Below are 56,337 nucleotides of genomic sequence, written 5' to 3' on the forward strand. Positions count from 1 at the left end.
GCCCGACATGCAGGCCGACAGCCGCGTGGTGGGGCTGGTGCCCACGCTCACGCAGCTGGGGTATGCGCTGGGCATCTTGCTACTGGCGCCGCTGGGCGACCGGTTCGACCGGCGCCGCATCATCGTCATCAAGTCCATCGCGCTGATGCTGGCCCTGCTGCTGAGCGGCCTGGCCCCGGGCATGGGCGCGCTGCTGGCGGCCAGCCTGGCTGTGGGCCTGGCGGCCACGGTGGCGCAAGACGTGGTGCCCGCTGCCGCCACGCTGGCCCCGGCCGCGCAGCGCGGGCGCATGGTGGGCACGGTGATGACGGGGCTGCTGCTGGGCATTTTGCTGTCGCGCGTGGTCAGCGGCTTTGTGGCGCAGCAGTGGGGCTGGCGCACGGTGTATGTGGCGGCGGCGGTGGCCATTGCGCTGCTGACGGTGGCCGTGTGGCGCGGGCTGCCGCGCTTTGCTCCCACCGCGCAGCTGGGCTATGGCGCGTTGATCGGCTCCATGGTGGCACTGTGGCGCCAGCACGCGGCGCTGCGCCGTGCGGCCTGGGCGCAGGGGCTGCTGGCCGTGGGCTTCAGCGCGTTCTGGTCCACGCTGGCGGTGATGCTGCACAGCCAGTTCAACCTGGGCACGGCGGCGGCGGGCGCGTTTGGCCTGGCTGGGGCGGCAGGTGCACTGGCTGCACCGCTGGCCGGGCGCCTGGCCGACAAGCGCGGGCCCGAGGTGGTGACGCGCTACGGCGCCGGGCTGGCCGCCGTGTCGTTTGCGGTGATGGCGCTGGCACCGCTGCTGCCTGCTCAGGCCCAGTTGGGGTTGATTGTGGTCAGCGCGATTGGCTTTGACTTTGGCGTGCAGGCCACGCTGGTGGCGCACCAGACCATCGTGTACGGCATCGACCCTGCGGCGCGCAGCCGGCTCAATGCGCTGCTGTTCACAGGCATGTTCATCGGCATGTCGGCCGGGGCAGCGCTGGGCGCTTTGGTGCTGGCGCAGTGGGGCTGGCTGGGGGTGGTGGGGCTGGCCACCGTGTCGTCACTGGCGGCCCTGGGGGTGCGGGTGGCGCGGCGGGCAGGATGATTTGAATAAAAAAGGGCTCTACCGCCTGATGGGTAAGCGCTAGTAGCTATCAAAAAAAGAGCGTCCCGGGGGCCGCTCTTTCTTTTTTGCTGGGCTACCTTGCCGGTGGCCTCAGGCCTTCTTCACCTCAATGTGATACAGCCCCCAGGGGCACAGGCCAAAGCGTTCCTTCACCGGCTTGTCCTTGAAGGCGGGCAGCACATCGGCGTCGTACACCGCCCACTGCGGGCCCAGGCCGCCCAGGGCCATGGGCTGGCCGTCGATGTGGGTGGCGACGATCATGCGGTAGGCCTGCACGTCGGCCATGCTGATGGTGACGTTGTAGCCGTCCACCGCGCGCAGCACCAGCTGCACGGAGCTGCCAGCGGCCACACCGGCAGCGGCCAGCACGGTGGTGAGCAAGGGGCCTTTGAGGGTGTGGGGCTTGCTGTCGTATTCCAGCGTGGGCTTGATGGTGATGGCGGGCATGCGCTGCAGGGCGGCGGCGTCCAGCGCGTGGGCTTTGTCGAACTGGATGCCGTGTTTGCCCATCATCTGGTCGATGGTGGCATCGAGCGCGCCCCGGTTGGGCTGGGTGATGGCGCCGCTGATGGTGAGCAGGGCGGGGCTGGTGGATGCTTTGGCGGGTGGGGCGGCGTGGCTGCTGGTGGTGGCAGCGGTCCACAGGCCTGCCAGGCCGACGCTGGCAGCCACAAAGTTTCTTTTGTTCATGCTCGGTTTCTCCTCGTGTGTTGTTTGCCTGGTCGATTGATCGATGGATGGTGCGCATCAATCCGGGGCGCATGGTAAGCGCAGGACTGGCGCTTGCCACCCAAAAAAGTGTCAGTACCTGTGTGCGTGTGCAGCAGGTGCGGTATGTGCCTTATTCATGTGCCCTGTGGCGCGCGAGCCCTGTGGCCTTCAACCCCCAGGGTGCATGGCCCACCCCGCCAGCGCGCAGGCGCGTGGCGCACCACAATCGGCGCCCATGACTTCTTCTTCGACGATGCTGCGGCTGATCAGCCTGGCGGCCTTTTGCAGCATGGCGTCCATGCGCGTGTGCGATCCGATGCTGGTGGCACTGTCTGTGGAATACCAGATCACCACAGGCGACGCCTCGGCCGTGATTGCCGCGTTTGCCGTGGCCTATGGTGTGCTGCAGCTGGTGTATGGCCCGCTGGGCGACCGGGTGGGCAAGGTGCGCGTGATCATTGGCGCCACGGCGGCCTGTGCGGTGTTCAGCGCCATGACGGCGCTGGCGCCCAGCTTTTCGGTGCTGGTGGTGGCGCGGGCTGCCATGGGGGCGGCGGCGGCCGGGATCATTCCGCTGTCGATGGCGTGGATTGGCGATGAGGTGGCCTACGAGCAGCGGCAAGAGACCCTGGCGCGGCTGATGGTGGCCACGGTGACCGGGATGATGGCGGGCCAGTGGTTTGGCGGCTTTGCCACCGAAACGCTGGGCTGGCGTGCGGCGCTGGGTGTGCTGGCCGTGCTGTTCTTTACGGCGGCCACGCTGCTGTTGCGGCACGCGCGTGCCATTGGGGCGTTGCGCACGGTGGTGGTGCCGGGTGCACCGGCGTTTTCGCTGGCCAATTACGTCGCGGGCACGGCGGCGCTGCTGCGCATTCCGCGTGTGCGCTGGGTGCTGACGGTGGTGGCGATTGAAGGCGCGCTGGCATTTGGCACGCTGGCCTTTGTGCCCGCGCGCATGGTCGATGGGTTTGGCCTGTCGGCCTCTGCGGCGGGTGGCGTGATGGTGCTGTATGGCGTGGGCGGGCTGATCTACAGCGTGTTTGCGCGGCGCTGGCTGGCGGCGCTGGGCGAGCGGGGGCTGGCCGTGCTGGGGGCCAGCTTCATTGCCATCGGCCTGCTGTCGCTGGCCTGGGCGCCTGCGGTGGGTTGGGCCATGCTGGGCTGCTTCTTGGCGGGCATCGGCTTTTACATGCTGCACAACACGCTGCAGGTGCAGGCCACCCAGATGGCGCCCGAGGCGCGGGGCACGGCGGTCACGCTGTTTGCGTGCCTGCTGTTCCTGGGCCAGTCCACGGGTGTGCTGCTGGTGGCATTCAGTGTGGACCGGGGCTGGTTGCCGCCAGTGTTCACGGTGGCGGCGGTGGGGGTGTTTGTGCTGGGGCTTCTGATCTCGCGCCGGGTGCAGGCGCGTGGGGCGGTGGCAGGCGCGTGACCACCCCGCCAGTGGTTGTCAGCCCCGCGCCTCGTACCAGCCCTTGCTGCGGTTGACCACGGCCACCACCGCCAGCATCACCGGCACCTCGATCAGCACGCCCACCACCGTGGCCAGCGCCGCGCCGGAGTGAAAGCCAAACAGGCTGATCGCCGTGGCCACGGCCAGCTCGAAGAAGTTGGATGCACCGATCAGCGCCGAGGGGCAGGCAATGCTGTGCTTTTCGCCCACGGCTCGGTTCAGGCCATAGGCCAGGGCGGAGTTGAACAGCACCTGGATCAGGATGGGCACGGCCAGCAGGGCGATCACCAGCGGCTGCTGCAGGATGGCTTCGCCCTGGAAGGCGAACAGCAGCACCAGCGTGGCCAGCAGCGCGGCGATGGACCAGGGGCCGGTGCGCGCCACGGCGGCGTCGAAGGCGGCTTGGCCTTTGCGCAGCAGGCGCTTGCGCAGCCACTGGGCGATCATCACGGGGATCAGGATGTAGAGCACCACCGAGGTGAGCAGGGTGTCCCACGGCACGGTGATGGCCGACAGGCCGAGCAAAAAGGCCACCAGCGGCGCAAACGCCACGATCATGATGCTGTCGTTGAGGGCCACCTGCGACAGCGTGAACAGCGGGTCGCCCCCGGTGAGGCGGCTCCACACAAACACCATGGCCGTGCAGGGCGCGGCGGCCAGCAAAATGAGCCCGGCGATGTAGCTGTCGATCTGGTCGGCCGGCAGGTACGGCGCAAACCAGTGGCGGATGAACAGCCAGCCCAGCAGCGCCATCGAAAACGGCTTGACCAGCCAGTTGACGAACAGCGTCACGCCAATGCCGCGCACATGCTGGCGCACCTCGGCCAGCGCACCAAAGTCCACCTTCAGCAGCATGGGGATGATCATCACCCAGATGAGCAGGCCCACCGGCAGGTTGACACGGGCCACCTCCAGCGCGCCCACGGCGCGCGCCGCACCGGGCAGCCACTGGCCCAGCGCAATGCCCACCACGATGCATAGCAGCACCCAGACAGTGAGGTAGCGCTCGAACACCGCCATGCCAGCGGCGGGGGAGGGGGGCAACGCGCTGGCAGCAGCGCGTTGCGAATGGCTTGGTGGCAGGGTCATTTCAGTGATCCCTTCAGTGATCCATTGCGCTGCGCGCCACCCGCGATGCATGAAACTGGCGCGGCCCAAACCAGTGCACCCGTGGAACTGGCTTTGCCAGGCCACCGGGTGCGTCCCCCTCCCGCGCAGCGAGAGAGGGGTGAAGGCGCGAAGCGACTCAGGGGGTGTTTCATCTTATTGCTCGGGCAGGTTGCGAGCCGTGGCTTGCAGCGCGGTGGCGGCCAGCTTGTCGTCGGGCAGGTTCACCAAGAGCTCCAGGCGCTGCTTGATGGCGTGCAGGGTCTTGCGGAAGGCTTCAGCCTTGTCGGCGTCCGAGCCATCGCCCGCTGACGGGTCGGCATAACCCCAGTGCGCCGTGGCCGGATGGCCGGGCCAGAAGGGGCAGACCTCGCCCGCTGCGTTGTCGCACACGGTAATGATCAGGTCCATGTGCGGCGCGCCGGGGGCGGCGAATTCGTCCCAGCTTTTGCTGCGCAGCCCTTCGGTGGGGATGCCCGCGTGGGCCAGCGCCTGCAGGCCCAGCGGGTGGGGCTGCTGGTTGTCGCGCGGGCTGCTGCCCGCCGAGTAAGCCTTGAAGCGGCCTTGGCCCATGGCGTTGAGCAGAGCCTCTGCCAGGATGCTGCGGGCGGAGTTGTGCGTGCACAAAAAGAGCACGTTCAAAGGAGGACGTTGTGGGGTGGCGTTCATCGTGGCTCCAGGCTCAGCAGCACTTGTTGGGGTTGTTGGCGGTGGGGCCGCAGCAGGCGGCCTGCCCAGGTGCGGGGGCCGATGGCGCGCCCGTGGGGCAGCACGCGGCCTGGGCTGGCTGCTGCGTGGTCTTGGCTGGCTGCTGCGCAGCGGCTTCGTTGAACACGGGGATGTTGCCCAGCGTGTGGAAGTGTTCCCAGGCCACGCCCTGCGGGTCGGTGATCCAGTGCTTGTCGCTGCGGGCGTAGCAGCAGGTGGTGGCGCCTTCGTCGAGCAGGGCCATGTCCGCGCCCTGGGCGCGAGCCTTGAGCTCGGCCAGCTCGTCGGCCTCATCCACCTGAAAGCCCAGGTGGTCCACGCCGGGCTTGTCGCCCCGGGTGGAGATGGCGAAGTTCACGCGCGGGTCTTCGAGCATCCACTTGGCGTAGTCGGTCTCGACGCGCGCAGGCTCGGCCGCGAACAGCCGGGAGTAGAACGCGATGCTCTTGGCGAGGTCATCGACATGCATGTGGACGTGGAATCGCTTCATGGTGGTTTCCTTTCGGCTGTGGGTCGTGGGGTGGAAGTTGTTGGGGGGCGATCAGCACTTGCAGGCGGCGGTGGCCTCGTCGGTCAGGCAGGCGGCGCCCTGGCAGCAGTTCTCGGTCAGGTAGGCCAGCAGGTCGTTCATGGTGGCAAACGAGGCGCGGTAGATCAGGTTGCGGCCCTGGCGCTCCTGGCTCACCAGACCCGCGTGGGTCAGCTCCTTGAGGTGGAACGACAGCGTGTTGGGCGCAATGCCCAGCTGCTCAGACAGCCCGCCGGGCGTGAGCCCTTCCTGGCCCGCCACCACCAGGGCGCGGAACACCCGCAGGCGCACTTCCTGGGCGAGGGCGGCGAGGGATCGGATGACGTCGGTTTCTTGCATGATTCGATAATACAACAAAAGTTGAAATATGGAAGTGTGGCCTGGAGAAGTTTCTGGAGTCGTCAGGAAAATTCAAGGAAAAATGGCAGCCTGAGCGCTATGGTGTTGCCCTGATAGCTATGAATTTCATAGTTACTGAAGTCTGTGTACCACGGTCTTCATAACTCGGCGATCTAATCACCCGATTTTTTAATCGTTTGTGAACTTACGATTCGCCGATACAGTCGCCCATCCTTTTCCAGACCCGCGCGGCAGCGGCCACTCACCGTGAGGCCGCTGCCGCGCACTGCTTTCCATGATCGATTTACGGGGTATCACCCAAACCTACCAGGGCCCACAAGGCCCCGTCGAAGCCCTGCGTGGCATCGACCTCACCATCCAGCCGGGCGAAGTGTTCGGCATCATCGGCAAGAGCGGCGCGGGCAAAAGCTCGCTGGTGCGCGTCATCAACCTGCTCAACCGGCCCACCACGGGCCAGGTCATCGTGGGCGGGCGTGACCTGACCCAGCTGAACGACGCGCAACTGCGCGAGGCCCGGCGCGAGATTGGCATGGTCTTCCAGCACTTCAACCTGCTGTCGTCGCGCACCGTGTTCGACAACGCCGCGCTGCCGCTGGAACTGGCGGGCATGGACAAGGCCGCGATCCGCGAGCGCGTGAGCCCGCTGCTGGAGCTGGTGGGCCTGGCCCACCTGGCCGACCGCTACCCGGCGCAGATCAGTGGCGGGCAAAAGCAGCGCGTGGGCATTGCGCGCGCGCTGGCGAGCCGCCCCAAGGTGTTGCTCTCCGACGAAGCCACCTCGGCGCTGGACCCGGAGACGACCCGCTCCATCCTCGACCTGCTGCGCCAGGTCAACCGCGAGCTGGGCCTCACCGTGGTGCTCATCACCCACCAGATGCAGGTCATCAAGCAGGTGGCCGACCGCGTGGCCGTGATCGAGGCGGGCCGCATCGTGGAGCAGGGTCGTGTGCTGGACGTGTTCACGCGCCCGCAGCAGGCCATCACCAAGAGCCTGATCGACGAGATCCTGCCGCAAGAGCTGCCCGTGAGCGTGCTCGACCATGTGCGCAAGCTCACCCGCCAGCTGGCCACCACGGCGCCCGGCCACGCGGGGCGGCTGCTGCGGCTGTCGTACTCGGGCGACAGCGCCTACCAGCCCATCCTGTCGCAGCTGATCCGCGAGTTTGGTGTGGACATGAGCATCCTGCACGGCCAGGTGGACGAGATCCAGGACGAGACCTTCGGCTCGCTGGCCGTGTACGCCAGCGGCGAGCCCATGCAGGTGCGCGGCGCGGTGGAGCACCTGCGCGCGGGCGGCGTGGCGGTGCAAGAAGTCACGATTGAAATCTGAGGGAGCCATAAGCCATGTTCGACCATTTCACTCCGGCCATGCTGGACCTCTTTGCCTCCTCGTTGTGGGAGACGCTCATCATGGTGGGCATCTCCGGCATCGTGGGTGGCCTCATCGGCGTGCCGCTGGGCGTGTTCCTGCGCCTCACGGACCACGGCGGCGTGTTGCAGAACGGGCCCGTCAACAAGCTCGTGGGCTGGCTGGTGAACGCCGTGCGCTCCACGCCTTTCATCATCCTGCTGGTGGCCATCATCCCGTTCACGCGCTTCATCACGGGCTCGTCGATTGGCACGGCTGCTGCGGTGGTCCCCTTGACGATTGCTGCCGCACCGTTTGTGGCCCGCCTGGTCGAAGCCGCCTTGCGCGAGGTGGACCACGGCCTGGTCGAAGCCGCCCAGGCCATGGGAGCCACCACCAGCCAGATCGTGTGGAAGGTGCTGCTGCCCGAGGCGCTGCCCGGCATCGTGGCGGGCCTGACCATCACGTTTGTGAGCCTGACCGGCTACTCGGCCATGGCCGGTGCCATTGGCGGCGGTGGTTTGGGTGACCTGGGCATCCGCTACGGCTACCAGCGCTTTCTGCCCGAGATCATGCTGGCCGTGGTGCTGGTGCTGATCTTCTTTGTGCAGGCCGTGCAGAGCCTGGGGGACTGGGCGGTGCGCAGGCTGAGCCACCGGTGAGTGGTGGATTGGTTGCTTCTTTTGCTATTTATTTGATAGCTGTGAGGGGTTGATGGACGCGCGCAGACGGCCATTTTTCTATAAATTCTGGCCCCCGTCTCCGCATCCACAGCTGGCCCTGCCTTCACTCCCTCTCCCGCAAGGGGAGAGCGAGCCTTAAAAACCCCTTCAGCTCGGCACCCGGTAGTGGTAGCCATACGCCGTCTTGAACCCCATCGACTGGTACAGCCCCAGCGCTGGCGTGTTCTGCGCGCGCACCTGCAAATAGGCGCTGGCCGCCCCGGCCTCGGCGGCCCAGTGCAGTAGGGCGGTGACCAGCGCGCGCCCGCGCCCGCCGCCCCGGTGCTCGGGCGCCACGGCCAGGTCGTACAGGCCCACGGCGCCGCGCTCCAGCACCGCCAACCCAAAGCCCACGGGCTGGCCTTGTGTGTCGTGCTGCAGTGCAAATGCGGCAGGGTGGGCGATGTGGTCCAGCATGCTGTTGTGCAGCGCGCGGTGGTGTGTTGGCACGCCGTTGGCGGCGGCAAAGCCCTCCAGCCAGGCGGCACTGGGCGTGGTGCTGATATGGGTGCTGCCATCGGGCTTGCCGACCGAACCCAGGGCCAGCGGCCGGTGCAACACCAGTGAGGGGTCGAAGTGCTGGTAACCCGCCTCGGCCAGCTCCTGGTCGGCCTCGGCCGGGGCCAGGGGCGAGATGCGGAACACGGCGGGCAGCCCGTGCCGCGCATATAGCGTGGTGGCCGCCTCGCGCACCCCGTCAAACGGCGCGCCGGGCAGCAGCGCGTTGACCGAGTTGGCGCGCTTGGTGTAGCCGCCCGACAGCCGGAACACCCAGCCCCGGTGGAACACCGTCTGGCGCGCGGGCCAGGCGTTGAAAGCGCGCTCTTCGAGGGCGCGGATCAGGGCTGCGGGGACGGTGGGCTCGATGGTGGTGGGCGTCATGGCTGGGGTTATACCAACCCGCTCCCGCCAGATCACGCTCAATCAACCGGTCGTGATCTTGTGGTCGGCGACCAGCTTGGCGAAGCGCGTGGTGTCGCTGGCGATCTGCTCGGCCATCTGCGCGGGTGTGCAGGGCTGGGGCGGCGCCAAACCGGGTAACAGCGCAGGCAGGTAGTTTGATTTGCAGGGTGGCGCTAGTCTGGTTCTGTGGTTAGGGTGTCGCTGTCCAGCTTGCCAATCCTGCCGTCTTCAACCGCCTTTCCCTGGCCCGCTTTTTTGACCATGAAACCACTCCCGCTACTTTCTGCCTTGCTGGTGGGCGCCTTCGCCGCCCTGCCTGTGTGGGCTGGAGATTCCACCGCCACGCAAGACTGGTCGCTGTCGGCCGACGGCGCCTACGTGCTGGACCACCGCGCGGGCCTGGCCTGGCCGCGCTGCGTGGAAGGCATGCAATGGACCGGAAAAAACTGCACCGGCAAGCCCCTGCTGCTGGACCGCGCCGAAGCCACGGCCCTGGCCGCCGAGCGCTGGAAGGCCGAAGGCGTGGGCTGGCGCATTCCGCGTGCGGCCGAGCTGCAGCGGCTGGTGGACAAATCGCTCTCGCCCCCGGGCCTGAACCCCATCCTGTTCCCCGCCGCACCAGGCCAATGGCACTGGTCATCCACCAGCAACGTGAGCGCGCCCAGCGTCAACCAGTACACCTACGGCAACATCGCGCAAAGCCGCGCGGGTGATGGTGGGCGCCAGGCCGCGATGATCAACGGCTGGGCCGTGAACCTGTCCACCAGCGAGGCGCGGGGCGATGCGGCACGGGCCAGCAAGCTGCCCGTGCGGCTGGTGCGGCCGATGCCTTGACGCTGTGCGCCGTTAGCCGACGGGATCTGCCACCGTCCCGGGTGGCCAGCCGCAGCCGCTCAGCACGGCTTCGCAAGCGCTTGCAATGCCTGCGTTGGTGGCCGCCGCCGGGCGCATTTGCTCTGCGATCGCGTGGCAGTGCGCCCGCACGGTGGTGTCGTGCATCAGCTCGGCCAGGGTGTTGCAGATATGGTTTTCTGTGTAGCGTCGGGGCAGGATCTCGCGGGCCACGTTCAGGGCGACCAAGCGCTGGGCATTGTCGAACTGATCGTAGGCGGTGGGCCGCACAACCTGGGGGATGCCCGCGCGAAGCGCCTGGGCTGTGGTGCCGATGCCGCCATGGTGCACCAGCGCGGCCAGGCGCGGAAGCAGCCGCGCATATGGCGCATAGCCCACGTGCAGCACACCCGGAGGCAGCTTGTCAGGCACCTGCTGCGCAAAGTGGGTGAGCAGCAGGCCGCGCAAGCCCCCTTGCTCGCAGGCGCTGGCAGAGCGTGCGAAGAACTCCCGCGCATTGGCCGTTGCCGTGCCAGCGGTGAATCCGACCGGTGCAGTGCCAGCGGCCAGAAAGTCGCGCAGGTCGTCTGGCAACTCTGCCGCGCAAGCGGGGTCGTCGAATGGGAAGTCGCAGTGTTGCAGTTGTGCTGGCCAATCTGCCGGTGCGCCAGAGAACCACGCCGGAAACAGGGCCACCTCAGCGTCAACCTGCCGCAGCCAGGGGCTGAACAGCTCCGGCAGCGGTGCCAGGCCCAGTTGGGTGCGCATGCTGTTCAGCGGCGCAAGGAAGTAGCGGTCGGTATGCGCCCGGTCCGCCAGCCACCAGAACAATTGCCGGAGCCAGAACGGGCTTTTTTCGCGCAGCCAGGCCCCACCAGGGCCGATGCGTGCAGGGGCGACGGTGGAGCGGATGGCCGCAGGTGCCAGGTGTACGGTGGCGCAGGGCAAGCCCAGGCTTTCGGCCACCAGCCTGTGCGCGAAAAAGAGGGACCCGCCGATGGCCAGCGTGCGCCCCTGCCTGACATCGCCATACATGGCGCTGTAGCAGGCAGGAGTCTGGCGGGCCATGTATCCGGCCACAGCAGCCATGGCTTTGGGCGGGTTACTGTCGGGGGCCTGGGCAAAGAGGCTTTCATAGTCCGCCACCGTTCCGATCGGCCGGAACACCGCCCCGCAGGACGCTGCAGAGTCTGCGAAGAAAGGGTTGGCGTAGACGAAAACTTCAAACCCCCGGCGGCGGAACTCAGCCGCCATGAAAATGAAGGGAAGGACATCGCCATGGCTGCCCATGGCGGTGATGAGGATGCGCTTCATAAAGGGGTCAACACCATGATTTCTGCCAGCATGGGCAAGGGCACCCGTTCGCGCAACTGCAGTCGGGCTTGGGCGAACAGGCCTTGCCACTCGCGCAGGCTGCGTTCGCGCCCTTCGGTGCAAACGGCCATCTGCAGGTCCATGCCAGACACGGCCAGGTCGGCGATCTCTTCGTTGCGCACGGCTTCCATGACGAGCACGGTGGCACCCACCGGGGCAGCAGCACGTGCAACCCGCTGGAGGACCAGCAGCGCATCGGCGTCCGACATCCCATGGAGCAAGGCGCTGAGCCAGAACACGTCTTTGGCGCTGCTGGCGGGCGGCAGTGCATCCTGGCGGACATCCGCGGCATGAAAGCTGAGCCTGGCACGCGCCGCGCTTCGCTGGGGATCGGTTTCGCTGGCTCGCAGGAAGCGTGCTGCCGCTACGGTGGCTGGCCGGTCGATCACAAGCGCATGCAGGTGGGCATGGCGCGCAAGCAGGGTCAGCGCCTTGTCGCCCGCGCTGCCGCCCACATCCAGCAGACGGTGGAAGGCGCGCCAGTCGATGGCGTCCACCCACGGGGTGCCAGTCAGCCCCTCGACCTGGGCCATGGCTTTTGCAAAGGCTTCTTCCAGGGCGGGGTCCGTCGCCATGTGCTCGAAAAGGGGCTGGCCGTGCGAAACCTCGAAGGCCGGGCGGCCAAGCCGGAGTGCACTGGTCAGGGTGTCGTTCCATGGCGCGCGCATCTCCGGACGCTGGTGCAGCAGCACCAGGTCACGGACACTGCCTGGCCGGTCAGCCCGCAGTGGTGCCGAGCCCCGGTTGTTGCGCCAGTGTCCTGGTTGAGCTTCTTCAAACACGCCCAGCGCAGCCAGCAGGCGCAGAACGCGCTGCAGCCCGTCGGGCACCACGTTGCAGCGCTGGGCCAGCACACCGATTGGCAAGGTGTCGTCGCCCAACTGGCTTGCAACGTCCAGCTCGGTGACCACGCCCAAGGCCCTGGATTGCCAATAGGCCGAACCGATCTGGACGAGCCGAAACGGGGGCGGTGTCAGCCGCGACGCCCACAGCTGCAGGCCTTGGATGGCGCGCAATACAGTGGCAAATAGCCGCGCCGCGCGTGCTGGCTTGCGTAGCCCAAGGCGGGACAGTGGTGGTGTGGATGTGGCTAGCCTAGCGGTTGTCACGCGGGTCTCCTGAAGAGGTGGTGTGAAGGTGGGCAGCGATGCGGCCGGTGGAGATGCCAGCGGCCAGCACGCGGCGATTCATGCATCGCTTGCGCCAAGGCCGGCATCGAAGTCTCTGCTGCGGGCAATGACGGCCGCCGCGATGGCGCTGTCGGCCAGGGTGGGCAGGTCTGTGCGCAGAAACACCGGGTGCACCTTGAGGGCCAGAAGAGCCAGTTCATCAGGCCGCCGGGGCACACGGCCGCCGGGGAAGGCCGAGGCCTTCTCCTGCATGAATCGGGCTGCCGCCTGCACGGCCTGGTGGGCGGCCTGCGCGTGGTGGCTGCCATACGAGAAGCGCCAGGCGCGCACCCTGGCATTGATGCGCGAGAAGCTGTCGGTGCCTGCCGCCATGCCCGCAGCGGCGAACACGCGGCAGTCGTAGGCGCGGCAGGCCTGGGGCCTCGCCGGGTAGATGCCGCAGTTGTTGTGCTCCAGCATGGGGCAGGCGCCCTGGGCCGTGCGGCCCAGCACCTGGTAGCCCGGTGGCATGCCGGGGGCCGGGCTCAGCAGCGGCGCTGGGATGGCCATGGCGGCGGCGGTGTCTGCCGGTGTCAGGGGGATGAAATACCCCGAGCTGCAGCACCCCCTGCAGTCGCCACACGGCACAGGGGCCGGGGCGCCCGTGTGCAGCCCGCGCAGGGTCTGGGCCAGCCAGTCGGCAAAGTCGCCCGCATCGACCGGGGCTTCCTGGACCATGTGGTGGGTCTGGATCCCGTTGGTACGTTTTGGTTGGTGGTGCATCGCGGCGCAGAGTGGTAGGTCAGCGGTTCAGAAGGCGCACCAACCCCTGGTTCAGCGCGTCCAGCACCCAGCTGGAGCTGCCGGGCACCACGCTGCGCGTGTTGCTGAGCGCGAAGTAGGCGCTGCGGCCGTCTTGTGCCAACACCGTCAGGCCCATAAATCCCATGTTGTCCCCGCTGTGCACGATGGCGCCCTGGCCGTGGAGCCAGGAGCCCTCCCAGCCCAGTGCGTAGTCGCCGCTGCGCAGGGCGCGCAGCCGCTGCACGTAGGCCGCAGGCAACCCATGGCTGCGCCCCTGAAAAGCGCGCTGGTGTTCTGCCAGCCACCGGCCATAGCCTGCGGGAGTCATCCACACATCCCCCGACGGCTTGGCCGCATCCACCCAGGGCTGCACCTCGGGCCCGAACCCGGTGGCGGGTTGCAGCTTGCCCGGGGCTGGCCCCTCGTAGCCCTGCGCTGCGTTGGCAGGGGGCTGCCATTGCGGCTGCAGGCCGCGTGGCTGGGCCCATTGCCGCATCAGGGTCTCGAAGTCTTGCCCCGTGGCGGCCTCCAGCATGGCCCCGGCCACGGTGTAGCCCGCGTTGGAATATGCAAACTCCCCGGCGCCGACCACCGGCGTCAGCGACAGCAGCCAGCCTGACAGCACGCGGCGCCGCGCTGCATCGGTGGCGGGGTGGGGGAGTGGCAGGGCGGCCACAAAGTCGGCAAGCTGTTCGAGATCGGCTGCGTCATTGAAGGTGGGCAGGCCGCTGCGGTGGTCCAGCAGCTGTGCCAGGGTGGCGTTGGCGTAGGCCGGGTGCTGCTTTGCAGCGGCTTCGGGCAGCAGGTCGGCGGGGCGGCTGTCCCAGCGCAGCTTGCCCTGCTCCACCCAGTGGGCCACCAGGGCGGCGGTCATGGCTTTGGACAGGGATGCGAGCTGGAAGGATTCGTTGCCCGTCATGGCATCGCCCTTCAGGCGGGCCTGCCCGGCCGCACCCAGGTAGAGCTTGTCAGCGCTGTCGTGCTGGCTGCCAAACACGGCGCCCACCAGGCCCACGTCCACGGCGGCCTGGGCGCGTTCGCGCAGGGCCTGGTTTTCCAGCAACAGCCGGGGGTCGCGTAGTTCGTCGCCTTCGCCGCCGCCACAGGCGCCCAGCAGGGTGAGGGAGGTGAGGGCCAGCGCCGAAGCAAGGGCGCGGCGGCGGGTGAGGTGCGGGGCTGCGAAGGAGGACATGCCTGGGCTTTTTCAGAATCAGAAGAAGCCGCCGATTCTGAAAACGGTGCCCTAAAGATTCCCTAAAGAAACGCGCAGGGGCGGCCCCTTGCGCACCTTCCCAGCCCAGCTCACACCTTCTCAGTCCGGCTGCACGCCACCCAGGTCCAGCACAAAACCCACGCCCCGTCCATCCAGCCCCTTGTCCAGCCACAGGCGCGCATGCAGGCGCTCGGCTGCCTGGGCGACGATGGCCAGGCCCAGGCCGGTGCCGGGCTCGTCGTGGCCTGTGCCGCGCCAGAAGCGCTCGAACACCTGCGTGTGCAGCGCCGGGGCAATGCCCGGCCCGTTGTCGCGCACCGCCAGCCGGATGCCACCCTGGTGCTGCTCTATCGACAGCTCCACCCGTGTGGCGCCATAGCGCAGCGCGTTGTCCACCAGGTTCTGCAGGATGGACTGCAGCGGCAGCGGCTCGCCATGCCAGGCCAGCGACTCCGGGCCTTCCAGGGCGAGGGTGACGCTGCGGCGCTTTGCATCGGCATGGGCGTCCAGCAGCACGCCTGCCGCCAGTTCGCACATATCAATGTCCTGCGCATCGCCGCTGCGGGTGGGGTCGAGTGCCGACAGGTCCAGCAGCTGCTGGCCCAGGTGGGCCGTGCGTTGCAGGCCTTGCTGCAGCGCCTGGGCGGCTGCGGCGCGGCTGGCTTCGCCCTGGCTGCCCAGCAGCACATGCGCCTGGGCAGACAAAGCCGCCAATGGCGTGCGCAGGCCGTGGGCGGCGTCGTGCACAAAAGCGCGCTCCAGCGCCAGGTGCTCGCGCAGGCGGGCCAGCAAGGCATCAAAGGCGCGGCCCAGAGGTTGCAGCTCGGCATAGCGCAGGTCCGCACCCAGCGGCTGCAGGTCGCGCCGCGTGTCCAGCGCCTCAATGTGCTGCGAGAACTGGCGCAAGGGCCGCAAGCCGCTGCGCACAGCCAGCCACAGCGTGAGCAGCAGCACGGGCAGGGCGATCAGCAGCGACATCCCCACCTCGCCCAGCAGCCACTCCAGCAGCTCCAGGTCGGTGAGCAGGGGTTCCAGCACCAGCAGGTTCCAGCGCTTCCCTTGCGCGCTGTAGACCACATGGGGATGGCCATCGATATCCAGGCGGCTCAGCCCGGTGGGGGCAGTCTGGTTGCGCAGGTCGCGGCCACTTTCGTACACGGTGCCACCGCCATGGCGTTCCAGCCGGACGGAAACGTTGCCGCCGCCCGGGACCACCTCTTGCCGGACGCGGTTCAGCTCTGCGATGAACGCCTGCAGCACGGCCGTGGCATCTTCGGCATCGCCCAGCGCATCCAGCGACTTGATCAGCACCGAAGCCAGAGGCGCAGCAGTGGATTGTTTGTCCAGCTGCGTCCTGGCGTTCCAGTAGTTCATCGCGATGACCAGCACGCTGATCAGCGCAAACGCCAGCAGCAACGCCGCCACCAGCCGCAGGCCCAGGGTTTTTTTCACACCGACTCCAGCCAGTAGCCCACGCCCCGCAGGGTGCCCACGCGCTCGGCGCCAATCTTGCGCCGCAGGTTGCTGATGTGCACCTGCAGCGCTGCCGTGTCCATCGGGTCGCCCAAAGGCTCTAGCCGCTGGGCCAGCGTGCGCTTGGGCACCACATCGCCACCGCCCTGGGCCAGCGCCAGCAAAAGCTGGAACTCGCGCGGCGTCAGCTCCAGCGGCTGCCCGCCCAGCTGGGCCTGGCACTTGCGGGGCCACACGCTCAGGGCACCAAACTGCCACTGCTCGCCCGACTGCGCGGCCGTGCGCCGCAACACGGCCCGCAACCGCGCCAGCAGCTCGGGGATGTCGAAGGGCTTGACCAGGTAGTCGTCGGCGCCCGCATCCAGCCCGCCCAGGCGGTTTTGCAACGCGCTGCGGGCCGTGATCACCAGCACCGGCGTGGCTGCCTGGGCACGGCGCCAGCGGCGCAGCAGCTCCATGCCGCTGCCATCGGGCAGGCCCAGGTCCAGCAGCACGGCGCTGCAGCCCGGGTCGTCCAGCTGCAGGGGCGCATCGTGGGCGCGGCGCAGCCATTGCACGGTGAACCCGTCCTGCTGCAGCGCCCGCACCAGCGAAGCCCCCAGGTCCAGGTCGTCTTCGATCAACAGGATGTGCATGGGTCTCAGGCCTCCTCCAGATTCAGGACCAGGACATCGACGTGGCTGAATGTGAGTTGCATGGAGGAGGGAGGGAGCGGCGAAGGGGGCGGATTTTCTCATGGGCCCGTTGTGGGCTTGGGGCTGGCCCTTGGGAGTCGCGGCGCGCTGAGTAGGGTGTGCGGGAATGTCTGCCGTCGGGTTGGATGGGGCCGTTATTGGTGCGGTAGAACGGCTCGGACGCGGATATTCGTTCGGTTCATGTGCAGCGGCACCGGACGTTGTGGTGGGTCAAGACGGTTTTGGATTTTGTGGTGGCGGCTTCGGGGGAAGGAGCTCGGTGTCAACGTTTGACATGAGAGGCGGCCCAAGGGCTTAGCGCTTGTGACGTCCTCTCGATGGAAGAGTTGGGCGCTATCTCACACGCCTCTCGACTTGTTTGGCCAAACCTTCGCTTTTCGCCTCTCTGAAGAGACAAGCCGGACTCGCCACATGAGATCTGTGAGGAGGATGGCTACAGCCGCATTGAAGCGAGCTCGATTGTCGGATGTGGCTTCGTATTCTTTGGGACCAAGCCACGGGAGTTTCCGCGCATGTGCGGCGACCTCCGCCGATTCAAAGGTTAGAGGTTCCCAGCCATGCCCAAACTCGTTTCTGATCTTCCGAATGAGCGTGATTTCCTTGAACTCATTCTCCTGAATTAAGCCAAGAGCTGCTGCAGCTGACGCGCGGGAGGAAAACGTTCCTAGCGGCGCATTGAACCCACCAACTAGATCTTTAGCAGCCGGTGACTCGATAAAGAACGCACTCAGAATTTCTTGGAGGCGCTCATCAAGCATAGACGCAGCAACGAGTGCTGCTCCCCGGTCACTCTCTCTATTGAAGGTGGCTAGAAACTTGCCGAGTCGTTCAACTTCCGGCTCGGTGCTGTGCTTATGGTTCATGACGCCCAACGTCGGTCGTGAAAGTGCGGCAACGGCGCACTCAGCATTGAAGAATAGCGACCACGCTGGCCGCCGTTGTGGGTCCATTCGACGAACCAGTTAAACCAGCAGTAGCTCATGACGATAAGCGCCAGCCGACAAAGGCGACGATAAATGCCCAGGGCCATAGTGCGAGCCACCAGTTGGATATGGGGACGCGAGACTCCAGAACCGGCATGCCATCGATACTCAGACTAAACGGGAAGGAACGCAGTGCCGCTTTGCCCCAAGTTACTTCTACGCTGTGTTCAATGTCGTCAGATGCGAAAGTCTCGGCATGTTTTCCAACGGGCTTAAAGACGCCTCCGGTTTTAAGAACCAAGCGCCCGTTTACGGCGACATCAATTGAAGCTGATTGCCAAGCGTAGCGTGGCACGAGTTTCGCCGTGACCGACACGGGTGTCCCAAGCCAGTTTGTTTCGCAAGATGAAGAAGTCGCCATATGCGGTTTAACGTAATTGAGACCGCAAAACCTGCGGGATAAGCTGGGTCGTCCGGGGTATTCTGGACACCGATTCCTCCTGAGCATGGCTTGCAGCCTGGGTTTGCAGTCGTTGCGCCCTGAGTGAACCAAGGCATAAAAAATCCAAGAAACCCGGCAGGCTTGCAACGAGCGGACTATAGCCCGCGAACAGTCGAAACTTGGGCGCCAAACGGGCAACCCCAAGCCACCGGCCCACTGCGGCGACGCGCCCCGCGCAGCCCCCTCACACCCTCTTGCAAAAAAACGTCGTCCCGCACAACGCCCCATCCGGCATCAGTGCGTAGTCCGGCACCACGCCCACGCGCTGCCAACCCGCGCGTTCATACAGCCGCTCGGCGTCGCCGCCGGTGACGGTGTCGAGCACCAGCACGGTTTTGCGCTCGGCGCGTGCAGCGTCGTCCACGGCGGCCATGAGCTGTTGGGCGATGCCCTGGCGGCGGGCGCGGCGGTGGACCAGCATCTTGGCGACGTCGGCGCGGTGGGGCTGGTTGTCGGGCATGGCGGTGATGAGCTGCACGGTGCCCAGGATGGCCCCGCTGGCGTCTTCGGCCACCAGCAGCACGCGTTCGTTGCGCGCCACGCCGTCGGCCACGTTGCGCCAGAAGGCCAGGGCCTTGTCGCGCGGCAGGGGCGCCATGAAGCTGACCGAGGCGCCGCCGTGTACGCAGTCGATCAGCACATCGGCCAGCGCGCCCACGCTGGCAGCAGCTTCATTGGGGCCCAGGCGGCGGATGGTGGTGGCGGATGGGGGCTGGGCTGGTGCGTGGCGGACGGCGGCGGTCATGGTTTTCTCCGGGCGGTGGGTGGGGTGATGGTCTTTGTCACGCGCGCAGGCGGCTGGCTGCGCGGGGCGAGTGGCGCGAGCGGTGCAAAGGGCATGACCGTGGCCAGCACCACCAGGTAGTGCGCAGGCGTGGCGCCGGGGTTGTGGAACACGATGGGCTGGTTCAGCTGCATGGCCAGGCAGTCGCCTGCGGCCAGCGGCCAGAGGGTGTCGCCCACGGTCAGTTCCATGCGGCCTTCCAGCAGCCAGACCTGCTGGTGGATCTCGGCGCCGGGCACGGCCGAGTCCAGGGCCACGCGCTGGCCGGGGGGGAAGACGACTTCCACCAGCTGCAGCGGCGAGGGCGCAGGGGGCGAGAGGCGGCGGCGCACGTAGCCCGAGGCGGGGTCTTGCCACCGGGGCTGGTCGGCGGCGCGGATGTGGGGAGAGGGGGCTGCGGCACCTTCATGGGCTGCACCGCCATCGGCGCTCTCGTCAAAAAACGAGGCCAGCGCCACGCCCAGGCCGATGGCCAGTTTGTCGAGCACGGCCGCCGTGGGGCTGCTTTCGCCGCGCTCGATGAGCGAGATGTTGGAGCGGCTTACGCCGCTGCGTTCGGCCAGGGCGTCGAGCGAGTAGCCCCGGGCGCTGCGCAGTTCGCGCAGGCGCTGGGCGATGTGGTGGTGGATGTCCATGGCGGCAGTTTAATGGAAATGAAATCCATAAAACTGGAAATTTCTGAACTCCACCGGGGTGGCGTGGCGCGATACGGAATGCCGGTGTGCGCTGCGTTATCGGTGTTTACTATATTTTTGATAGCTTACTAGGCAATCCAGTCGGGCGGTAGAGTCCATTTCTCCTTGTAAAAATAGGGTGTGCCCGCTGGCGCGGGCCCGGGTCGATGCTGATACTGTGTGTACTTTGCATTTTTCCTCACCCACCCGCCGATCCATTCGGCCCACCCGATGGGCCTGATGGGTTTGATCGCACGAGAACATCGGAGACACCCCGCCATGACCCTGCCGCTTCACCCCCTGGATGCCGACCTGTTTGCCCGCGCTTTGCCGCTGCTGGACGACGAGTGGCTGACCCGCGACCCCGAGCTGGCCCCCGTGCTGCCTACCGTGCTGGCGCGCAATGTGGGGCAGGACTGGCACAAGGCGGGCACGTTTCGCCATCACCTGGTGGGCGTGACACGCACGCTGACCGTGTGGCAGCAGCCGCGCGATGTGCGCCTGCTGGGGCTGCTGCACAGCGTGTATGGCAACGCGTTTGTGGACCTGGTGAAGTTCGACCCCGCCAAGGAGCGCGCCCGGGTGCGCGAGATTGCGGGCGAGTCGGCCGAGCACCTGGTCTACCTGTTCTGCACCCAGTCGCGCACGCAGTTTGTGCAAAAGGTGCTGGCCCACGCGCTGGAGGCCGACGGCAGCCTGGTGCTGCAAAAAGACGGGCAGGACCATGTGCTCACGCCCTACGAGGTGGCGGCCTTCATCATCGTGAGCATGGCCGACACCATCGAGCAGTGGTTCAGCTGGCAGGACGATATCTTCTCGCGCTTCCCCGAGGTGCAGCACCGCAACCAGAAGGCGCACTGGGCCGCGTCGCTCTGGCCTGGGCCCATGCGGCCGTCGGGGCGCATGGTGCACCAGATCAACGGGCTGGCCAAGGCGCTGCAGCACCCGGGGCTGAAGGATGTGCTGCCCATGCCGCCCGTGTTTGCGCACTGCTCGCAGTACCTGTCTGCGGCCAACGAGGCGGCGGCCACGTCGCTGTACTGGTCGGTCATCCAGCAAGACCAGCCGCTGGTGGACCTGGATGTGGCCACCGGTGTGCTGGAAAGCGCCGTGCGCCACAACCCCTGGGTGGGCGAGCCGCAGATGGTGCTGGCCCAGCTGTATCTGTCGGCCGGCCGCAAGGACGACGCCAAGGCCGCCGCCGAGAGCGCGCTGCACCTGTTCAGCGCCTGGGGCAATGCGTGGGACAAGCGCGTGCAGTGGGACGCCTGGGTGGCCTGGACGCGCATCCTGCTGCAGGGCGCGACGGTGGAGGGCACCTGGCCCGAGCGGCTGGACAAGCTCAATAACGTAGCTTTACGGGGCTGACTTGGAACATCCCCCTGAGTGGCTGCGCCACTTCCCCCTTCTCTCGAATCGCTGCGCGATTCCGGAAGGGGACGCAGCCCTCGCAGCGGGGCGGCCCTTGCTCGGCTGCCCTCGCCGGGCGCGCGCCAGTTTCATGAGGTGGGGGCAGGGCACGGGTCTTATCTTCTTATTCGAATGAGTTGTAATGAAATGAAAACTTAGTTGTTCCGGTTTTAACGGGAAAACCCTAGGATGCGTTCCATCTCTTTACGAAAGGTTTTCCCTGTGAACAACAACAAGCGCCTCCTCCTGCAATCTGCCCTGGCTTTGGCTGCCGCCGCCGCTTTCTCCACCGGCGCGATCGCCCAGGACAAGCCCCTCAAGATCGGCGTGACGGGTGGCCCCCACGCGCAGATCTTCGAGCAGGTGAAGAAGGTCGCCGAGAAGGACGGCCTGAAGATCCAGATCATCGAGTTCAGCGACTACGTGCAGCCCAACGCCGCGCTGTCGGCGGGCGACCTGGACGCCAACAGCTACCAGCACAAGCCTTACCTGGACGCCCAGATTGCCGACCGGGGCTACAAGTTTGCGGCGGTGGGCTACACCGTCAACTTCCCCATCGGCCTGTATTCCAAGAAGGTCAAGAAGCTGGAAGACCTGAAGGAAGGCGCCAAGTTCGGCATCCCCAACGACCCCACCAACGGCGGCCGCGTGCTGCTGGTGCTGCAGGACAAGGGCCTGGTCAAGCTGCGTGACGGCGCAGGCCTGAAGGCCACGCCGCTGGACGTGGTGAGCAACCCCAAGAAGCTCAAGTTCGTGGAACTCGACGCCGCCCAGCTGCCCCGTTCGCTGGACGATCTGGATGCCTCGGCCATCAACACCAACTTTGCGCTGTCGGCCGGCCTGAACCCCGGCAAGGACGCGATTGCGCAGGAAAACGCCAAGAGCCCCTACGTCAACCTGATCGCCGTGCGCGAAGCCGACAAGGACAAGCCCTGGGTGGCCAAGCTGGTGAAGGCCTACCACTCGGAAGAAGTGAAGAAGTTCATCCAGGCCGAGTTCAAGGGCTCGGTGCTGCCAGGGTTCTGAGGCTGCACGCTCAGTACACCCTGTGATGGAACGGGGCTGTGCTTGCCTGGTGTGACTCGCTCTCTCCTTGTGGGAGAGAGCGGGCAGTGCTCAAAAATCTGAATGAAATCAGGCCCTGTCGCCTTTCCATCAAGCGTTTGTTGCTATCGTGTTTGTAGCAGCCGCATCTTCCCAGTATCCCAGCGCCCCGCTGGGGAAACGGCGCCCCAGCGGGTGCATCCACAATGGAAGGGTAACCTTCGGTAACACCCCGCCCATCCACCCCCATGCCCTTCGCCGAACGAGCCCTCACAGCGGTCTGGCTGGGCGCAGCCTTGCTGCTGTTTGTGGCGTCGCTCTGGGTGCAGGATGTGTCGCTCAGGCTGTTTTTTGACAACGCCTCCTGGACGCTGGCGTTTGGCCTGTCGGCCTTCTGGGCCTGGCGGGGGCGGGCGCAGGTGCCGCCTGCACACCGCTTGCTGCACACGGGGCTGTGGGTGGGCACGGTGCTGGTGCTGGCCGGGCAGCTGGTGTGGAACCTGCAGGTGGCGCTGGACTGGAACCCGTTCCCGGCGCCCGCCGACCTTTTCTTTCTGAGCGTGGGGCCGCTGTGGGCTGCCACGGTGATCCGCGCCACGTTTGCGCGGCTTTCCAAAGACCGCGCCTACCCCGCAGCGCTGGACTTTGGCGGCGCCGTGCTGGCGCTGCTGGCTTTTACCCTGGTGATCTACCTGCCCTCGGGCCAGGAGCAGCCCCTGGCCGTGGCCACGGTGCTGCTGCTGTACCCGGCCGTGTACCTGACGGCGGCGGGCGTGACGGCGCTGGCCATGCCCACGGTGGGTGTGCGCGTCACGCGGGCCCACCTGCTGGTGCTGGTGGGCATGCTGGGCTATGGCCTGAGCTGGATGCAGTGGAACCTGATGCTGCTGCGCGGCGAGGTGTTGCCGGGCATGGTGTTCAACGCCAGTTTCAGCCTGGCCGCGCTGGCCCTGGGCTGGGGCGCGCGCGGGCTGCGGTTTGAGGTGTCGGACGACCCGGACTACCGCCTGCGCTGCGACCAGGCCATGAACTACGTGCCCCTGGTGGCGATGGGGCTGGCGGGCGTCACCCTGGTGCGGCTTTTCATCATCACCCCCGACGGGCGGGAGGGCGTGCAGGCACTCATCCTGGTGTGCTGCCTGCTGGTGCTGCTGCTGGCGGCGCTGCGACAGGCGATTGTGGTGGGCCTGCTCAACCGCCTGCGCACGGCCGAGGCGGCGGTGCTGCGCAATGAAGAGCGGCTCTACCACGTGGCGCATTTCGACGCCCTTACGGGTCTGCCGAACCGCCGCTACTTTGAAGACGCGCTGGAGCGCGCCGTGGCCGAGGCCGGGCGGTACGCGCAGACGCCCGACCGCTGCGTGGCGCTGCTGCTGATCGACCTGGACCACTTCAAGAGCGTGAATGAAACCTACGGCCACCGCGTGGGCGATGCGCTGCTGAGCGAGGTGGCGCAGCGCATTCACCTGCTGCTCGAAGGGCAGGGGCTGGTGTCGCGGCTGGCCAATGACCAGTTCACGGTGATGCTGCAGCGCCCCGCATCGCGCACCGTGCTGGCGCAGCTGGCCACCACGCTGCTGGAGGGGCTGGCGCGGCCCTGGGAGCTGTCGGAGGTGGGTGCGCAGTACATGGGTGCCAGCATCGGCATCAGCCTGTTCCCCGACGATGCGGCCGACAGCGTGGAACTGGTGCGGCACGCGCATTCGGCCCTGCATGCCACCAAGAGTGCGGGGCGGGGCTCGTACCGCTTCTACATCGAGGAATTCACCCAGGCCACGCGCACCCGGCTGGAGCTGCGCCGCCGCCTGCATGGCGCGCTGCAAGGCGGCGAGTTCACGCTGGTGTACCAGCCGCAGCTCAACCACCTGCGCCAGACGGTGGGGGCCGAGGCGCTGCTGCGCTGGTCGGTAGACGGCAAGCCGGTGCCGCCCGACGAGTTCATCCCCCTGGCCGAGGAAAGTGGACTCATCGTGCCCATGGGGCTGTGGGTGTTCGAATCCGCCTGCCGCCAGGTGGCGCAGTGGCGCGCCGAGGGCTGGCAGGTGCCGGTGGTGTCGGTCAATGTGTCCACCATCCAGCTGCGCGAGCCGGGGTTTGCGCAGGCCCTGCTGGGCATTGCGCAGCGCGCCGGGGTGGCGCCCGCCAGCCTGGTGCTGGAGATCACCGAATCACAGCTGCTGGACGAATCGCTCTATGCCATCGCGCTGGACCTGAAAAACGCCGGGTTTGCGCTCTCTATCGACGACTTTGGCACCGGGCACTCGTCGCTCGTCAAGCTCAAGCGCCTGCCGGTGAGCGAGCTGAAGATCGACAAGGAGTTTGTGCGCGACATCGTGGTGGACCCGAACGACCGCGAGATCTGCGCCACCGTGAACGCCCTGGCCCGCGCGCTGGGCCTGGAGGTGGTGGCCGAAGGGGTGGAGACCGAAGCGCAGTGGCAGCTTTTGGTCAAGATGGGTTGCCAGCGGTTTCAGGGCTGGCTGTTTGCGCCTGCCTTGGCGCCAGAGGATCTTGCGCGGCACTGGCTGCGGCCCGCAGTAGATGGCTTGTTGGCGCAGGCTGTCAAAAATGATAGCTAGCAAGGCATGATGGACGGGCGGTAGGGCCGATTTTTCTTTGAATCGTGATCCCCAAAGCGCAACACCCGGCAAGTGGCCGGGTGTTGGATGGGCGGCCGCTGCTGAAGCCACCTGCGGTTTATGCCACCTGCGACACGCGCGCCTGGTTGGCGGCCACGCTGGTGTGGCTGCTGATCTCCACATCGGCCGATGCCAGGGCGGCGGCCTTGGCGTCGGGGCCCATGGCCACGCCTTCGGCGCGCACAAAACGCACGTCGGTGATGCCGAAGAAGCCGAACACCACCTTCAGGTAGCTCTCCTGGTGCTCCATGGCCTGGCCGCCTTCGCTGGTCGAATACACGCCGCCACGGGTCGAAGCCACGATCACCGTCTTGCCACCGGCCAGGCCCACGGGGCCCTTGTCGGTGTACTTGAAGGTGCGGCCAGCCTGGGCCAGGCGGTCAATCCAGGCCTTGAGCTGGCTGGGGATGGAGAAGTTGTACAGCGGCGCGCCAATCACGATCACGTCGGAGGCCAGGAACTGGCTCACCAGGGCTTCGGACAGTGCGTTTTCAGCGCGCTCTGCCTCGGTGGCGGCAGCCTGGCCGGTGCGGAAACCGAGCGACTGGGCCGACAGGTGCGAGGGCGCCTGCTGGGCCAGGTCCAGGTATTGCACGGTGGTGCCGGGGTGGGCGGCTTGCCAGGCGGCCACGGTGCGGGCCGTCAGTTGGCGGGACACGGATTGTTCGCCGGTGATGGCGGAGTCGATGTGAAGCAGTTGCATGAGGAACTCCTGGGGTTCTGTGGATCGGAGCCACAGCGTGTGGCCATGGGATGAATTGTGAAGATTCATCAAAATGTTGATAAGGTGGTGAACTTGCGATAGATTGTTCTATCAGTAGGACGATGTACTTTATGCAAGACCTCAACGACATGCTCTATTTCGCCGAAGTGGTGGAGCGCGGCGGCTTTGCCGCAGCGGGCCGTGCGCTGGGCATCCCCAAGTCGCGCCTGTCGCGGCGCGTGTCCGACCTGGAGACCCACCTGGGCGTGCGCCTGTTGCAGCGCACCACCCGCAAGCTTTCGCTGACCGAGGTGGGCGAGGCCTACCTGCGCCACTGCCAGGCCATGCGCGAATCGGCCCAGGCGGCGGCCGACACGGTGGCCCAGGTGCAGACCGTGCCGCGCGGCACCATCCGCGTGAGCTGCCCCGTCACGCTGGCGCAGACCGTGGTGGCCGAGCTGATCCCGCGGTTTCTGGCGAGTTGCCCCGAGGTGCGCATCGACATGCTGGTGAGCAACCGCGCCGTAAACCTGGTGGAAGAGGGCATCGACGTGGCGTTGCGCGTGCGCCCCTCGGTGGACGACAGCGGCAGCATGGTCGTCAAGAGGCTCGACCACACCACCCAGATCCTGGTGGCCAGCCCCGAGCTGCTGATCCGCCAGGGCACGCCCAAGACGCTGGAAGACCTGGCCCAACTCGACAGCATTGCCATGTCGGCGCCCGACGGTCGATCAACCTGGAACCTGATTGGCCCGGGCGGTGTGCACCAGGTGGTGCAGCACACGCCGCGCTACGTGGCCGACGACCTGCTCACGCTCAAGTTCGCCGCCGTGGCGGGCACGGGCGTGTGCTGGATGCCCGACTACATGTGCCAAGACGAAATGCGCGAGCGCAAGCTGGTGCGCGTGTTGCCCGACTGGGCACCTGCGCCCGCCATCGTGCATGCGGTGTTCCCGTCGCGCCGGGGGCTGTCGCCTGCGGTGCGGCGGTTTCTGGATTTTCTGGGTGAGGCCATGCCGGGGCGCAGCAGCCTGAGCACGCGCCAGGCACTGCAAGGGATGGACGGCGCCGATATCTGACGGGGCAATTCGGTGCACCCGGGGGCACCTTGTGAGGTGCTTGGCAAGCGGTCGCCACAAAGACCGTGCGCCCCCGTGGGACGGCGCCCGCCGCGCGCTTTTTTGGCCCCACAATGCAACGAATTGCAACTGTTTGGGCTGCCTTCCTTCCTGCACCACAGCGCACCTGGGCGTCACTGGGTGTGGCGCTGCGCGGAACGGCCCGGAACTGGGCCTTTGTGACCGCTTCTCACTCCATCGACCAAGACATCCGGCAAGCCCGCGCGCATCCCGCCGTGCGCGCCATCGTGATCCCGCCATGCCCCGAGTCGCTGCTGCGCCTGCAGCAGATCATGGCCGAGCCCGAGCTGGACGCTGCAGCACTGGAGCAGCTGGCCGCCTCGGACGTAGCCCTGGCCGCCGCCGTGATGCGGCTGGCCAACAGCCCGCTCTATGGCCTGGCCCAGCCGGTACAGACGGTGGGCATGGCGCTCACCGTGCTGGGGCTGCGCCCTGCGGTGGAGCTGATGTCCGCCTTCATCACGCGCAACGCGCTGCAGGTGCGCTCGCCCCTGCTCGACCACTTCTGGGAAAGCTCTCAGCGCCGCGCCATTGCCTGCGAGCACATCGGCCACCAGCTCTACAGCTTTGACCCCGGCCTGGGCTACAGCTTTGGCCTGTTCTGCCACGTGGGCATGCCCGTTTTGGTGAAGGCTGTGCGCGGCTACGCAGGCACCGTGACCGAGGCGCTGGCCCGCAAGGACCGCACCTTCACCCAGACCGAAAACGCCAGCCACCGCACCGACCATGCCGTGATGGGCGCCATCGTGGCGCGCACCTGGCACCTGCCAGGCGACGTGGCCCAGGCCATCTGGCTGCACCACGACTTCGCCTGCCTGAATGACGAACGCTTCGACCCCACCGTGCGCCACCTGGTGGCCTTGGGCCTGCTGGCCGAGTTTCTGGTCAACCAGCACGACGGCCTGGCGCCCACGCGCGAGTGGAACCAGCACGGCCAGGCCTGCATGGACCACCTGCATGTGACGCAGGATGAGCTGGACCACTGGATCGATGCGCTGCACCCGGCGTTTGAGGCGGTGCGGTTCTGATCCCGGTGCGCGGCTGATACATCGGAAGACCCCTTCGGGCTGAGCCCGTTTACGCCGCTCTCAGCGCGCTGCTTCCAGCAGCTCTGCGAGGCGCGTGTGTCCTTGCTGGGCCGCAAGCTGCACCGCATTCAGACCTTCGCGGTCCACCAGCGTGGGGTTGGCGCGCAGCGCCAGCAGCCTCTGCACGGTGGCGGTGTGGCCGTTCATGGCGGCCAGCATCAGGGCGGTTTTCCCTGCGGGGTCGCGGGTATCCACCGGTGTGCCCTGTTGCACGAGTGCTTCGACCTGCTGGGCATGGCCCCTGCGGGCGGCTTCCCAGATGGTGCTGGACACAGCCGCGCCCAGATTTTTTTGCATGGCAGGGGCTGCATCAGCCGTGCTGTGGTCGCGCGCTGCAGAGTCAGCCAGCGGGCTGCGGGCGGCGGGTGCTGCGGCGGGAGCGGCTGCGGCTGTCGGGGCTGATTCCTGAACGGCTGGTGCAGCGGAGGCGGGTGCGCGCTCGCGCCTTTCGGCACCGGATTCGGCGCGGGGGGCTGCAGCCGTCGAGGGCAGGGGGGGGGAGGCGGGGAAGCCGGAGGGGGCCCCGGCTGCACGGGGCGCTGTCAGGGCTTCCGCTTCCGTGGCCGAAGGCGATGCGGGTGCCGCCTTGGCCACGGGCTGCGCGGGTGCCGGTGTCTGTGCAGGTGTGGGGGGGACTTTCGTGGCGGGCCTGGAGTGCAAGGCGTCAGCCGATGGGCCGGTGCTGTTCCGCGCACTTTTCTGCGCGCTTTCGGGCGAAGGCGGGGTGGCCGATGGGGGCTCTGCCAGTGGCTGGGGCACGGGTGGGGCCACTGGCGCAGGGGCGGCAGGTGCTGGCATCTCGGTCCGGCGGTGGCTGAAAGCGGTGTCTCGCTCTTCGGGCGTGCCGCGCTCGAACTGCAGCATCAGCAAGCCAGTCAGCCCCACCACGGCCAAGGTGGCCAAGGCTGAAACTTTCCAGCGGGCCTGGTTGGCGGCAGGGGTTGCCACTGGGGCGGCTGATGCCGGTGCCGCAGCCGTGGCCACCATCTGCGCATGCGCGCGCACGGCCTCGCGCACATGCGCGCCGGGGCGGGCGCCTTCCTGCTTGCTGGCTTCGTGGTAGCGCCGGACCAGTTCGTCGTCCTGCCGGGTCATACAAACTCCTTGAGGTGCTGGCGCAGGCTGGCCCGCGCGTAGCGCAGGCGGCTCTTGGCGGTTTCAAAGTTCACGCCGGTGGCCTCGGCGATCTCCTGCACGCTCAGGTCGCCTTCGGCCTGCAGCAGGAAGGCTTCGCGCTGCTCCAGCGGCAGCTGCTCCACCGCCGCAATCAGTGCGGCCGCCTGCTCGCGCGACTGCAGCTGCCGCACAGGCCCGAAGCCCGAGTCGGCCACCAGCGTGTCGGCCAGTGTGCGCGCATCGTCGTCGCTGGCGTCCAGGCTGGTGTGGTGCTTGGTGGTGCGCAAGTGGTCCACCAGCCGGTGGTGCGCCAGGGTGAACAGCCAGGTGCGGAACTTGGCCTTCACCTCGTAACGGGCGGCATTGCGCGCCACCGCAAACCACACGTCCTGCAGCAGGTCGTCGGCCACCGCCTGCACCTTCACGCTGCGAAACACAAACCGCCACACAGCCAGTTCGTGCCTTGCGTAGAGCCGTTCGAACGCGGCCATGTCGCCCCCGGCGTAGCGCAGCATCAGCGCTTCGTCGGCGTCGTGGGCATCGTCAGAGGGTGGGGCGGCAGGCACCCGGGCATTATGCGAAACCCCCATGCGCTCACGAGCCGGGCCAGGCCTACCGTGGGTCGGGTACGTACGACAGGTTGTCCGACTGCGGAAACGCGCGGGGCACCGGGGGCATGTAGGGCCGGGCGATGGGCTCGCGGATCACGCCGCTGGCGATCAGGTTCTCGCGGCTGTCGTAGCGGATGCTGATGATTTCATTGGGCTGCTCCTGCAGGCGCGTGAAGGTGGTGTGGGTGACGACCGAGGTCTCGCGCTGGCCGTGTGCCGTGCCCAGCTTGGCCGATGGCATGGGGGCGGCCTTGGCCACACTGTCGGCAGATTGCGAGCGGGCAGAAGACTCTGCCTCGGCCGAGGGGGCCGGGGCAGCAGGCTCACCGGCAGCCCCAGCGGCTGCGGGCGATGCCGGTTCCTCGCGCAAGCGCCCCAGGCCCAGGCCGTTGTCGCGGCGCTGGCCGTAGGGCTCGGGGGTGATGGCAGGCGCGGGCAGAGGCACCGGCGGCTGTTCGCGGAACAGCGCCACGCCAATCACGCCGACATGGGCAGGGCGGCCCGTGCGTGCGGCATACGAGTTGGCGATGTGAGAGAACTCGAACGCCGCCACCTGGCTGTCGCTCTTGCGCCAGCCGGTGATCTGGTAGCGCTCGTGCGGCGAGAACACATAACCGCGCTGGTCCCAGGCAGCCGTTTCGCCGCTGAGCACATTCACGCCGTCCACCGAGGGCACGGCCAACACCCTCTCGCCCAGCCGGTTGCGCACGCTGATGGCGTAACGCGCCCCGGGCCGCCCGGCCACCCAGTACTCGCCTCGGGCGTAGTGCACGGGCAGTGTGGCGCCGGTGTCGCGGTCCACGATGGTCACGTCGGCCAGGCGGCCAATCGCCTGGGCGGGCAGGTGGGCCAGGCCCAGCAGTGTGGCCAGGGCGGTGATGGCGGGGAGGGTGGACAGGGTGAAGGCACGGGGTTTCATGGCAGCTCCATCAAAAAAGTGGTGGTGCTGGGTGAAACGAACGGGGCGGGCGGATGGGGTTGAAGCGGGCGAAAAAATCCCAAAGACCCGGCTGCGGAGGGAAATGGGTGGTTTTTAGATGATTTGGCGATTAAATAACAAGAATTAAGTCGTTTGGGTTTTAAAGGGCGGCTCGCAGAATGCCAGCCCTGTGACCCCTAACACCTCCATCATCATCGTCCCCGGCTGGCGCGACTCGGGCCCCGGCCACTGGCAGAGCCTGTGGGCCGAGCGCCTGCCCAACGCCCGCCGCGTGGTGCAGGACGACTGGATCACGCCCACGCGCTCGGCTTGGGTGAGCCAGCTCGAAAAGACTGTGCTGGCCGCGCCGCACCCCGTGGTGATCGTGGCCCACAGCCTGGGTTGCATTGCCACCAACCACATGGGGCCCGAGGCCGCCGCCAAGGTATGTGGTGCGCTGCTGGTGGCCCCCGCCGACCCGGAGCGCCGCGCCATCCTGAGCGACTTTGCACCCGTGCCCTATGCTGCGCTGCCTTACCGCAGCATCGTGGTGGCCAGCAGCAACGACCCGTTTTGCCCCATCCGCTTGGCAGGCGCCTATGCGCGGGCCTGGGGCAGCGAGTTTGTGCGCATGCAGAACGCGGGGCACATCAACATCGATTCAGGCCATGGCGAATGGCCCCTGGGCTGGGCACTGCTGCAGTCGCTGGCAGATGGGCCCACCGCCCAGCCGCCTGCTGTCACCCACGCGCACCCCCAGCCTTCCGCGTTTTGATTGCTATATTTTATATAGCTAAAAAGCCTTGCTGGTCAGGCGGAAGAGGCTCTTTTTGATGTGAACAATGCGGCAGCTATCTGCCGTGCGCAGGCCATCAACAATCTATATGCCAATAGTTGATTATTTAACAAGAATATATTCTTTTGAGTTTTAAGAGCGTCTCCGCACAATCCGGCATCTCCAGCAATTTTTTGGGCGACACCACCATGACTTCTTTGAAACTCAAGACCCTCCTGGCCTCGCTGGCCCTGGCCGCCAGTGGCATGGCTGCCGCACAAAATTCGCTGCTCAACGTGTCGTACGACGTGGCCCGCGAGTTCTACAAGGACTACAACGCCGCCTTTGCCGCGCACTACAAGAAGACCACCGGCCAGGACGTGAAGATCGACCAGTCGCACGCTGGATCGAGCGCCCAGGCCCGCGCCGTGAACGATGGCCTGGCCGCCGACGTGGTGACCATGAACACCACCACCGACGTGCAGTTCCTGGCCGACAACGGCGTGGTCGCCAAGGACTGGACCAAGAAGTTCCCGCACGACGCATCGCCCACCACCTCGACCATGCTGTTCCTGGTGCGCAACGGCAACCCCAAGAACATCAAGGACTGGGACGACCTGATCAAGCCCGGCGTGCAGGTGATCGTGGTCAACCCCAAGACCGGCGGCAACGGCCGCTATGCGTATCTGGCCGCCTGGGGCGCCGTGCGCGAAAAGGGCGGCACGGAGGCGCAGGCCGCCGAGTTTGTCGGCAAGCTGTACAAGAACGTGCCCATCCTGGCCAAGGGCGGCCGCGATGCCACGGCGACCTTCCTGCAGCGCAACCAGGGCGATGTGCTGATCACCTTTGAATCCGAAGTGGTCTCCATCGACCGCGAATTCGGCGCCGGCAAGGTCGATGCGATCTACCCCTCGGTGAGCGTGGTGGCCGAGAACCCCGTGGCCGTCGTGGAGCGCACCGTGGCCAAGAAGGGCACGGCCCAGCTGGCCAAGGCCTACCTGGACTACCTGTACTCTGAAGAAGCGCAGGAGATCGCGGCCAAGCACGCCATCCGCCCCCGGTCGGAGGCCGTGCTCAAGAAGTACGCCGACACCTTCAAGCCGCTCAAGCAGTTCACGGTGGCCAAGTACTTCGGCTCGCTGACCGAAGCGCAGAAGGTGCACTTCAATGACGGCGGCCAGTTCGACAAGCTGTACACGCCCGGCGCCAAGTAAGCAGGCGCAGCGCTTCTCCCGACTCACCACTGCATCTATGACCACTGCGACCGCTGTGGCCGCAGCCCCGGCCGGACGGCGCGCGCCCAAGCGCGTGCTGCCCGGTTTCGGGCTGTCACTGGGCTACACCCTTTTCTACTTGAGCATCATCGTGCTGATCCCGTTGTCGGCACTGATCTTCAAGACCTTCACCCTCACCTGGGAGCAGTTCTGGGCAGCCATCAGCGCACCGCGCGTGATGGCGTCGTACCGGCTCACTTTTGGGGCCTCATTCCTTGCGGCGCTGGTCAATCTGGTGTTTGGCCTGCTGATCGCCTGGGTGCTGGTGCGCTACAAGTTCCCGGGCAAGAAGATCGTGGATGCGCTGGTGGACTTGCCCTTTGCGCTGCCTACTGCCGTGGCCGGCATCTCGCTCACGGCCTTGCTGGCCGGCAACGGCTGGGTGGGCAGCATCCTGGAGCCCATGGGCATCCAGCTCGCGTTCAAGCCAGCAGGCATCGTGATTGCGCTGATCTTCATCGGCCTGCCATTTGTGGTGCGCACCGTGCAGCCCGTGCTGGAAGACGCCGAGAAGGAGCTGGAAGAAGCCGCCACCTGCCTGGGCGCGACGCGCCTGCAGACCTTCACCAAGGTCATCCTGCCCTCCATCACGCCCGCACTGCTCACCGGCTTTGCCATGGCGTTTGCGCGGGCGGTGGGTGAATACGGTTCGGTGATCTTCATCGCGGGCAACATGCCCATGGTGTCCGAGATCACGCCCCTCATCATCATTGGCAAGCTGGAGCAGTACGACTACGCAGGTGCTACGGCCGTGGCCGTGGTGATGCTGGTCATCTCCTTCATCCTGCTGCTCATCATCAACGCGCTGCAAGCCTGGCAGCGCCGCCACGCGGGGGCTCCGGCATGAGCGGCAACAATTCCCGAACCACTCGCCGCGCACAGGCGGGCACGACCGAAGCGCCATGGGTGCGCTACACACTGATCACGCTGGCACTCGGCTTCATGCTGCTGTTCCTGGTGCTGCCGCTGGCCGCCGTGTTTGCCGAGGCGCTGCGCAAGGGCTTTGGCGCGTATCTGGAAGGCCTGCGCGAACCCGACGCCTGGTCGGCCATCAAGCTCACGCTGATCACCGCGCTGATCGCGGTGCCGCTGAACCTGGTGTTCGGCGTGGCGGCGGCCTGGTGCATCGCCAAGTACGAGTTCAAGGGGAAGGCGTTCCTGACCACGCTGGTGGACCTGCCGTTTTCGGTGTCGCCCGTGGTGGCTGGTTTGATCTATGTGCTGATGTTTGGCGCGCAGGGCTGGTTTGGCCCGTGGCTGGCGGCGCATGACATCAAGATCATCTTTGCCGTGCCGGGCATCGTGCTGGCCACTGTGTTCGTTACGTTCCCGTTCATCGCCCGCGAGCTGATCCCGCTGATGCAGGCCCAGGGCAACGACGAGGAGCAGGCCGCCATCGTGCTGGGTGCGAGCGGCTGGCAGACCTTCTGGTACGTGACTTTGCCCAACATCAAGTGGGGCTTGCTGTATGGCGTGATCCTGTGCAATGCGCGCGCCATGGGCGAGTTTGGTGCGGTGTCGGTGGTGTCGGGCCACATCCGGGGCCAGACCAACACCATCCCGCTGCACGTGGAGATTCTCTACAACGAGTACCAGTCGGTGGCCGCGTTTGCCGCAGCCTCGCTGCTGGCCTTGCTCGCCTTGGTCACGCTGGTCATCAAGACCATCGCCGAACACCGCAATGAACAGGCCCTGAAGGCCGCCGCCGAATTGCCGCCCGAGCGCCCCGCGCCCGCTGGTGTGTGAAGGAAAACAGAACATGAGCATTGAAATCCGTAACGTCAGCAAGCAGTTCGGCGACTTCCAGGCGCTGCGCGATGTGAGCCTGGACATCCAGTCTGGCGAACTCATTGCGCTGCTCGGCCCCTCGGGCTGCGGCAAGACCACGCTCTTGCGCATCATCGCGGGCCTGGAGACAGCCGACGTGGGCACCATCCACTTCAGCGGCGAAGACACGACCGACGTGCATGTGCGCGAGCGCAACGTGGGCTTTGTGTTCCAGCACTACGCGTTGTTCCGCCACATGACCGTGTTCGAGAACGTGGCCTTTGGCCTGCGTGTCAAGCCGCGCAGCGAGCGCCCGAGCGAGGCGCAGATCAAGAAAAAGGTCATGGATCTGCTCAAGCTGGTGCAGCTGGACTGGCTGGCCGAGCGCTACCCCTCGCAGCTGTCCGGCGGCCAGCGCCAGCGCATTGCCCTGGCCCGCGCCCTGGCGGTGGAGCCCAAGGTGCTGCTGCTCGACGAGCCCTTCGGTGCCCTGGACGCCAAAGTGCGCAAGGAACTGCGCCGCTGGCTGCGCCGCCTGCACGACGAGTTGCACGTCACCAGCATCTTCGTGACCCACGACCAGGAAGAAGCCCTGGAAGTGGCCGACCGCGTGGTGGTGATCAACCAGGGCAAGATCGAGCAAAGCGGCTCGCCCCAGCAGGTGTGGGACCAGCCCGCCAGCCCCTTCGTGTACGGCTTTTTGGGCGATGTGAACCTGTTCCATGGCCGCGCCCACGAGGGCTTGGTGCACCTGGAAGGCATGCAGCTCGATTCGCCCGAACACCAGGCGGCGCAGAACGCCAAGGCCTTTGCCTATGTGCGCCCGCACGACCTGGACGTGGAGCGCTACTCCCCCGGCGCGGGACTGGACGCCGAAGGCCGCCCACGTGGCATCGTGGCCCAGCTGAGTCGCGCCATTGTGGTGGGGCCGATTGCGCGGCTGGAACTTATTCCGACCGACGACCACAAACCAGCGGACAATGCGTCCCCAGAATCCCTGATCGAAGCGCAGATCCCTGCGCAGCAGTTCAAGGAAATGGGTTTCAAAGAGGGCGAAACGCTGGTGGTCACACCACGCCGCGCCCGAGTGTTCTTGGATCACGCCGCTGGTATCTGAGCTGTTTCCCCTGGGACGCCGCGCCAGTTGCCGCGCGGCCTTGAGGGATAACAAAGATGTTGTTGAACTGGATGGATCAGGCCCCGCGCCGCGTGCTGGCGCTGATCAGTGCGGCCTGCGTGGCCATGCTGGCTTTTGGCATGTACCTGCAGCATGTGGTGGGCCTGGAGCCATGCCCCATGTGCATCGTGCAGCGGTATGCTCTCATAGGTGTAGCAATCTTTACAGGCCTGGCAAGCGCAAGGGCCTCAAAAGGCTGGTGGATGGGCTGGGGCGTGCTGGCCCTGATCGCCTCCGGCTTCGGCGCCTTTGTGGCGGCCCGCCAAAGCTGGCTGCAGTGGTACCCACCCGAAGTCGCCACCTGCGGCCGCGACTTCTACGGCATGATCGAAAACTACCCCATCAGCCGCGCCATCCCCATGATCTTCCGGGGCTCGGGCGACTGTGCTGCGATTGATTGGACCTTCCTGGGTGGTTCGATTGCCAACTGGTCGTTCGTTTGTTTTGTGGGGTTTGCGGTGGTGCTGCTGGCGCTGCTGGTGCGTGGGCTGACGGGCGGCAACAAGAGCAGCTCGGGCTACTCAATGGCTTGATCCTCTCGGTCTGGCTCAGAAAAAAAGCGCTCTTCGGAGCGCTTTTTGTTTGAGGGCAGGTGATGGGCCTTGGTCAGCCCGCCAAAGAGACACCAGCCGCTCCAGGTGTCTGAGCGGGTGCAATGGGGGCGGTCAGACAAAAACAGCGCCACCAGCGTCCAGGGAGGGGGGACGCAGAAGGTCCTCGTCGATGCCCATGGCCTGGCTGGCACGCTCCACGGCCTGCCACAGCGGCGCAGGCATTTGCAGTATTTCCTCAGGAGTCGAGGAGCGGGCGATCCATGCGCTGATTTGCAGGTGCTGCTCGTGGGTGAGCAGGTCCAGGTTCAGCATCTCGTCGATGATCTTCATCTTTGGCAAATCCAGGGTTGTTTGGTGTGGCTGTGCAGTCGCAAAGCCCGGCAGGGTGTTGGATGGCGCAAAGCTGAGGCAGGGCGCGTTCCAGCCACTGTAGCCGGTGTGGTGTGAGGCTTGGGTTGTCTGAAGCACATGGTGCCCCGAGCCCTGATCTCAAGCAGAACCTTGGCCAGTGATTCAGTCGGTGCTCTCGACCAAGTGCGGGAACCGCACACCCTCCGTCCCATCCACCCACGCTGGCAGCTTGTGCATCACGCTGGCCAAAAGATCGCTGGCCTGCCACTGAGCCAGCCAGGCTTGCAGGCGGTGCCAGGGCTGCGCCGCCCACCAGTCCGCATCAATGCCCGCAAACTGCCGCACAAAAGGCGCAATCGCCATATCGGCCAGGGCTGCGCGGGTGCCGAACAGGAAGGGCTGATCCGGCGAGAGACGCGCCTCCAGCGCGCTGAGCCAGGTCACGGCACGGGCGCGTTCTGCGCTGATGTTGGCATCGGGGTAGCGGCTGGGGTATTTGCACCGGTCCAGCGCTTGTTTGAACGGGCCATCGCATTCGGCAATCAGCGCCAGCATGTCCTGCGGGCTGCCGTGGCTGGGGGTGAGCCAGCCCTCGGGGTCGTGCTGCGCCAGCGCCCACAGCATGATGTCCAGGCTCTGCTCCAGCACCTGGCCGCTGGGCAGCACCAGCACGGGTACCGTGCCTTTGGGCGAGGCCAGCAGCAGGCCCTGGGGCTTGTTCTTGAGCACCACTTCGCGCAGCTCGCAGGTGTGGCCACCCACGGCCAGGGCCAGGCGGGCGCGCATGGCGTAAGGGCAGCGGCGGAAGGAGTAGAGGACGGGCAGGGCGGTCACGTTGCGTCATCCCTGCCGTCGTCACCCGCGTCCTTGGTTGCAGTGCGCGCGGGGCGGCCGGGCTGCTGTGCGCCGATGTGCTCATGCCCGCGCTGCCGGGCCAGCTGCATCTGCCGCTCGCGCTCGGCCAGCGCGCGCTCCTGCTCGGGTGTGCGGGTGCCGTGGCAGTAAGGGCAGCTCACGCCGGGCACGTAGTGGGGCGACTGCAGTTCCGCCTCGCCCAGCGGCATGCGGCAGGATCGGCACAGCTGGTGGTGGCCGGGCACCAGGCCATGGCCGACAGAAACGCGTTCGTCGAACACAAAACAGTCGCCATGCCAGCGGCTTGCGTCTTCGGGCACGGTTTCGAGGTATTTGAGGATGCCGCCTTCGAGGTGGTACACCTCATCGAAGCCCTGTGACTTGAGGAAGGCGGTGGATTTTTCGCAGCGGATGCCGCCCGTGCAGAACATGGCCACGCGCGGTTTGCCTGCCAGCACGCCGCCCGGCTGCGACTGCTGTGCCACCCAGGCCGGGAATTCCGCAAAGGTCTGCGTGTGCGGGTTGATGGCGCGCTCAAACGTGCCAATGCCTACCTCGTAGTTGTTGCGCGTGTCCACCACCACCACGCTGGGGTCGTCGATGAGGGCGTTCCAGTCTTCGGGCTTCACATAGGTGCCTGCATTGCGCGCGGGGTTCAGGCCCGGCACGCCCAGGGTGACGATCTCGCGCTTGAGCCGCACGCGCATGCGGTAGAAGGGCATGCGTTCTGCCAGTGCCTCCTTGTGCTGCAGGGCGGCAAAGCGTGCATCGCTGCGCAGCCAGGCCAGCACGGCGTGCACGCCCTGTGGTTCGCCCGCAATGGTGCCGTTGATGCCCTCGGGCGCGAGCAGCAGCATGCCGCGCACGCCGTGGGTGTCGCACAGGGACTGCAGGGGCTCACGCAGGGTGGCAAAGTCCGGCAGGTCCACAAACTGGTAGAGCGCGGCGGTGAGAAAGCGGGGTGTGACCGAGTCCACGAAAAGGGCGTTTTTGAAAGAAGGGGGTGATGATAGCTGTCACCTTTCGTTACGATGCAGGGTCGCCAACGCTGTTTCCAAGGTGGTTGTATGAGCAAGGAATCCACGATCCATCTGTTCCGCCGGCTGGAGCAGCTCAACGGCATCGGTGCGGCGCTCTCGCGCGAGCGGGACATCGACCGGCTGCTGGAGAACATCCTGGAGGCGGCCAAGACCATCACCGGCGCTGACGGGGGCACACTTTACAGCGTGACGGAGGACCAGTCCGCGCTCAAGTTCGAGATCCTGCGCACCGACTCGCTGGGCATCCGCCTGGGAGGCACCACGGGCAAGCCCATCGACCTGCCGCTGTTGCCGTTGCGCACGGCCGATGGTGCACCCAACGATTCGCTGGTGGCGGCGCATTCGGCCATCCACGACCGCACGGTGAACATTGCCGACGCCTACAGCGCGGCGGGGTTTGATTTTTCTGGCACGCGGGCGTTCGACCAGCGCACGGGCTACCGGTCGCAGTCGTTCCTCACGGTGCCCATGAAGAACCACGACCGCGAACTCATCGGCGTACTGCAGCTCATCAATGCGCGCGACCCGGACACGGGCGAGGTCATCACCTTCTCGCAGGCCGACCAGAGCCTGGCCGAGTCGCTGGCCTCGCAGGCAGCGATTGCGCTCACCAACCGGCTGCTCATCACACAGCTCGAACGCCTGTTTGAATCGTTCGTGAACCTCATCAACCTGGCCATTGACGAAAAGTCGCCCTACACCGGCGGCCACTGCCAGCGTGTGCCCGCCCTCACCATGATGCTGGCCGAGGCCGTGGATGCCACGCGCGAGGGGCCGCTGGCGGGTTTCAGCATGACGGACCGCGACCGCTACGAGCTGAAGATGGCGGGCCTGCTGCACGACTGCGGCAAGATCACCACGCCCGTGCATGTGGTGGACAAGGCCACCAAGCTGCAGACCATCTATGACCGCATTGGCCTGGTGGACACGCGGTTTGAAGTGCTCAAGCGCGATGCCGAACTGGCCGCACTGCGCCGCCAGCTGGCGCTGCGCCCCGTGGTGGATGCGCGTGCCGAGGGGCAGGAGCTGCAGGCCCTGCAGCACGAGATCCACGCGCTGGAGGAAGACCGCGAGTTTCTGCGCCGCAGCAACACCGGCACCGAGGCCATGCGCCCCGAGGACCAGCAGCGTGTGCGCGACATCGCCGCCATGCGCCACTGGCGCAACCCGCAGGGCGTGCAGACCAGCTTTCTGAGCGCCGAAGAGGTGGAGAACCTCACCATCCGCGCAGGCACGCTGAACCAGTCCGAGCGCGACACCATCAACTATCACATCGTCGCCACCATCAAGATGCTGGAGACGCTGCCCTGGCCGCGCCACCTCAAGAACGTGCCCGAATACGCAGGGGGCCACCATGAACGCATGGACGGCAAGGGCTACCCGCGCGGCCTCACGCGCGACCAGATGTCGCTGCAGGCCCGCATGATGGGCATTGCCGACATCTTCGAAGCACTCACGGCCGCCGACCGGCCCTACAAGAGCGGCATGACCCTGTCGCAGGCGCTGGCCATCATGTGCAGGATGCGCGACAACGGGCACATCGACCCCGACCTGTTCGAGGTGTTCGTGCGCGAGGGGGTGTACCTGCGCTACGGCCAGGCATTTCTGGATGCGGGGCAGGTGGATGGGGTGGACATTGAGGCGCTGGGGTTCCAGGGTGCGAGCAGGCCGTGAAGGAGGCGCGCATGGGGCTGCCACACTGGGCGTGCACCTCTGTTGGATTCCATTAACATATTGAAACGATTGGGCCGTCGCCCCATCCGTGTCCTGACCTTTTCGAGGGGCCTAGCTTGCTGACCTCCAGGCTTCGTACTTCCGTGATCCACAGGCTGTCCCTGTCGATATGGGGCCTGTTTCTGGGCTTGGTGGTCCTGCTTTCGGTGCTGGGGTATGTGGCGCTGAGTGCCGTTGCCGATCGCGTGGTGCCACTGGTGATGCGCCAGGCGGTGGAATTGCGCGCGCAGGCGGTCGAGGGGCTTTTTATCCAGGCAGGACAAAGCGCCCAACATCTGCAGCAGGATTTGCTCACGCGGCTGCGTGCAGCCGACACCGAAGCGGCCCTGAGCCGGTTCGATGAGCTGTTTGCGCGTGGGCCGGACGGGCTGTGGCGGCTTCGGCCCGCAAAAGTGGACACGGTCAATGCGCCCACCCTGTACCTGCACCATGGCCGCGATGGCCCGGACGAGTCCACGCGCGTGCGCGCGGCCGTCAGCTACGACCTGCTGCGAGAGCGCGGGCCTGCGCTGGTGCCGCCATTTTTTTCCGCGTACATGGATTTTGTGGAAGATGGCCTGATGGTCTATGCGCGCGGTGTCGATTGGGCCAGTGGCGCCACCGCAGACGCGAGCAACGCCGACTACCCCACCATGCGGGGGGCCGACCCCCAGCGCAACTCGGAGCGGCGCATCTTCTGGACGCCGGTGTATTTCGACGAGCAGGCCAAGGCCTGGATGGTGTCGGTGATCCAGCCCCTGGACTGGCGGGGGCGCTGGGTGGGCACGGTGGGCCACGACCTGTCGATTGAGACCCTGATCGACGCCGTGGCCGCCAGCCGTGACCAGGTCGGTGTGCAACTGATCCTGAGTGCGGAGGGGGACCTGATCTCCCATCCCGACCTGAGGGAGCGAATCGCCGCTGCGAGTGGACAGCTTCAGATCGCCAGCCTGAAAGACCCGTTGCTGGAGCAGGTGCACCACATGGTGTCGAACGCGCAAGCCGACCGTGGCGCGGGTCTGAGTGCCGACGGGACGCAATGGATTGCCTGGTCACGCATCCGGGGGCCGCACTGGTACCAGATCTACCTCATGCCCCAGTCGCGGGTGGATGGCCTGGTGATGTGGGGCATGCTGGGCCTGTGTGGCATTGGTCTGCTGGGCTTGATGCCGGTGCTATGGTCCATGCGCCGCAGGGTGAACACGCTGGTGGTGCGCCCGCTGCAGCGCCTGACGGAGGCTGTGGACACCCTGGGCCAGGGACAGACGCCGACCCCCGTGGCACTGGGCACCGACGACGAACTGGGCCGCCTGGCCCGGGCCTTTGACGGCATGGTGTCCGAGCTGGCCCAGAAGCGCGCCATGGCGGCAGCGCATGCACAGGCCCTGCAGACCGAGGTGGACGAGCGGCGCCAGTACATGGTGAGCCTGGAGGAGGAGCGGGCCCGCCTGTTTGCGCTTCTGGGGGCCATGAAGCTGGGCATCCTCTTTGTCACGGCCGAGAACCAGGTGACCTACTGCAACCCCGCGTTCTTGAAGATCTGGCGCATAGAGGGCGATGAAGCGTCGTTTGTGGGCCGCCCGGCCTGCGACATCTTCCAGGCGGTGGGGCATGGTCCGCCGTCCCTGGCGGCCCTGGCACGCCACGCGCAAGAGGCGCTGACGGCGCCCGGGCTGTCCAGCCGGTACGAGATGGACCTGGGCGACGGGCAGACCCTGCTGCTGACGTCGCACCCTGTGCATGACAGCGACAAGCGACTCATCGGCAGGCTCTGCATCCACGAGGATGTGACGCGCGAGCGCAAGACGGCCGCGCAGCTGATCTACCTGGCCGAGCGGGATGCCCTCACGGGCCTGTACAACCGGCGCAGGTTTGAAGACGAGTTGCTGCGCTTTTTCCGCGAGTTCGACCGGCATGGCCAGCCCGATCGGCTCGATCGGCGTGATCAGCACGACCGCCAGGGCGCCTTGCTGTTTTTTGATCTGGACGAATTCAAGGCCATCAACGACACCTTTGGCCACCGCATCGGCGATTCGGTGCTGGTGCGCGTGGGCAGCGATGTGCAGGCGCTGGTGCGCCAGACCGAAACCCTGTGCCGCCTGGGGGGCGACGAGTTCGCGGTGCTGATGCCCCATGCCTCGGTGGAGGACGCGCAGCGCCTGGCCGAGCGCATCGTCCGCGCGATCTCGCAGGGCCCGCTGTGCATCGACGGGCAGAACCTGAGGCTGACCACCAGCCTGGGCATTGCCCTGGCGCCGCAGCATGCCGACAACGCGCAAGACCTGGTGGCCCATGCGGATGCCGCGATGTACCAGGCCAAGCACCTGGGCAAGAACTGCTGGTCCGTCTACCGGCCCGACCACCACGCGTCGCAAGAGACGATCACCCGCCTGGCCTGGAACGAGCGCATCTCCCGGGCACTCGAAAGAAACCTGCTGCGCCTGCACTACCAAGGGGTGTATGACGCCACCACCGGGGAACTGGCCCACCTGGAGGTGCTGGTGCGCATGCGGGACGAGGCCGATGCCACGCGGCTGATCGGGCCCATGCAGTTCATCGGCTACGCGGAAAAAAGCGGCAAGATCCTGGAGATCGACCGCTGGGTGGCGCGCGAGAGCATTGCCTTGCTGGGTGCGCAGCCGCTGCTGCCTGCACTGGCCATCAACATCTCGGCGCGCTCGTTCGATGACCCCAGCCTGCCTGCCTACATCGCGGCCCAGCTGCAGGCGGCGGGTGTGGCGCCCCAGCGTTTGCTGGTGGAGCTGACGGAAACCTCGGCGGTGTCGGACCTGCGCGACGCCGAGCGGTTCATCGACACCTTGCGCCACACGGGGTGCCAGGTCTGCCTGGACGACTTCGGGACGGGATTTGCGTCGTTTGCCTACCTCAAGCACCTCAAGGTGGATGTGCTGAAGATCGACGGGCTGTTCATTCGCAACCTCACCCGCGAGCACGACAACCAGGTGTTTGTCCGCGCCATCATCGACGTGGCCCGTGGGCTGGGCCGGCGCACGGTGGCAGAGTTTGTGGAGAGCCAGGAGATCCTGGACATGCTGAAAACACTGGGCGTGGACATGGTGCAGGGCTACCACCTGGATCAGCCGCACGCCGCACACCCCGCGCTGGCCACTCCCACGGTGTAGGCACTGGCGGGGGCTGTGCTGCTTTTGATATTTTTGCTATTTATTTAATAGCATATGGGGCAATATGGGCGCGCGGAAGCGGCCCAATTCATTCAAATTCTTCAACGCTTGCGTGCGCCTGGGCCAGCAGCCAGTCGCTGAATGCCGACATGGCCCCGGTGGTGGGGCGTGACTGCAGCCGCGTAAGCCAGTAGGCGCCCCGGTGCAGCTCCTGCGCAAAGGGCTGCACCAGCCGGCCCTGGCGCAGTTCGCGGGTGAACATGCGCACTGGCAGCAGCGCCATGCCTGCGCCCTGGGCGGCCGCCTCGGCCAGGGTGAGGGACGAGTCGAATACCGCGCCGCGCACCATGGGGCAGGGCGCACCGGCGGCGTCGAACCAGGCCGCCCATTCGTCCGTGCGGTAGCTGCGCAGCAGGGGCTGGCGTGCCAGGTCGGCAGCCGTGCGCAGGCCATGGGCCAGTGCGGGCGTGCACATCACCGACATGGGCGCGTCCATGATGCGTTCGGCATGTGTGCCGTGCCAGGCGCCGTCGCCAAAGCGGATGGCAAAGTCCAGCCCTTCGCCCGCCATATCCACCCGGTTGTTGTGGGTGAGCAGGCGCAGGTCCACAAAGGGGCAGGCCTGCTGAAAGTCGCGCAGCCGGGGCAGCAGCCAGCCCACGGCAAAGGTGCCCACGGCGCCCACCGTCAGCACCTCGCGCGGGCGGGTGTCGCCCAGCTTTTCCAGCGCGCGCTGCAGGTTGCCGAACGATTCCACCACCACGGGCAGCAGCGCCTGGCCCTCGTCCGTCAGCGCCAGCCCGCGCGGCAGGCGGCGGAACAGCGGCTTGCCCAGCCGGTCTTCAAGCTTGCGGATGTGCTGGCTCACGGCGGTCTGGGTCACGTGCAGCTCTTCGGCCGCGCGGGTGAGGTTCTGGTGGCGTGCAGCCGCCTCGAAGGCGCGCAGGGCGTTGAGCGGCAAATGCATATTGTCAGAAGCTAAAAGTTTTTCTTGGGGCTTTTGGCAATTATTGTAGATGGTGCCAAGGGTAGAACCCCCGTATCGTTCGGGCCTTGTTTCTCATCACGCTTTCATTTGATATGCAAAGAAGACAGTTTTCCTTGGGTTTGATGGCGGCTACTGCCATGCCTTTGTGGGGTTGTGCCGCTGCCAGCAACCCAGCCAGTCGCGAACAGACCGCCCGCGCTTGGAACGATGCCCTCGCCACCATCGAACGCAGCGCCCAGGGCCGCCTGGGCGTGGCCATGCTGGACACCGGATCCGCCCTGGCCCTGGGCTGGCGGCAAGACGAGCGTTTTGCCATGGCCAGCACCTTCAAGGCCGTGCTGGCGGGCTGGATGCTGGCGCTGGTGGACCAGGGCCGGGAGCGGCTGGACGCGCGCGTGCATTACGTCGCCACCGACGTGGTGGCCTATTCGCCCGTGAGCGGCCCGCGCGCAGGCAACGGCGGCGGCCTGACGGTGGGCGAGCTGTGCGCGGCCACCGTGAGCCTGAGCGACAACACCGCCGCCAATGTGCTGATGGCCCGCCACGGCGGCCCGGCGGGGTTCACCGCGTTTGTCCGTTCGCTGGGTGATCAGCTCACGCGGCTGGACCGCACCGAACCCACGCTGAACGAGGCGGCCGTAGGCGACCCGCGCGACACGACCACACCGCTGGCCATGCTGCAGACGCTGCAAAAACTGGTGCTGGGCGATGCGCTCAGCCCTGCATCCCGCGCCTGGCTGCAGCGCTGGCTGGTGGAGACGAGCACCGGCGACAAGCGCCTGCGTGCCGGTGTGCCGGGCTGGAAGGTGGGCGACAAGACGGGCACGGCGGGCGACAGCGGCACGGCCAACGACATCGGCGTGTTGTGGCCCCCGGGCGGCGGTGCGCCGGTGCTGGTGACCTGCTACCTCACACGCTCCACGGCGTCTGCCGAGCAGCGGGATGCGGCAATTGCGCAGGTGGCGCGCGCCGTGGCGGCGGCGCGCGAGACTTTCACCCGTTCTTAGAGCTTCTTGACCAGCACCTGGCTCTTGCGGTCCCAGTTGTACTTGCGCTTGCGGGCGTCGGGCAGCCAGTCCGGGTCCACGGGCGAGAAGCCGCGCTTGATGAACCAGTGCATGGTGCGGGTGGTCAGCACAAAGATGCTGTCCAGCCCCAGCAGGCGCGCGCGCTGCTCGATGCGCTTGAGCAGCTTTTCGCCATCGCCCGTGCCCTGGCTTTGCGGCGATACCGTTACGGCCGCCATCTCGGCTGTCTTGGCCTCGGGGTAGGGGTAGAGTGCCGCGCAGCCAAAGATCACGCCGTCGTGTTCGATGACGGTGTAGGTGGCGATGTCGCGCTCGATCTCGGTGCGGTCGCGTTTGACCAGGGTGCCGTCCTTCTCGAACGGCTCGATCAGCTGCAGGATGCCGCCCACGTCGTCGATGGTGGCCTCGCGCAGCTCTTCGAGCTTTTCGTCGATCACCATGGTGCCGATGCCGTCGTGCACATACACCTCCAGCAGCAGCGAGCCATCCACCGCAAACGGCAGGATGTGGCTGCGCTCCACACCGGCCTTGCAGGCCTTTACACAGTGCTGCAGATAGAAGCCCGTGTCGGTGGGTTGTTGTGCGGGTGGCAGCTGCGCCAGCAGGGCCTGCGCGGCGGCCAGGGGCAGCTCGGTGTCGATGGGGTTGTCGTCGCTCTCGGGTTCGGTGGGTGACATGCGAATGCCCTGCACCTCGGTCAAGAAGATGAGCTTGTCGGCCCGCAACTCAATGGCCACGCTGGTCGCCACTTCTTCCATGCTCAGGTTGAAGGCCTCGCCCGTGGGCGAGAAGCCAAACGGTGACAGCAGCACCAGCGCGCCCATGTCCAGCGTCTGGCGGATGCCCGCCACGTCCACCTTGCGCACCAGGCCCGAGTGCTGAAAATCCACCCCATCCACAATGCCCACGGGCCGCGCCGTGAGGAAGTTGCCCGAGATCACGCGCACCGTGGCGCCTGCCATGGGCGTGTTGGGCAGGCCCTGGCTGAAGGCTGCCTCGATCTCATAGCGCAGCTGGCCCGCAGCCTCCTGCGCGCAATCGAGCGCCACCGAGTCGGTGATGCGGATGCCGTGGGAGTATTTGGCCGCGTGGCCCTTGGCTGCCAGCTGCTCGTTCACCTGCGGGCGAAAGCCGTGCACCAGCACGATCTTCACGCCCATGGCCTGGATCAAGGCCAGGTCCTGCGCAATGTTGTGCAGCTTGCCCGCTGCAATCGCCTCGCCCGTGAGCCCGATCACAAAGGTCTGGTTGCGGAACTTGTGGATGTAAGGCGCCACCGAGCGGAACCAGGGCACGAAGGTGAAGTTGAAGACGGCGGACATGGCGGTGCAAGCGGTGGGGCGGGCCTTGGAATGACGGAAAAAGCGGCAACGGCAGGCGGCCCCGTGGGGCCGCCAAACCGCGCATCATAAGCATGCTGAGCTTTGCTGCGCCACATTCGGCGCCACAGCGGGTGCAGCGCTGCCGTCTGTGTGGCGCTGAAACGCCGCCAGCCGCGCCGCAAAGGGTTCCAGCACCAGGGCTTCGTCGGGCCCGGACGCGGGCGGCACCGCGATGGCGATACCGCTCTGTGCCATCAGCGCCTGCATTTCGAGGCGGGCGATCATGCCGTGGTCCATCAGCGCATCCACCAGCCGGTTCAGCGCGCCCTGGTGCTGGCGCAGCAGGGCGCCTGCGCGCTGGTATTGGGCTTGCAGCAGCGCCTCGATGGCAGCATTGCTGGGCGCCACATCGGTGTTGATATGGTGGTCCATCTCCACCGTCACATCGGTGCGGGCCAGGCGGGCGCCAAAGCCGTGGTGGCGGATGTAGCGCGCGGCCTCGGCCGTCACCTGCTTGTAGTCCTGCTCGGCGCCCGTGGTGCAGGCCATTTCGCCAAACACCAGCTCCTCGGCCACGCGGCCTGCCAGGCCCACACACATCATGTCCAGCGCGTTCTGGCGCGTGGTCACCTTCAGGCCCGCAAAGCTGTTGTAGCCGCCTTCGAAGGATGCGATGTTGATCTTCACCTCCTGCGGGGCCTGGCCCAATAGCAGTCCGTACACCAGCGCATGGCCGGCCTCATGCACCGCCAGCAGCGCGCGGAAGTCGGCGTTGGCGCGTTGCTTGAGCCGGTTCAGCTCCAGCGTCACGGCAAACAGCGCCTGCTGCCCTTCGGCCTGTACCACCAGGTGGCGCTTGTCCGCTGCAAGCGTGATGGGGTAGGTGGTGCCCAGCGGCAGCGCCTGCTCCAGCACCCACAGCGCGGCCTTCACCAGGTTGGCGCTCAGGATCGCGTGCACCGACGAGAACAGCGGCCGCGTGCCCTGGGCCGGGAACACGGCGTTGGCATACAGCTCGTTGTGCACGCACTGGGCGATGGCAAAGCGCACGCCACACTGGGTGGCAATGTCGTCGCAGTAGCGCGTGCAGAGGTTGCGGATGAGCTGCTTATAGGTCGCCTTGTTGAACGATGGGTACACCACATGCTCGTTGCCCAGCCGCCCGATCTGCTCGGGCTTGAAGCGCTCGCTCAATGCCTTCTTCACATCGATGAGCGACAGCTTGCGCGTGAGGCGGTGAAAGATGTCGGCATCGGTGTCGCAGTCTTCCACGCGTTGCGCGGTCTCGTGGTACATCTCGTCCAGGTTGCCGCACACAAACACCAGCAGCTTGCTGTAGTCGGTTTCCCACGCGTGGTGCGACTGCTGGAACCGCGTGAACAGCGCCTGCACCTGGGTGGGCGGCCACTGCATGATCTCGGCCAGGGGCTCCTGCAGCTTGAGCATGCGCTTGAGTTCCTGCGCATCCCAGGCATCGAGCTGGAAGCGGTACGGCTTCTTGCCTGCGCGCTCGTCGTCGCCATCTTCGGCGCGCTCAGCCTCGTAGTGCGCGTCGGCCAGCTTGCGCTCGATGTTGGTGAGCGCGCTCAGGGCCGGGGGCAGGCGCCCGTCGGAGAGCAGCGTCCACACATCCTGGTAGCGCTCCACCTTCACGTCTTCGCCCTTGCGGTCCACGGTGCGAAAGCGCTGGAACTCGTCCAGTACGAGGATGCCGGGCGCGCCCTCGTGGATGCCCGAGTCGCCGAGCATGCCCGAGATGGACGAGCTGCGGTAGCTTGCGCCGTGGCTGAAGCCGTCCATCTGCACTTCCACAAAACGGTCGTAAAAACCCAGCAACTGCGCCAGGCGCCGCGTGAGCTGCGTCTTGCCCGTGCCTGTGAGGCCCCACAGGCAGACGATGACGGGCCGGGTGATGAGCTGGGGCAGCACATACCAGGCGCGGATGGCATCGACCACACGGTCGATCGCGTCGTCGATGCCGAACAGCTCGGCTTTGAGCTGCGCTGCGGCTTGTGCCAGCGCCTGCTGGCGCTGGGCCAGCAGGGCCCGGTGTGCCTCTGTAGGCGGTTGCTGCCCATGCGACAGCGTTGGAGTTTGGGTCGAAAGGTCCATGTTTTCTATCGTTCTTGTCAATCGCTCTCGGTAAAGCGAGCGTTCAGGGTCGCCTTGCGCAGGGCGACGGTGTCCGCACGGCGCTGGGCGCCACGGGCTCGGATGTGTTTGCCTGCTGCGCTGGACAGGCTGCGTTGGGCCAGTGCGGCGGCCACAGGGTTTCGGGGCGGGCCCGAAGGTTCGAGTTTCAACACCAGGGGCTGCTTCATGCGGCGCAGCTTTTTGATTTCACCCTGGGCGAAGGCCCGAGACAGTTTTTTGGCACTCATGTGTGCGTTCCACAAACAAAAAACCCCGGCAAAGTAGCCAGGGCTTGTGGAGCGCTGCACTGAGGTGCAGGAGGTCGCTTGTCTGCCGTGGCTGGATGCGTGAAAACACAGTCCAGCCGGGGCGGTGGACAGTGGTCAGGCGGGAGCGAACAAGGGAACAAACATAGCGGTGACCTCCAGGGCTCTCAGGGGCTGGCCGATGTGCCAGCACGATGCTGAAAGAAGGCGCGATTGTGGCGAGGCGTGTTGCAGCTGGCAAGTGCCGGGGCTCGCAACACGTGGAAATGTCGCACAAAAATCACAGTGCGCCGGTGCATGGGGCGGGGGCTCAGCTCTTACGGCGGTAGACCCAGCCCGCCGCGTGCATCTGCTCTTCCTTGTCGCGCGTCTGCACCACCAGTTCCACCAGGTCGCGGCCTGCATTGAGCGGCACCTGCACCGTCATGCCAGCGCGGTCTGCCGACATGGGGAGCAGGAACTGGCTGTCGTCCCAGAACAGGTACCCGGGCAGCTCCTGCAGTTCCTTGAGCGAGGACTCTCCCACGCCCATGGCCAGCGGGATAGATTCGGGGGCGTCGTTGATCAGCTGCCACGTGCTGCCCAGGCGCGCCGACCACGGGGCGGGCAGCGGTGCCGGGGCAGGTGGCATCTGCTGCGCAATTGGCATGGTGATCCTGTAGTGCCCTGAGGTGGCCAGCTCGCGGGACATCAAGTAGCGGCGGCCCTCGGCCAGCTCCCAGCGGTATTGTTTGCCGGGCTGGGCGTCCGACCACCACCATCCGTCACTGCGCAGGCGCAGTCCGATGCTCAGGGGCTCCCAGCGCTGTCGCTTGGCGGACCATTCGGACAGGTCAACCTGCTGACTGTCCGGCGATGCCGCCTTGATGGGCTGTGCGTAGTTGCCGTAGATGCCCAGCCGGGCATCCACTGCCGCTGAAGAAATGGTGGCTTGTGCCGGGATGGCCGCCGATACATTGGGGGGGAGCGCGCGCAGTTTCCCCGTTTCCTGCAGCGCCCGCAGCAGGACTCCTTCGGCTATCGGCCCGGGCTTGAACCCTGGCGCGCTGCCCGTGAGCAGCACTGCCATACCCGCCTGCGGCAGCACATAGAAATCACTGGAGTAGAACATTGTCCCGCCGCTCTTTTGCCACGCTACAACGCCTGCCGCGTCCAGACCGGGGTGCTGGGTGCTGTCCCAACCCAGGCCCCAGTGCCATTCGGGAGTGAGGTTCAGGCGCATGCCCTGGTTCTGCGCGCTGCCCATTTCGGTGACGCCCTCCTTGGAGACAATGCGCTGGCCGTCCAGCTCGCCGCCCCGCATCAGCATGGCCGCCAGCTTCATCATGTCGCCCGGCGTGGTGCACAGGCCGCCAGTGGCGTAGCCCATCACGAACTCCTGGCCCTGCCGCACATCGCCGATGTAACCATGGGCAAAGCTGCCTGCAGGCAGGGGCTGCAGCGTGTAGCCCGAGCGTGCCATGCCCAGCGGATTGAGGATGGCAGACTGCACGAACGTGGGATAGGGTTGCCCGGTGATGGCGAGCACGATGCGCTCGACCAGTGTGAAACCGTCGTTGCAATACACGGCCATCGCGCCAGGCACGTGCTTGAGGTGCACATCAGCCAAGGCTGTCTCCAGCTCGGCGGCATAGCCCGGCAGCGGGGCCAGGGCAAACATGTTGTGGGTGTGGGTGCCGGGCAGTCCTGAGGCATGGCTCAGCAGGTGCCGCACCGTGATGTCACGGTAGCCCGGCGACAGCATGGTGAATTGTGGGAGGTAGCGCGCCACAGGCGCGTCCAGCTCGACCAGGCGGCGGTCTACCAGGATCATCACGGCCAGCGCCGCCAGCACCTTGCTCACAGAGCCTACGTTGAACCGCGTGTCCGTGGTGGCGGCTGCGCGGGAACTGTCGTCCACCACACCAAAGGCTTCCTGCCAGACGAGGCGGTCGCCCTGCAGCAGTGCGATGGAGGCGGCCCGTGCCTGGCTGGTCTGCATGGCCTGCCGGATTTCATGGCGCCCCCAGGCCATGGTGGCGGACAGATGGGGGGCGGCATTGTTGCCGCCACCGCAGGCGGGCAGCAGTGGGGCCAAGGCCGTGGTGCTTGCCCAGGCCAGCCAGTCGCGGCGCGACGTAGTCTGGGGCTGTGTAGGGTCGGCGGCAACGGGCAGGTGGGCGGGTGTCTGCAAGTGCATGGGGTTCGCGTTTCTGGTGTGGCACACGCCACAGGGACGTCGCCGGGCGCGGCGGGAAGTGCGCATTACATACCGAAAACCCAGGCTCTCGGATAATGCACGCCTTCATGACCGAATCCGAGCCTCTCCCCCCCACGCCCACCGCCCCACGCGCCGCCCCCACTGCCGAGCCGCTGCGCATCACTTTTCCTGATTCCCTGCCCGTTTCGGGCAAGCGCGAAGAGATCATGGCGGCCATCACCAAGCACCAGGTCATCATCGTGTGCGGCGAGACGGGCTCGGGCAAGACCACGCAGCTGCCCAAGATTGCGCTGGCGCTGGGCCGGGGCAAGTGCAATGCCAAGCCGGGGCAGAAAGGCCAGCTCATCGGCCACACCCAGCCGCGCCGCATTGCCGCCAGCAGCGTGGCCAAGCGCATTGCCGAAGAGCTGAACACGCCGCTGGGTGACGTGGTGGGCTTCAAGGTGCGGTTCCAGGACCGCCTCAGCCGCGATGCCTCCGTCAAGCTCATGACCGACGGCATCCTGCTGGCCGAGACACAGACCGACCCGCTGCTCAAGGCCTACGACACCATCATCATTGACGAGGCGCACGAGCGCAGCCTCAACATCGACTTCCTGCTGGGCTACATCCGCCAGATCCTGCCGCGCAGGCCGGACCTCAAGGTCATCGTCACATCCGCCACCATCGATGCCGACCGGTTTGCCAAGCACTTCGAGAGTGCCAAGGGCCCGGCCCCGGTCATCATGGTCTCGGGCCGCACCTTCCCGGTGGAGCAGCGCTGGCGGCCTTTTGAAGAAACGCGCGACCATGGCCTGAACGAAGCGATTGCCGATGGCGTGGATGAACTCTGGCAGGGCAACGCGGCGGGTGACATCCTGATATTCCTGCCCGGCGAGCGCGAAATCCGCGAGGCGGCGGATCACCTGCGCAAGCACCTGTCGCACCAGCCCGTGATGCGCAATGCCGAGGTGCTGCCACTGTTCGCCCGCCTGTCGCAGGCCGAGCAGGACCGCATCTTCGACGGCCACACCGGCCGCCGCATCGTGCTGGCCACCAACGTGGCCGAGACATCGCTCACCGTGCCGGGCATCCGTTATGTGATTGACGCTGGCACAGCGAGGGTCAAGCGCTATTCATTCCGTAGCAAGGTGGAGCAGCTGCTGGTGGAGCCCATCAGCCAGGCCGCCGCCAACCAGCGCGCGGGCCGCTGCGGCCGCGTGGCCAACGGCATCTGCATCCGCCTGTACGACGAGGCGGACTTCAACAGCCGCCCGCGCTTCACCGACCCCGAAATCCTGCGCAGCTCGCTGGCGGGCGTCATCCTGCGCATGAAGTCGCTGCACCTGGGCGATGTGGCGCAGTTCCCGTTCATCGAGGCCCCCTCGGGCCGTGCGATTGCCGACGGCTACCAGCTGTTGTCTGAGCTGGGCGCGGTGGACGATGCCAACGAACTCACGCCCATGGGCGTGGAGCTGTCGAAGTTGCCGCTGGACCCGCGCGTGGGCCGCATGATCCTGGAGGCGCGCGAGCGCCGGGCGCTTGACGAGGTGCTGGTCATCGCCAGCGCCCTGAGTGTGCAGGACGTGCGCGACCGCCCGCTCGAAGCGCAGCAGCAGGCCGACCAGGCGCACGCCAAGTTCGACGACGAAAAAAGCGAGTTCAGCGGCTACCTCAAGCTCTGGAAATGGATCAACGAAGCCCGCGGCGGGGCGCCCAGCCTGCCGTCGGCGCGTGCGCAAAAGGCCATGGCGCAGCAGAAGGCGCCGTCGCAGGCGCATCTGCCCGTGGCGCAGCGCTCGGCGGTGGCCGCGCCTGTGCCCGCAGTGGCCAGCGTGGCGACGCCAGCGCCAACCCACAAGCTCAGCAACCGCCAGTACGAGCAGCTGCTGCGCCAGAACTTCATCAGCATCCGCCGCCTGCGCGAGTGGCGCGACATCCACACCCAGCTGCTCACCGTGGTGACCGAACACAAGTGGCAGATCAACACCCAGCCCGCGAGCTACGAGCAGATCCATCTGTCCATGCTCTCGGGCCTGCTGGGCAACATCGGCGTCAAGAGCGACGAGGAAGACTGGTACCTGGGCGCGCGTGGCATCAAGTTCTACAAGCACCCCGGCGCGCACTTGAGCAAGAAGCCAGGCCGCTGGATCGTGGCGGCCGAGCTGGTTGAGACCACGCGCCTCTTCGGACGGGGCATTGCCGCCATCGAACCCCAGTGGCTGGAGCAGGTGGGCGGCCACCTGCTCAAAAAACAGATGCTGGACCCGCACTGGGAGAAAAAGGCTGCGCAGGTCACGGCGCTGGAGCGCGCGACGCTCTATGGCATCGTGGTCTACAACAACCGGCGCGTGGACTTCGGCAAGGTGGACCCGCAGGGCGCCCGCGAAGTCTTCCTGCGCGAAGCGCTGGTGGGCGGCGAGTGGGACACCCGCCTGCCGTTCCTGGCCGCCAACCAGAAGCTCATCGCCAAGGTCGAAGAGCTGGAGCACAAGTCTCGCCGCCAGGACGTGCTGGTGGACGACGAACTCATCTACGCCTTCTACGACCAGCAAGTACCGCAGGACGTGTGCAGCGGCACCACGTTTGAGCGCTGGTACAAGGACGCAAGCCGTGCCAACCCCGAGCTGCTCAAACTCACGCGCGACGAACTCATGCGCCACGAGGCGGCGGGCATCACCACCAGCGCCTTCCCCAAGACCGTGCGCCTGGGCGGCGTGGACTGCACCGCCACCTACCTGCACGAGCCCGGCGACCCCCGCGACGGCATCACCGTGACGGTGCCGCTGTTTGTGCTCAACCAGGTGAGCGAGGAGCGCTGCGAATGGCTGGTGCCCGGCATGCTCAAGGACAAGATCCAGGCGCTGCTCAAAAGCCTGCACCAGCGCCCGCGCAGCCGCTTTGTGCCGCTGCCCGAATCGGCCGCGCGGCTGGCCGAGCTGTTCAACGCGCCCGAGCGGTTTGGCACTGGCAGCCTTACCGACGCACTGCTCAAGCAGGTGCGCGACGAGACCTCGCTGGACGTGAAGCGCGCCGACTTCAAGCTCGACATGCTCAGCCCCCACCTGTTCATGAACTTCCGCGTGGTGGATGAACACGGCCGCCAGCTGGGCCATGGCCGCAACCTGGGCGCCCTCAAGGCCGAGTGGGGCGCCAAGGCGCGCGGCGCCTTCCAGGCGCTGGCGGGGCTCAAACTGGGTAGTGCAGCGGCAGAGGAACAAAAATCTGAGTCAAAAATGCCCTCTGCGCGCGATGGTAAAGCGCAATCAGCTATGAAATCAGGAGCAAATGCGCCCGCGCAACCTGCACCAGCGGCGCAGGCCACACCGTCGGCCCCCGCAGGCCAGCGCTACACCAGCTGGACGTTTGGCGAGCTGCCCGAACTCATGGAGATCAAGAAGGCCGGGCAGACGCTGATCGGCTTCCCGGCCCTGATCGATGGCGGCGACGCTGTGACCATCGAGGTCTTTGACGAGCCCGAAGTGGCCGCCGCCAAACACCGCGCAGGCCTGCGCCGCCTGTTTGCGCTGCAGATCAAGGATGCGCTCAAGTACCTCGAAAAGAACATTCCCGACCTGCAGAAGATGGCCGTGGCTTACATGCCCTTGGGCACGCAGGAAGAGCTGCGCACCCAGATCATCGACGTGGCGCTGGACCGCGCCTTTCTGCTCGACCCGCTGCCGACCGACGAATACGCCTTCAAGCGCCGCGTGGAAGAGGGCAGGGGCCGCCTCACGCTGATCGCCAACGAGGTCGCGCGCCTCGCGGGCGCCATCCTCATCGAGTACGCGGCGGCCGCCCGCAAGATCAAGGACACCAAGAACGCGCCCGACGCAACTGCTGACGCACTGCAGCAGCTGCAGCGCCTGGTGCCCAAGCAATTCATCGCCCAGGCCCCCTGGGGCCAGCTGGCGCACTTCCCGCGCTACCTCAAGGCCATCACCCTGCGCCTGGACAAAGTCCGCGCCGACCCCGCCCGCGACGCCGCCAAACTGGCCGAGCTGCGCCCGCAGGAGCAACGCTACTGGCGCCTGGTGGCCGAGCGCAAGGGCGCGGTGGATGCGCGCATGCAAGAGCTGCGCTGGTTGCTGGAGGAATTGCGCGTGAGCTTCTTCGCGCAGGAGCTGCGCACGCCGCAGCCGGTGAGTGTTAAGCGGCTGGACAAGCTGTGGGCGCAGTTGAATAGCTGATGTAAGGGGACGGGCGGCAGGCCGGACTATGGGCGCTTCAGGCGGCTTTGCAGCGATTGCTGTCATCCAAGCTTTCCCGCCGAATGAGTACTATCGGCCAGTAGCGGCCTGTGGCGGCAGATTAAGGCGGACGCTCAACGCAAAGCTGACCGATGATGAGGAGCGCGCCACTGACGCTCGTTTTGGAACGTGCGGCTGATCGCGCTCCTCGTCATTCGGTCCAGCGTCTTGTTCGCTGCCCCTCTATGTATCAAGTGGAATCTCATCCCAATCTGCCTCAACGCCGATCACCCAATCCAGAGCCTTCCGGCGCTCTGAAATCAGTCCCTCATCAACCGTGGACTGGTGCCCCATGAGGCGAGCGTTCCGGGCTGCCCAGTGCAGGCGATAGTGAAGATCAGCCTGCTGATAGATCTCATCAAGCGGACGGAGCGTTGCCTGAGAAATGAACTCCCTCGGATCAGTGAACGGCCGCGGAAAGTGGCTGGCAAGATCATCGTCGCACCTCTGGAACGGGTCCAACTCCACCAAGCCCAGACACCACGTGAGGCTCTGAACGCACTCGGTCAGCCATGTGGCGTTCACCTTCTCCTGCTGGGTGTGCTCTGACCTGCTCAGCAGATCCTGCTCTCCTGCTGATGCGTGCTCGAAAAGGCCGAACTCCTCCAACGACGCTCTCAAGCGACTGGCGTCGGCGCCGAATCCAATACCGATGGCGTGATTCAGGACAACGATGCGCGTAGCGACCGACCGAGCGTCCTGCGGCCTCAACTCCTCGACCGACTCAAGAAGTGGGAGCGTCTCATTCACCTCGACGGAGTGACGACGAAGGAACTCGTGACTGGCGGTCTTAGCGAGCGCGGGCGTCATGTTTTCAGCGAACGTGATGTATCCCGCAAAACCTGCGGGATAAACTGGACCGTGCGGGATATTCTGGACACTGATTTCTCCTGGGAGTGGCTTGCCGCATAGGTTTGCATGGGATGACCTGTTCAAACGCCCAGGTATAGAAACTCCGTGAAACCCGGCATGCGTCAGCTCGGCAAACTATAGCTTGCCGTAGGCAGACAACGAAATTTCCAACAGCCGCGTGCAGCAAGTAAATGGCGGCTTCCAGGCGGCGCTTCTGAACGGCTGCTCAGGGCCCGAAGCAGCCAGTCACTAAGCCGCTAACGCCCGTGCTTACCGGCAATGACTCCGTCGGAATCCCATTGAAACTGCGCTCTTGGGAAAGCCAATTTGAACGACATTTCTACCGAGGGCATATCTCGGTCATACACGCGGTCATCCGCCACCACGACGCGGCTCAGTTTTTCAAACTGAGCAAGCCTGGCCAAAAGCTGGTCAAGTGGCATCGCGCTGTACAAATGCGCCCCCACCCGCAGTAATGTTGGTTGAGCACGGCTTGCTCTCGCCTCAAACTCTTCCAGGGCTTGGAGATCCGACAGTCCCAGTTCCAGTTCTGGCTTGTGCTGAGGATTGCTGGAGGCCGAATCTTGCAGTGTCGTCATAACATTCCTCGTCTACGGATGACCGCTCCTGGCAGATAGTACTCATTCGCGAACGCGGAGCGTGCGACTGCAACAGTCTGAATCTGACA

General features: G+C 66.3%; 50 protein-coding genes. 20 read left to right on the forward strand and 30 right to left on the reverse strand.

Annotation, left to right across the window (positions count from 1 at the left end):
- A partial coding sequence (locus tag AC07Z7_RS15260; protein WP_494766755.1) for an MFS transporter occupies positions 1-1,069 on the forward strand: 1,069 nt, incomplete at its 5' end.
- A 111-nt stretch (positions 1,070-1,180) separates the two neighbouring features.
- Here the strand turns inward: AC07Z7_RS15260 and AC07Z7_RS15265 are convergent.
- Entirely contained in the window at positions 1,181-1,780 is a 600-nt protein-coding gene (locus tag AC07Z7_RS15265; protein ID WP_494766756.1) for a putative pterin-binding protein, read from the reverse strand.
- A gap of 256 nt (positions 1,781-2,036) precedes the next feature.
- On the opposite strand from AC07Z7_RS15265, the gene AC07Z7_RS15270 reads away from it, so the two are divergent.
- Positions 2,037-3,233, forward strand: coding sequence for an MFS transporter (locus tag AC07Z7_RS15270; RefSeq protein ID WP_494766757.1), 1,197 nt, complete (start codon positions 2,037-2,039; stop codon positions 3,231-3,233).
- 18 nt (positions 3,234-3,251) lie between these two features.
- Here AC07Z7_RS15270 and arsB read toward each other — a convergent pair whose 3' ends face one another.
- From arsB to AC07Z7_RS15290, 4 genes are all read right to left on the reverse strand, one after another.
- Complete coding sequence (arsB, locus tag AC07Z7_RS15275; protein WP_494766792.1) at positions 3,252-4,274, reverse strand: ACR3 family arsenite efflux transporter; 1,023 nt, start codon at positions 4,272-4,274, stop codon at positions 3,252-3,254.
- Positions 4,275-4,517: 243 nt separating this feature from the next.
- Positions 4,518-5,030, reverse strand: a complete 513-nt coding sequence (locus tag AC07Z7_RS15280; RefSeq protein WP_094290566.1) for an arsenate reductase ArsC — start codon at positions 5,028-5,030, stop codon at positions 4,518-4,520.
- A gap of 13 nt (positions 5,031-5,043) precedes the next feature.
- Positions 5,044-5,559 (reverse strand): ArsI/CadI family heavy metal resistance metalloenzyme, encoded by a 516-nt coding sequence (locus AC07Z7_RS15285; protein ID WP_094290567.1) that lies wholly within the window; start codon positions 5,557-5,559, stop codon positions 5,044-5,046.
- A 51-nt stretch (positions 5,560-5,610) separates the two neighbouring features.
- Positions 5,611-5,937 (reverse strand): ArsR/SmtB family transcription factor, encoded by a 327-nt coding sequence (locus tag AC07Z7_RS15290; RefSeq protein WP_063463005.1) that lies wholly within the window; start codon positions 5,935-5,937, stop codon positions 5,611-5,613.
- Positions 5,938-6,232: 295 nt separating this feature from the next.
- Between AC07Z7_RS15290 and AC07Z7_RS15295 the strand changes: the two genes are divergently transcribed.
- Entirely contained in the window at positions 6,233-7,288 is a 1,056-nt protein-coding gene (locus tag AC07Z7_RS15295) for a methionine ABC transporter ATP-binding protein (RefSeq protein ID WP_494766758.1), read from the forward strand.
- Between the two features lie 14 nt (positions 7,289-7,302).
- Entirely contained in the window at positions 7,303-7,968 is a 666-nt protein-coding gene (locus tag AC07Z7_RS15300) for a methionine ABC transporter permease (protein ID WP_055397552.1), read from the forward strand.
- 168 nt (positions 7,969-8,136) lie between these two features.
- Here AC07Z7_RS15300 and AC07Z7_RS15305 read toward each other — a convergent pair whose 3' ends face one another.
- Complete coding sequence (locus AC07Z7_RS15305; protein WP_494766759.1) at positions 8,137-8,910, reverse strand: GNAT family N-acetyltransferase; 774 nt, start codon at positions 8,908-8,910, stop codon at positions 8,137-8,139.
- Positions 8,911-9,192: 282 nt separating this feature from the next.
- Here AC07Z7_RS15305 and AC07Z7_RS15310 point away from each other — a divergent pair, with 282 nt between their 5' ends.
- Positions 9,193-9,765 (forward strand): Lcl C-terminal domain-containing protein, encoded by a 573-nt coding sequence (locus AC07Z7_RS15310; RefSeq protein WP_494766760.1) that lies wholly within the window; start codon positions 9,193-9,195, stop codon positions 9,763-9,765.
- Between the two features lie 12 nt (positions 9,766-9,777).
- Here the strand turns inward: AC07Z7_RS15310 and AC07Z7_RS15315 are convergent, their stop codons facing one another.
- The 10 genes from AC07Z7_RS15315 to AC07Z7_RS15360 form a co-directional block, all read right to left on the reverse strand.
- Complete coding sequence (locus tag AC07Z7_RS15315) at positions 9,778-11,076, reverse strand: glycosyltransferase (RefSeq protein WP_494766761.1); 1,299 nt, start codon at positions 11,074-11,076, stop codon at positions 9,778-9,780.
- On the reverse strand, positions 11,073-12,152 hold the full coding sequence (locus AC07Z7_RS15320) for a methyltransferase (protein ID WP_494766762.1): 1,080 nt from the start codon (positions 12,150-12,152) through the stop codon (positions 11,073-11,075). The genes AC07Z7_RS15315 and AC07Z7_RS15320 overlap by 4 nt, the downstream gene beginning before the upstream one ends.
- Before the next feature lie 171 nt (positions 12,153-12,323).
- The gene (locus AC07Z7_RS15325; RefSeq protein WP_494766763.1) at positions 12,324-13,028 is read right to left on the reverse strand and encodes a YkgJ family cysteine cluster protein; all 705 of its coding nucleotides are present in this window, start codon (positions 13,026-13,028) and stop codon (positions 12,324-12,326) included.
- A gap of 19 nt (positions 13,029-13,047) precedes the next feature.
- Complete coding sequence (locus tag AC07Z7_RS15330; protein ID WP_494766764.1) at positions 13,048-14,241, reverse strand: serine hydrolase domain-containing protein; 1,194 nt, start codon at positions 14,239-14,241, stop codon at positions 13,048-13,050.
- A gap of 120 nt (positions 14,242-14,361) precedes the next feature.
- On the reverse strand, positions 14,362-15,714 hold the full coding sequence (locus tag AC07Z7_RS15335) for a sensor histidine kinase (RefSeq protein WP_494766765.1): 1,353 nt from the start codon (positions 15,712-15,714) through the stop codon (positions 14,362-14,364).
- Complete coding sequence (locus tag AC07Z7_RS15340; protein ID WP_494766766.1) at positions 15,711-16,370, reverse strand: response regulator; 660 nt, start codon at positions 16,368-16,370, stop codon at positions 15,711-15,713. The genes AC07Z7_RS15335 and AC07Z7_RS15340 overlap by 4 nt, the downstream gene beginning before the upstream one ends.
- Before the next feature lie 398 nt (positions 16,371-16,768).
- Entirely contained in the window at positions 16,769-17,293 is a 525-nt protein-coding gene (locus AC07Z7_RS15345) for a transcriptional regulator (protein WP_494766767.1), read from the reverse strand.
- Between the two features lie 115 nt (positions 17,294-17,408).
- On the reverse strand, positions 17,409-17,774 hold the full coding sequence (locus AC07Z7_RS15350; RefSeq protein ID WP_494766768.1) for a hypothetical protein: 366 nt from the start codon (positions 17,772-17,774) through the stop codon (positions 17,409-17,411).
- A gap of 265 nt (positions 17,775-18,039) precedes the next feature.
- On the reverse strand, positions 18,040-18,600 hold the full coding sequence (locus AC07Z7_RS15355) for a GNAT family N-acetyltransferase (protein WP_094290579.1): 561 nt from the start codon (positions 18,598-18,600) through the stop codon (positions 18,040-18,042).
- Positions 18,597-19,274 (reverse strand): helix-turn-helix domain-containing protein, encoded by a 678-nt coding sequence (locus AC07Z7_RS15360; RefSeq protein WP_494766769.1) that lies wholly within the window; start codon positions 19,272-19,274, stop codon positions 18,597-18,599. The genes AC07Z7_RS15355 and AC07Z7_RS15360 overlap by 4 nt, the downstream gene beginning before the upstream one ends.
- A gap of 318 nt (positions 19,275-19,592) precedes the next feature.
- On the opposite strand from AC07Z7_RS15360, the gene AC07Z7_RS15365 reads away from it, so the two are divergent.
- The 3 genes from AC07Z7_RS15365 (at position 19,593) to AC07Z7_RS15375 (ending at position 24,346) form a co-directional block, all read left to right on the forward strand.
- Complete coding sequence (locus AC07Z7_RS15365) at positions 19,593-20,681, forward strand: DUF6817 domain-containing protein (RefSeq protein WP_494766770.1); 1,089 nt, start codon at positions 19,593-19,595, stop codon at positions 20,679-20,681.
- A gap of 231 nt (positions 20,682-20,912) precedes the next feature.
- On the forward strand, positions 20,913-21,749 hold the full coding sequence (locus AC07Z7_RS15370) for a MetQ/NlpA family ABC transporter substrate-binding protein (RefSeq protein ID WP_494766771.1): 837 nt from the start codon (positions 20,913-20,915) through the stop codon (positions 21,747-21,749).
- A 266-nt stretch (positions 21,750-22,015) separates the two neighbouring features.
- Positions 22,016-24,346: a putative bifunctional diguanylate cyclase/phosphodiesterase gene (locus AC07Z7_RS15375; protein WP_494766772.1), complete on the forward strand. Its 2,331-nt coding sequence runs from the start codon at positions 22,016-22,018 to the stop codon at positions 24,344-24,346.
- Positions 24,347-24,464: 118 nt separating this feature from the next.
- On the opposite strand, the gene AC07Z7_RS15380 is transcribed toward AC07Z7_RS15375, so the two are convergent.
- A complete protein-coding gene (locus tag AC07Z7_RS15380) occupies positions 24,465-25,109 on the reverse strand; it encodes an FMN-dependent NADH-azoreductase (RefSeq protein ID WP_137748926.1) in 645 nt (214 codons plus the stop codon).
- Positions 25,110-25,240: 131 nt separating this feature from the next.
- On the opposite strand from AC07Z7_RS15380, the gene AC07Z7_RS15385 reads away from it, so the two are divergent.
- Together AC07Z7_RS15385 and AC07Z7_RS15390 are read left to right on the forward strand one after the other, a co-directional pair.
- Positions 25,241-26,188, forward strand: a complete 948-nt coding sequence (locus AC07Z7_RS15385) for a LysR family transcriptional regulator (RefSeq protein ID WP_094290730.1) — start codon at positions 25,241-25,243, stop codon at positions 26,186-26,188.
- A 218-nt stretch (positions 26,189-26,406) separates the two neighbouring features.
- Positions 26,407-27,276 (forward strand): HDOD domain-containing protein, encoded by an 870-nt coding sequence (locus AC07Z7_RS15390; protein WP_494766773.1) that lies wholly within the window; start codon positions 26,407-26,409, stop codon positions 27,274-27,276.
- Positions 27,277-27,336: 60 nt separating this feature from the next.
- On the opposite strand, the gene AC07Z7_RS15395 is transcribed toward AC07Z7_RS15390, so the two are convergent.
- The 3 genes from AC07Z7_RS15395 to AC07Z7_RS15405 are packed head-to-tail and all read right to left on the reverse strand — an operon-like array spanning position 27,337 to position 29,982.
- A complete protein-coding gene (locus AC07Z7_RS15395; RefSeq protein WP_494766774.1) occupies positions 27,337-28,431 on the reverse strand; it encodes an ankyrin repeat domain-containing protein in 1,095 nt (364 codons plus the stop codon).
- Complete coding sequence (locus AC07Z7_RS15400; RefSeq protein WP_494766775.1) at positions 28,428-29,042, reverse strand: sigma-70 family RNA polymerase sigma factor; 615 nt, start codon at positions 29,040-29,042, stop codon at positions 28,428-28,430. The genes AC07Z7_RS15395 and AC07Z7_RS15400 overlap by 4 nt, the downstream gene beginning before the upstream one ends.
- Before the next feature lie 22 nt (positions 29,043-29,064).
- A complete protein-coding gene (locus AC07Z7_RS15405) occupies positions 29,065-29,982 on the reverse strand; it encodes a hypothetical protein (protein WP_494766776.1) in 918 nt (305 codons plus the stop codon).
- 190 nt (positions 29,983-30,172) lie between these two features.
- Between AC07Z7_RS15405 and AC07Z7_RS15410 the strand changes: the two genes are divergently transcribed.
- From AC07Z7_RS15410 to AC07Z7_RS15435, 6 genes are all read left to right on the forward strand, one after another.
- On the forward strand, positions 30,173-30,757 hold the full coding sequence (locus tag AC07Z7_RS15410) for an RBBP9/YdeN family alpha/beta hydrolase (protein ID WP_494766777.1): 585 nt from the start codon (positions 30,173-30,175) through the stop codon (positions 30,755-30,757).
- 209 nt (positions 30,758-30,966) lie between these two features.
- Positions 30,967-31,971: a sulfate ABC transporter substrate-binding protein gene (locus AC07Z7_RS15415; RefSeq protein WP_094290587.1), complete on the forward strand. Its 1,005-nt coding sequence runs from the start codon at positions 30,967-30,969 to the stop codon at positions 31,969-31,971.
- Positions 31,972-32,008: 37 nt separating this feature from the next.
- Positions 32,009-32,878 carry a sulfate ABC transporter permease subunit CysT gene (gene cysT / locus AC07Z7_RS15420; RefSeq protein ID WP_063461773.1) on the forward strand — a complete coding sequence of 290 codons (870 nt, stop codon included), beginning with the start codon at positions 32,009-32,011 and terminating at the stop codon, positions 32,876-32,878.
- Positions 32,875-33,777 (forward strand): sulfate ABC transporter permease subunit CysW, encoded by a 903-nt coding sequence (cysW, locus tag AC07Z7_RS15425; protein WP_094290589.1) that lies wholly within the window; start codon positions 32,875-32,877, stop codon positions 33,775-33,777. Before cysT ends, cysW begins: the two co-directional genes overlap by 4 nt.
- Before the next feature lie 13 nt (positions 33,778-33,790).
- Positions 33,791-34,915 (forward strand): sulfate/molybdate ABC transporter ATP-binding protein, encoded by a 1,125-nt coding sequence (locus tag AC07Z7_RS15430; RefSeq protein ID WP_094290590.1) that lies wholly within the window; start codon positions 33,791-33,793, stop codon positions 34,913-34,915.
- A gap of 56 nt (positions 34,916-34,971) precedes the next feature.
- Positions 34,972-35,508 (forward strand): disulfide bond formation protein B, encoded by a 537-nt coding sequence (locus tag AC07Z7_RS15435; RefSeq protein ID WP_494766778.1) that lies wholly within the window; start codon positions 34,972-34,974, stop codon positions 35,506-35,508.
- 132 nt (positions 35,509-35,640) lie between these two features.
- Here AC07Z7_RS15435 and AC07Z7_RS15440 read toward each other — a convergent pair whose 3' ends face one another.
- From AC07Z7_RS15440 to trhO, 3 genes are all read right to left on the reverse strand, one after another.
- Positions 35,641-35,859, reverse strand: a complete 219-nt coding sequence (locus tag AC07Z7_RS15440) for a hypothetical protein (RefSeq protein ID WP_494766779.1) — start codon at positions 35,857-35,859, stop codon at positions 35,641-35,643.
- 183 nt (positions 35,860-36,042) lie between these two features.
- The gene (locus AC07Z7_RS15445; RefSeq protein ID WP_494766780.1) at positions 36,043-36,714 is read right to left on the reverse strand and encodes a glutathione S-transferase; all 672 of its coding nucleotides are present in this window, start codon (positions 36,712-36,714) and stop codon (positions 36,043-36,045) included.
- Entirely contained in the window at positions 36,711-37,712 is a 1,002-nt protein-coding gene (trhO, locus tag AC07Z7_RS15450; protein WP_494766781.1) for an oxygen-dependent tRNA uridine(34) hydroxylase TrhO, read from the reverse strand. The genes AC07Z7_RS15445 and trhO overlap by 4 nt, the downstream gene beginning before the upstream one ends.
- 90 nt (positions 37,713-37,802) lie before the next feature.
- Here trhO and AC07Z7_RS15455 point away from each other — a divergent pair, with 90 nt between their 5' ends.
- Positions 37,803-39,449 (forward strand): HD family phosphohydrolase, encoded by a 1,647-nt coding sequence (locus AC07Z7_RS15455; protein WP_094290594.1) that lies wholly within the window; start codon positions 37,803-37,805, stop codon positions 39,447-39,449.
- A 143-nt stretch (positions 39,450-39,592) separates the two neighbouring features.
- A complete protein-coding gene (locus tag AC07Z7_RS15460; RefSeq protein ID WP_494766782.1) occupies positions 39,593-42,631 on the forward strand; it encodes an EAL domain-containing protein in 3,039 nt (1,012 codons plus the stop codon).
- Between the two features lie 88 nt (positions 42,632-42,719).
- Here AC07Z7_RS15460 and AC07Z7_RS15465 read toward each other — a convergent pair whose 3' ends face one another.
- Entirely contained in the window at positions 42,720-43,598 is an 879-nt protein-coding gene (locus AC07Z7_RS15465) for a LysR substrate-binding domain-containing protein (protein ID WP_494766783.1), read from the reverse strand.
- Between the two features lie 113 nt (positions 43,599-43,711).
- On the opposite strand from AC07Z7_RS15465, the gene blaACA reads away from it, so the two are divergent.
- Positions 43,712-44,626, forward strand: a complete 915-nt coding sequence (gene blaACA / locus AC07Z7_RS15470; RefSeq protein WP_494766784.1) for an ACA family class A beta-lactamase — start codon at positions 43,712-43,714, stop codon at positions 44,624-44,626.
- On the opposite strand, the gene argA is transcribed toward blaACA, so the two are convergent.
- The 4 genes from argA to AC07Z7_RS15490 form a co-directional block, all read right to left on the reverse strand.
- Complete coding sequence (gene argA, locus AC07Z7_RS15475; RefSeq protein ID WP_094290598.1) at positions 44,623-45,969, reverse strand: amino-acid N-acetyltransferase; 1,347 nt, start codon at positions 45,967-45,969, stop codon at positions 44,623-44,625. The genes blaACA and argA overlap by 4 nt on opposite strands.
- Before the next feature lie 84 nt (positions 45,970-46,053).
- Positions 46,054-48,081 (reverse strand): AAA family ATPase, encoded by a 2,028-nt coding sequence (locus AC07Z7_RS15480; protein WP_494766785.1) that lies wholly within the window; start codon positions 48,079-48,081, stop codon positions 46,054-46,056.
- Between the two features lie 17 nt (positions 48,082-48,098).
- The gene (locus AC07Z7_RS15485) at positions 48,099-48,350 is read right to left on the reverse strand and encodes a hypothetical protein (RefSeq protein WP_094290600.1); all 252 of its coding nucleotides are present in this window, start codon (positions 48,348-48,350) and stop codon (positions 48,099-48,101) included.
- Between the two features lie 328 nt (positions 48,351-48,678).
- Positions 48,679-50,547 (reverse strand): serine hydrolase domain-containing protein, encoded by a 1,869-nt coding sequence (locus tag AC07Z7_RS15490; RefSeq protein ID WP_494766786.1) that lies wholly within the window; start codon positions 50,545-50,547, stop codon positions 48,679-48,681.
- 107 nt (positions 50,548-50,654) lie between these two features.
- On the opposite strand from AC07Z7_RS15490, the gene hrpA reads away from it, so the two are divergent.
- Positions 50,655-54,737 (forward strand): ATP-dependent RNA helicase HrpA, encoded by a 4,083-nt coding sequence (gene hrpA / locus AC07Z7_RS15495; RefSeq protein ID WP_494766787.1) that lies wholly within the window; start codon positions 50,655-50,657, stop codon positions 54,735-54,737.
- Positions 54,738-54,980: 243 nt separating this feature from the next.
- Here hrpA and AC07Z7_RS15500 read toward each other — a convergent pair whose 3' ends face one another.
- Both AC07Z7_RS15500 and AC07Z7_RS15505 read right to left on the reverse strand, forming a co-directional pair.
- A complete protein-coding gene (locus AC07Z7_RS15500) occupies positions 54,981-55,607 on the reverse strand; it encodes a DUF4272 domain-containing protein (protein WP_494766788.1) in 627 nt (208 codons plus the stop codon).
- 299 nt (positions 55,608-55,906) lie between these two features.
- Positions 55,907-56,248: a hypothetical protein gene (locus AC07Z7_RS15505; protein WP_133066295.1), complete on the reverse strand. Its 342-nt coding sequence runs from the start codon at positions 56,246-56,248 to the stop codon at positions 55,907-55,909.
- Positions 56,249-56,337: the final 89 nt, after the last annotated feature.

The sequence above is a fragment of the Acidovorax sp. GW101-11A03 genome (assembly GCF_059424825.1).

Bases quoted from the DNA above. Each gene is read 5' to 3' on its own strand.
- AC07Z7_RS15265 (WP_494766756.1), bottom strand. From the start codon at position 1,780: ATGAACAAAAGAAACTTTGTGGCTGCCAGCGTCGGCCTGGCAGGCCTG.
- AC07Z7_RS15270 (WP_494766757.1), top strand. From the start codon at position 2,037: ATGACTTCTTCTTCGACGATGCTGCGGCTGATCAGCCTGGCGGCCTTT.
- arsB (WP_494766792.1), bottom strand. From the start codon at position 4,274: ATGGCGGTGTTCGAGCGCTACCTCACTGTCTGGGTGCTGCTATGCATC.
- AC07Z7_RS15280 (WP_094290566.1), bottom strand. From the start codon at position 5,030: ATGAACGCCACCCCACAACGTCCTCCTTTGAACGTGCTCTTTTTGTGC.
- AC07Z7_RS15285 (WP_094290567.1), bottom strand. From the start codon at position 5,559: ATGAAGCGATTCCACGTCCACATGCATGTCGATGACCTCGCCAAGAGC.
- AC07Z7_RS15290 (WP_063463005.1), bottom strand. From the start codon at position 5,937: ATGCAAGAAACCGACGTCATCCGATCCCTCGCCGCCCTCGCCCAGGAA.
- AC07Z7_RS15295 (WP_494766758.1), top strand. From the start codon at position 6,233: ATGATCGATTTACGGGGTATCACCCAAACCTACCAGGGCCCACAAGGC.
- AC07Z7_RS15300 (WP_055397552.1), top strand. From the start codon at position 7,303: ATGTTCGACCATTTCACTCCGGCCATGCTGGACCTCTTTGCCTCCTCG.
- AC07Z7_RS15305 (WP_494766759.1), bottom strand. From the start codon at position 8,910: ATGACGCCCACCACCATCGAGCCCACCGTCCCCGCAGCCCTGATCCGC.
- AC07Z7_RS15310 (WP_494766760.1), top strand. From the start codon at position 9,193: ATGAAACCACTCCCGCTACTTTCTGCCTTGCTGGTGGGCGCCTTCGCC.
- AC07Z7_RS15315 (WP_494766761.1), bottom strand. From the start codon at position 11,076: ATGAAGCGCATCCTCATCACCGCCATGGGCAGCCATGGCGATGTCCTT.
- AC07Z7_RS15325 (WP_494766763.1), bottom strand. From the start codon at position 13,028: ATGCACCACCAACCAAAACGTACCAACGGGATCCAGACCCACCACATG.
- AC07Z7_RS15330 (WP_494766764.1), bottom strand. From the start codon at position 14,241: ATGTCCTCCTTCGCAGCCCCGCACCTCACCCGCCGCCGCGCCCTTGCT.
- AC07Z7_RS15340 (WP_494766766.1), bottom strand. From the start codon at position 16,370: ATGCACATCCTGTTGATCGAAGACGACCTGGACCTGGGGGCTTCGCTG.
- AC07Z7_RS15345 (WP_494766767.1), bottom strand. From the start codon at position 17,293: ATGAACCATAAGCACAGCACCGAGCCGGAAGTTGAACGACTCGGCAAG.
- AC07Z7_RS15350 (WP_494766768.1), bottom strand. From the start codon at position 17,774: ATGGCGACTTCTTCATCTTGCGAAACAAACTGGCTTGGGACACCCGTG.
- AC07Z7_RS15355 (WP_094290579.1), bottom strand. From the start codon at position 18,600: ATGACCGCCGCCGTCCGCCACGCACCAGCCCAGCCCCCATCCGCCACC.
- AC07Z7_RS15360 (WP_494766769.1), bottom strand. From the start codon at position 19,274: ATGGACATCCACCACCACATCGCCCAGCGCCTGCGCGAACTGCGCAGC.
- AC07Z7_RS15365 (WP_494766770.1), top strand. From the start codon at position 19,593: ATGACCCTGCCGCTTCACCCCCTGGATGCCGACCTGTTTGCCCGCGCT.
- AC07Z7_RS15370 (WP_494766771.1), top strand. From the start codon at position 20,913: ATGCGTTCCATCTCTTTACGAAAGGTTTTCCCTGTGAACAACAACAAG.
- AC07Z7_RS15375 (WP_494766772.1), top strand. From the start codon at position 22,016: ATGCCCTTCGCCGAACGAGCCCTCACAGCGGTCTGGCTGGGCGCAGCC.
- AC07Z7_RS15380 (WP_137748926.1), bottom strand. From the start codon at position 25,109: ATGCAACTGCTTCACATCGACTCCGCCATCACCGGCGAACAATCCGTG.
- AC07Z7_RS15385 (WP_094290730.1), top strand. From the start codon at position 25,241: ATGCAAGACCTCAACGACATGCTCTATTTCGCCGAAGTGGTGGAGCGC.
- AC07Z7_RS15395 (WP_494766774.1), bottom strand. From the start codon at position 28,431: ATGACCCGGCAGGACGACGAACTGGTCCGGCGCTACCACGAAGCCAGC.
- AC07Z7_RS15400 (WP_494766775.1), bottom strand. From the start codon at position 29,042: ATGGGGGTTTCGCATAATGCCCGGGTGCCTGCCGCCCCACCCTCTGAC.
- AC07Z7_RS15405 (WP_494766776.1), bottom strand. From the start codon at position 29,982: ATGAAACCCCGTGCCTTCACCCTGTCCACCCTCCCCGCCATCACCGCC.
- AC07Z7_RS15415 (WP_094290587.1), top strand. From the start codon at position 30,967: ATGACTTCTTTGAAACTCAAGACCCTCCTGGCCTCGCTGGCCCTGGCC.
- cysT (WP_063461773.1), top strand. From the start codon at position 32,009: ATGACCACTGCGACCGCTGTGGCCGCAGCCCCGGCCGGACGGCGCGCG.
- cysW (WP_094290589.1), top strand. From the start codon at position 32,875: ATGAGCGGCAACAATTCCCGAACCACTCGCCGCGCACAGGCGGGCACG.
- AC07Z7_RS15430 (WP_094290590.1), top strand. From the start codon at position 33,791: ATGAGCATTGAAATCCGTAACGTCAGCAAGCAGTTCGGCGACTTCCAG.
- AC07Z7_RS15435 (WP_494766778.1), top strand. From the start codon at position 34,972: ATGTTGTTGAACTGGATGGATCAGGCCCCGCGCCGCGTGCTGGCGCTG.
- AC07Z7_RS15440 (WP_494766779.1), bottom strand. From the start codon at position 35,859: ATGAAGATCATCGACGAGATGCTGAACCTGGACCTGCTCACCCACGAG.
- AC07Z7_RS15455 (WP_094290594.1), top strand. From the start codon at position 37,803: ATGAGCAAGGAATCCACGATCCATCTGTTCCGCCGGCTGGAGCAGCTC.
- AC07Z7_RS15465 (WP_494766783.1), bottom strand. From the start codon at position 43,598: ATGCATTTGCCGCTCAACGCCCTGCGCGCCTTCGAGGCGGCTGCACGC.
- blaACA (WP_494766784.1), top strand. From the start codon at position 43,712: ATGCAAAGAAGACAGTTTTCCTTGGGTTTGATGGCGGCTACTGCCATG.
- argA (WP_094290598.1), bottom strand. From the start codon at position 45,969: ATGTCCGCCGTCTTCAACTTCACCTTCGTGCCCTGGTTCCGCTCGGTG.
- AC07Z7_RS15480 (WP_494766785.1), bottom strand. From the start codon at position 48,081: ATGGACCTTTCGACCCAAACTCCAACGCTGTCGCATGGGCAGCAACCG.
- AC07Z7_RS15485 (WP_094290600.1), bottom strand. From the start codon at position 48,350: ATGAGTGCCAAAAAACTGTCTCGGGCCTTCGCCCAGGGTGAAATCAAA.
- AC07Z7_RS15490 (WP_494766786.1), bottom strand. From the start codon at position 50,547: ATGCACTTGCAGACACCCGCCCACCTGCCCGTTGCCGCCGACCCTACA.
- hrpA (WP_494766787.1), top strand. From the start codon at position 50,655: ATGACCGAATCCGAGCCTCTCCCCCCCACGCCCACCGCCCCACGCGCC.
- AC07Z7_RS15500 (WP_494766788.1), bottom strand. From the start codon at position 55,607: ATGACGCCCGCGCTCGCTAAGACCGCCAGTCACGAGTTCCTTCGTCGT.
- AC07Z7_RS15505 (WP_133066295.1), bottom strand. From the start codon at position 56,248: ATGACGACACTGCAAGATTCGGCCTCCAGCAATCCTCAGCACAAGCCA.